Here is a 57671-nt window from a genome sequence, read left to right on the forward strand (position 1 = left end):
GCCGAGACCGCGAACTACACCTCTGCAGCGATCTCGACTTGGACGGGCCCTTCGGAAGTTGTCGAAACCCTCGTGAGCGCGGGCGGCACTGACGTGATCGTGACTGCCGGGGCGTTCAACGCGACGATGAACATCGGCTCCGCCACGGTGCCTCTGACCCGTCTGACCGGAGGCACAGTCAATTTTGTGGAGAACGTCACGGGTGCTGGCGCCTCGTCCATCACTCTTCTGGGCAGCGCCGGCCAGATTCAGGCGAATGACACCGCCTACGCCTGGGCGACCTACGGGAACTCGTATACTTACAACGCCGCTGCGGCGAGCTACACGCTCAACGCGCTCGATTTCGCCGCAACGACCGGAACCGGGCTCATCGGTTCGTTCGCCGGACCCACGCGCGAGGAGAATTCTCTGGTGTCCACTTGGGCCACGGCTGGCAATGACCTCAGCGAAAACGGCGCCGGTTTCGACGGCAGCATGATCGCTGCGGCGCTTCCGGTGAACACCCTCCACTTCGACTTTGACGGCGCGGGCTCGATTGACGCCACCAACGGCCTCGAAGTCTCCAGCGGCGGCATCATGGTCAGTTCGCTCGTCACCACCGGCGCCAAGTCGATCGTGAACGGCACGCTCAATGCGGGAGTCGACACCGACCTGATCATCCATCAGTATGGCGGAGGAGACATGACCATCAGTTCGGTCATCCAGGACAACTCCGGCAGTGGTGTGGGCGGCAACGCGTTGGTGAAAACCGGTTCGGGCAACCTGATCCTCACGGGAACCAACACCTACACCGGCGGCACCTATCTCAACGGCGGTCAGTTGACCATCCAGAGCAACACGAATCTGGGCGCCACTCCGGGTGCGGCCGAGGCGGACAACATCTACGCGAACGGCGGCACGCTGCGGGTGGTGTCGGATGTGGATCTCGACGCCAACCGCGGCATGAAGCTTGGCGGCAACGGCCTGGAGATCAGCGTCGGGCCTGGGGCCACCCTGACCTTCAACGGCGTGATCGCATCGGAGGCAAATTCAGTTCCTGGCTACGCGGCCAATCCGGCCGTGGGCCGCATCGACAAGACCGGATTCGGGACGCTGGTCATCACCAATGCCAACAACACCTTCAACGGCCTGACCGAGGTCAAGGAAGGCACCCTCAAGTGGGAACCCGCTTCGAGCGGCAGCGCCACCCGCACGCCGTTCGGTTCGACGAACGCCTTCCTGGACGGCACGATCGTCCGCAATGGCGCCACTCTGGCGCTGCATCCTCAGACCGCGAGCACCAGTTCAAATGCGACCTTCACCTTGCAGGAATGGTTCACCTTCGAAGGGGGCAGCACCTTGGACGTTGCTCCCACCAATAGCTCCACGGCACCCAACACGCCGCACGACTACAATCTGGTGTTGAACGGCGTCCTCCAGTTCAACAACGTCACGGGCGCTCCTGCCGTGACGGATTCGACCGGGATCACGCCGTTGGCGGCGGTCTCGGGCTTTACCGTTGTGAACGTGGCGCGGCGCACCACGAGCTTCAATAACGCGGGCGGCTACATGACCGGCAATGGCGGCATCATCAAGACCGGTGCGGGAGCGCTGGCCCTCAAGGAAAACAGTCCCGAGTGGACCGGTCAGATCATCAACAACCAGGGCATTCTCTACTTGTATGGAGCGGGCAACGTGGCCGGCACAGGAACCGCCCCGATCATCCTCGGCCGGAACAGTGACGCCGAGGCCAATGGCGAGGTTGCAAGCAGTTCCAACACCAGCGTGAGCCTCATCTTCATCGATGAAGGCGGCTATCGCGACGTTAGCAACATCAACCAGGACATCATCATTCGAAATGAAGGAACGCTGTCCAACCAAACCAAGCAGATCGGCGCTCAAAATCTGGCCGATGTCGATGTGGTGAACTTCAACGGGAATATCACCCTCAATGACGACCTGTTGATCTACAACAATGACAACGCCCGTGACTCCACGGCTCAGACAACGGGGAGCACCACCGCACAAGGCCAGAACACGCGCAACGACGGACGCTCCATCGGAGCACTGACCAATTCCGAGACATATTTCATCAACTTCAACGGCAACATCGTCGGCGCGGTTGGAAACGACATCACCACGAATGTCACGCAGAGCGGCAATGGAAACGTCGTCAACGGCAGCATCACCGGAGCGAATGATGACATGGTGCAGCGGCCCATCTTCGGACTGAACGGCGACAACTCGGCCTGGTTCGGAGACCTCATCATGGGCAACACCACCAGTGACGTGGACACGCAGCACATCGTGAGCGTGGGCAATGTGCTGGGCATCTCCGCGAACAACAATGTCACGCTGCGCAACAACGCGACGCTGCAGACCGCCGGCAACAACATCACCATCGGCAACCTGCTCGACTCGGGAACCGGGTTGCTGGACAACTACATTGAGAATGCCAGCACGAGCGCGGGCTCGATCACGATCACCCAGACCACGGATGCCACTGTTGAGGTGTCTCTCCGCGACGGCGTGAACTTCTTCCAGTTGCAGGCGGGTGAAGTCGATGCGGCGCTGTCCTTCGTGAAGGCTGGCTCGGCCGTGCTGACCCTGAAGAGCGCCAGCACCTACACCGGTTCCACGACAGTTGCCGGCGGCGTCCTCGCCGTCCAGCCGGGTGTGCTGGCGGCGACATCCGCCGTGTCCGTGATCACCAACAGCACGCTGGCGTTTGACACTGACGGCACCGGAAGTCTGATGACTCTCGCGACCAACACCAATTTGACCTTGGGCGACGGCGGGTCCTCCGGCGGACTGTTGTTCCAGCTCGGTGCGGACACGTCAACATCCGACCGGATTGCCCTTCAGGGGACAGGCATTCTCACTGCGAATGCAGGCGGCGGCTTGATCAGCGGCATCGATATCGGAACCTTCACAGCGGGCGACTACGATCTGATCACGGGATCGGTCGCCATTGGCAACTTCAGCAATCTGGCGCTCGGCGTCCTCCCGGGTGGCTTCACCTACAGCCTTTCGGAGCCGGTCACCGGCACCTTGAGACTGACCTCGGCGGTGGCTGCGACCGGAGACGTTTATTGGACCGGCAATTCGGTCAGTGGTGTGAACACAAGCTGGGCCACCCTCGCGGGCGGAGACAGCAACTGGTCCACCGCCGCCGACGGACTCACCGAGGCCGGTTTCACGCCGGGCTCCGCCAACACGGTGAACTTCAGCGCCACCACCTCCGGCAACTACTCCACCACGCTCGACAACGTTTACAGCATTATCGGGATCAACATTCTCTCCGGCGGTGGCGCCGTCACCATCGCCCAGGGGAACGTTCTCGGCAGCCTCACCCTCGATACCGGCGGCATCAATGTGCAAACCGGTGCTCCGGCCACCACGACCATCTCCGCTCCAGTCACGGTGGGGGCCGCACAGAGCTGGACGGTCACGGACTCCGGCAGCACGCTGCTGGTGAGTGGAAACATTTCCGGCACGGCAGATCTGACAAAGGACGGTGCGGGCGCCCTCACTCTCTCGGGTGACAACATCGCGCTGACCGGCACGCTGCAACTCACGACAGGCACGCTGAATTTCCAAAGTGCCACAGCGCTCGGAGCAGGCACCTTTTCCATCACCGGTGGAACGATCGACAACACCACGGGCGCAGCGCTTGTCTTGACGGCGAACAATCCGATCAGTTGGGGCGGAGCCTTCACCTTCACCGGCACCAATGATCTCAACATGGGCACGGGAATCGTGACCCTCGTTTCCGATTCCATCGTCACGGTCACCGCCGGACAGTTGACCGTGGAGCAGGTCACCGGCACCGGCAGCCTGACCAAGAATGGAACCGGCATTCTGGAGACTGGACCCAGCACGGATTACTCGGGGGCCACGCAGGTCAACGACGGCGTCCTGCAGGCGACCGGTGGCAACGACTTCAGCGCCAATTCGGCCTACACGGTCGATGGTTCAGGCATCCTGCGCCTCAACAACCAGTCCCAGGCCATCGGCTCACTGGCCGGGTCGGGCACGGTGGAAAACAACAGCGCTGTGGCCGGGTTGGACACCCTGACCACCGGCGGCAACGACACGAGCACGACCTTCAGCGGCATCCTCCAGGATGGCGCGGGTCTAGGCCAGCTCAGCCTCATCAAAGCCGGCACCGGAATGTTCACGCTCTCGGGCACCAACAATGACACGATGACTGGCAACATGACCGTCAATGGCGGCATTCTTGCCGTCACCGGCAGCTTCTCGAACGGTTCCGTGCTGCTCGACACGTTTGTGGGCAATTCTGCGGGCACTCAGGGTGTGCTCTACGTCCCGACGGGCGGCACGTACTCGACTGACAGCTTCAGGGTCGGCGGCAATGCCACCGGTGTGGGTGTCATTGTCGTGAACGGCGGAACGCTTTCCTCGTCCACTCCGACCGTCTCAGACGGGATTTCCCTGGGGGCCGCAGGCTACGGCGGCCTTTTCGTCCAGAGCGGTTCGGTCACGACGCATCGCATTGAGATGAACAGCACGAACGCGGCTTCCAAAGCCGTGATTCGCGTCGATGGCGGCACGCTTGAGGCGGACGAGTACATGATTTTCCGCAACCAGCACTTTGAATTCACGGTCACGGGCGGCCTGGTGGATCACACGCCGGCCACGGCCAATATCTCTCTCGGTTACAGCAACGGCGGTCGTGGCACCATGAGCGTGACGGGCGGCGTTGTGGACAACACGGGTCGGAGCATCTCCATTCGCGAGAATGGAGGTACACCCACGGTGACCATCAATCTCGATGGCGGCCAGTTGATCACGAATTCGATCTACAAGGGTAATGTGGCGGGCACGGGCGTGGTGAACTTCAACGGCGGCACGCTCACACCAGGTTCCGATGGTTCCACGCTCATGAGCAGTAACGGCAACGGTCTCCAAACGATTGTGAACGGCGCCTTCGGATCCTTCGCCGGAGGCGCGGTGATCGATACCGCAGGTCTGAACACCACCATCTCCGCAGCACTTGCCCCGCCGACGGGAAGTGGCGTGGACGCGACGACTCTCAGCTTCACCGCAGGCACCGGCTACATTGGCGCGCCGATCCTGGAGTTCGATGGAGGTGGTGGCACTGGAGCCACGGGCTACGCGGTGGTGGATCTCGATCCCGCCAGCGGCACCTACGGCCAGATCACCGGCGTTGTGCTGACCAATCCGGGTGTTGATTACACCAGCGCCCCCACGGTCACACTCGTCGGTGGTGGCGGCACGGGCGGCTCGGTCACCGTTGGCGGCGTCATCGCCAACACCTCTGGCGGACTCACGAAAAACGGAGCTGGTACACTCACGCTCACCGGAGCCAGCACCTACACTGGCGGCACCACGATCAACGCGGGCACCATCGCCCTCGGCGGCACTTCGGTGAACGTGCTGGAGGATTCCAGCGCTGTGACGATCAACGGCGGCACTTTTGACGTCAACAGTCGCACGGAAACCGTGGGCACCGTCTCCCTCAAGAGCGGCGGCAGCATCACAGGAACCACCGGCATCCTTACTTCGAACGTCGATTTCGACTTCGAGGACGGCACGGTGAATTTCACCTCCACCGGCGGACTCGCCGGAACTGGCAACGTGGTCAAGACCACCAGCGGCACCGTCACTCTCGCCGGCAGCGGTCTTGGTGCCGGCTTCTCCAACGCGGTCAGCGTCAATGGTGGCACCCTCGCGTTCTCGGACGCCGCTCAGTTTGGCGCGGCCAGCGGCATCGGCGTCGATGGCGGCACTCTGAGCCTCACCGATCCCTCCACCGCCACGCTGACCCAGGCGGTGACCATTGGTTCCTCGGGAGCCACCCTCAACATCGACTTCGCGTCCGGCCTCATGAACCTGACGGGCGGCATCACCGCCACCTCGGCGACTTCGGATCTCACCAAGACCGGTGCCGGCAGCGTCACCGTGACCGGCACTACCGATCTCTTGGGCAGCACTGTGACCGTGACTGGCGGAACGCTGAACGCCGGCTTCACCGCCAGTGGCATCAGCGGAGTGAATGTGGCCAACGGCGGCACGCTGAACTTCTTCGACGGCACCGCGGTGACCGCTGCCGTCACCTCGCTCACTTTGGCCAACGGCAGCGCCATCGGCTTTGATCTCGACGTGCCTGGCATCAACGACGTTCTCGATCTCACTGGCACGCCGACGCTGACCGGTACCATCTCGGTCAACCTGACTGATCTGGGAGGACTGGCGGCCGGAACCTATGATCTGATCACTTCCACCGGAGGCGGGTTGAACGGCGTCACCTGGGTCTTGGGACCCACGGCACCTTCAGGTTTTAATTTCGCGTTCGACGGGACTGTTTCCAGCAACACCATCCTGCAGCTCACCGCCAGCCCGTTGACTCTGGTTTACTGGCAGGGAGATCAGGACGGTTCTTGGACCACTGACAACGGACCTGGCAACACGAACTGGGCGAGCGACTCCGTCGGCACCATCGATCTCGGTGCTTTGCCCGTCGCCACCGACACACTCGTGTTCAGCACCACCAATGCGACCGGTCCTTCGTTCAGCACCACGTTGGACGGGAGCCGCACGGCGGACAGCCTGCAGTTCATCGGTTCACCCTCGGGAGTGACCGATTTCACGATTGCCCAAGGCACCGGTGCCGGCACCCTGACCCTGACTCCCTTCAGCGCCAACAACGGCATCTCCGTCGGTGACAACGCTGGTGCGGTCACCATCTCGGCACCCATTGCAACCGGTGCGGTCCAGACGTGGGAAGTGATCGGCACCGGGATCAACGGTTCCTCGCTCACCATCTCGGGCGACGTGACGTTCAACAACGCCGTCACCAAGACCGGCGACGGTGTGCTGACTCTCAGCGGAACCAACAGCGGCGCGGGCGGTCTGACGCTCTTTGGAGGCATTCTGAACATCAACAGCGCCACTGCGCTGGGTACAGGCGTCTTCTCCATCGGAGCAGGCACGACGATTGACAATTCTACCGCAGGCTCCATCACGATCTCGCCTGCTGTGGTGCAGAGCTGGAACGGCAGCTTCACCTTCACCGGATCGCAGGCGTTGAATCTCGGAACCGGCGCGGTCACGCTCGGCAACAACGTGACGGTCACGGTCAGCGCCAGCACGCTGACCGTGGGTGGCGGGATCGGTGACGGAGGCTCCGGTTACGGCGTGATCAAGGCCGGTGGGGGAACCCTCATCCTCAACGGTGACAACACCTATGACGGCCTGACTGACCTGCAGGCGGGTTTCTTGACTCTGACTGGCGACAATTCGGGTGCTGCGGGTGGTGTGAGCATCGCAAGCTCGACAACGCTGAACATCAACAGCGCCACCGCTCTCGGCAGCGGCATCTTTACCATCGGCGGCGGCACCATCAACAACACCTCGGGTTCCGCGCTGACGCTGACCACCAACAACACCCAGGTTTGGAATGGCAGCTTCACTTTCACCGGCACCAGCGACCTAAACCTCGGCACCGGAGCGGTGACCATGGGTTCCAACGTGATCGTGACAGCCAACGGCGGCCAGACCAAGACGCTGACCGTGGGCGGTGTGATCGACGATGGCGCGAGCGCCTTCGACCTCTATATGAACGGCAGCGGCAAGCTGGTGCTCGGCGGCAGCAACACCTACGACGGTGATACGATCATCGGCAACGGCACGCTGATCTACACGGCCAACCAGACCCAGCTCAGCGTCACCAACCGGCTGCTTTTGGGCAGTTCGGGAGGAGACACCTCCACGATCGCTCTCGACCTCACCGCGGCGAGCGCTCATTTCGGCGGTCAGATGTATGTGCAGACCAACAACACCACCTCGCCTGCCGCGCTGATTACCATCGGCAGCGGCCAGACCCTGCAGGTGGACGGGCAGTTTCTGGTGGGTTACAACTCCACGTCAGGAGACGCAAAGCCGACCAATCTGACCATCACGGGAGACACACCGGGCAACGGCACCTTCAGCATCGGCGATGCGAGCACGCCGACCAACGCCAGCGTTTACATCGGCTATGGCGGGACCAGCAACGTCAGCAATCCGACAACGGTGGACATGAGCGGCATCGGCACCTTCTACGCCAATCTCGGCACCGGTACCTTCCGTGTGGGCGACCCGACCAACAGCGCCGGCGGCGCAGGCACGGGCGCGTTCGCTGCAGGAGGATCCACACTCACCCTTGCTCCAGACAGCACCATCATCGCTGCAACCATCACCTTGGACAGTCCGACGGATGATGTCACCCAGGCGATCAAGCTCGGCAGCGGCACAAACAAATTTTACGCGACCAACATCTACATTGGCAGGGCCTCCAACCGCGGTGACGGCAGCCTGGACTTCGCCGCCGGCACCGGCACCCTGGAGTTCCGGAACAATGACGGCGTCAATCGCGTGACCAACTTTTACATCGCCTATGGCACGGCGAACAATGATGCGGACGGCAACGGCACGGTGGACCTCAATGGCCACTCGGTGGATCTTCTGCTCTCCACCATGGTCGTGGGCGGTGTCAATGCCACCAGTGGCAACCGAAATGGCAACAACGTCGGCATCTTCAAGTTCGACACCGGCACCTTGGACGCCACGACATTGTATGTGGGATTCCGGACGACGGACAACATCAACGCAGCCTCCGCGACCGGCACGGCCGAGCTTGGTGGAACGTTCACCATCGGAACCTTGTATGTCGGTCGTAATGAGGCGACCACAGCGACGACCTCGGGGGATGCGACCGGCACGGTCACCATCAGCGGCAGCGGCACCAACACCATCACCAGTGTGAACCTTGGTCTCAGCACCGTCAACGCAGCGACGGACGGCGCCGGATCCGACTCCACCGCCACCCTGAACGTCACCGGCGGTGACACCACGATCACCGCGATCAACATGGGCCAGAACAACACCAATGCAGCGACCGTCGGTGCGACCACCGTGACTTCCATATTGAACATCAGCGGTGGCACGGTGACCCACACCGGCAACCTGCAGATGGCCGACACGACGGCCAACGCTCTCAATGTGGCCACGGGTGAAATCAATATCACCGGCACCGGCGTGCTGATCGTGCAGGGCAACATCCGCTACACGCCCGGCATCGGAACGGAGACCAACACCGTCACCCTCAACGGCGGCACGCTCGACATGGATCTCGGCAACATCGGCGGCGATGGTGTGGGCACCAACGACGGCACCATCACCTTCAATGCGCAGTCCGGCACGCTGAAGAATCTCAATCAGCTCAATGGTGGCGGCACCAACACGGGGGCTGATCTCACCAAGACCACCGCGGGTCTGCTCATCCTCGAAGGAGACAACAGCTACACCGGCAACACCATCATCAGCGAGGGCACCCTGCAGCTCGGCAGCGGCGGCAGCACCGGCACCATGAACATCGTCAGCAGCATCAATGTCGCCAGCGGTGCCACCTTCGCCGTCAAGCAGGACGACACCGTCACGCAGGGCGTGGAGTTCAACGGCTCCGCGATCACCGGCTTCGGCGGATTTGAGCAGGCCGGCACGGGCACCACCATCTTCCTCGCTGACAACACCTACAACGACGCGACGACCATCTCCGCAGGCACCCTGCAGCTTGGAAATGGTGGCACGACCGGTTCGCTGAACACCTCCAGCGCCATCACCGTCGCTTCGGGAGCAACCTTTGCCATCAATCAAAGTGACACCGTCACCCAGGGCACTGAGTTCAGCGGAGCTGCTATTTCAGGAGCAGGCGGATTTGCCCAAGCTGGCAGTGGCACGACCATCTTGAATGCCGCCAACACCTACGATGGTCCCACCACCGTGTCCGGTGGCGTTCTCCAGGTCGGAGACGGCACCAGCGGTTCCCTCAACGGCGCGGGAAGCGTCACCGTCACCGGCGCAGGAACGCAACTCACCGGCTCTGGCAGTATTGGCGGCAGCACGATTCTGGGCAGCGGCACCGTTCTCGCGCCGGGTGTGGGTGACACGGCCACCAGCAACCAGACGCTGACCTTCACCGCAGCTTCCACAGCGCTGGAGGTGCAGAACGGAGGTCAGATCCAGCTTGGCATCACCAACGAGACTTATAACAGTTCAGCCTATGTCGCGGCCATCGGCTCGGGTGCGGCCACCGATGCTCTCAGTTTCCTCACGGGTGTTGGTTCCGGCGAACTCGCCTCGTGGAATGCAGCTCCGGCCGCCACCTCGGACATGGACTTCATCAATCTCACCAACGGAGCGATCTCACTCGGCACTCGCAGCGGCGGAGCCGGCACGGGAGTCATCGCCATCGCCGACCTCGGGTACGTTACCACGGCGGCACAGGGGGACGTGTTCAACCTGATCGACTGGCAGGGCGTCATGGGCGGCACCTTCAGTGCTGGCACCGGTTTTGTGAACGGAGGTGTCCTGGGCGACTTCGACCTTCCGACGCTGGGTGCCGGGCTTGGCTGGGACACCTCGGCATTCACCAGCTACGGCATCGTGGTAGTCGTTCCCGAACCGTCACGTGCGTTGCTGCTGCTCCTGGGTGTTGCAGGGTTGCTGCTGCGCCGTCGGCGTTGAGTCCCTATGCGCTTCAGCCAGGAACTCAACTTCAGCAAAGGTGCAAACTGATCGGACTCGATCGTGGGGGGCTTTCAAAGCAGGCCAACTCAGGCATTGACCTTTCGCGACCCATTCAAGACACTCAGGTTAATTCCAACCTGGGAGTTCATCATGAACCAACCGCAATCCCGCCGCGAGTTCCTTGCTGATGTCGGCAAAGGTACACTGCTCGCCACCATCGGCCCCGCGCTGGCCGCTGAGTTCGGCATCACCACCCACGCTGCCGCCGGTGAGGCGACGGTCCTCAACTTCGGCGACATGGAGTCGCTCGTCTGCTTCATGCAGGAGACGCCCGTGTCGAAACTACAGCCTGCGCTCGCCGCGAAGCTGAAGGAGGGCATGCCTTTGAAGAAACTCGTGGCCGCGGGCGTGTTGGCGAACGCGCGCAACTTCGGCGGCGAGGACTACGTCGGCTTCCACACGCTCATGGCGCTGCATCCCGCGCTGAAAATGGCCGCATCGATGCCGGACAAGCAGGCCGCGCTGCCGGTGTTCAAGGTTTTGTATCGCAACACCAACCGCATCCAGGAATTCGGCGGACGTGGCGACGAGGTGCTGCATCCTGTGGCTGCTGGCGACGACAAGCCGTCTGCCGCGGACCTGCACAACGCCGTGAAAGACAAAGACACCGATGGCGCGGAGAAAATCTTCGCCACGATGATGAAAAACAGCGCGGACGACGGCTTCAACGCGCTGCTGGAATGCGTGCAGGACAATCCCGAGGTGCATCGCACCGTGCTGCCGTATCGCGCGTGGGACCTGCTCGACCTCGTGGGCCGGGAGAATGCCACCACGATGCTGCGCATGGCACTGCGCTACTGCTTGAACAGCGAGAAGTATCGCCGTCCCGAGTGGGATGAGAACGCGAACGCGTTGTCGAAGCTGATCGACGAGCACAAGCTTATGGGCCGCGATCCCGGCACGCGTTCGATGGAGGACAGCGTGATGGAAAAGCTCAGCATGACCATTTTCAGCGGCACGCCTCAGGATGCCGCCGGAGCTGTGGCCGCCGCTTTGGCGGAAGGATTTGATCCGCATGAGATTGGCGAGGCGATCTCACTCGCCGCGAATCAGCTGGTGCTGCGTGATCACGGTCGTCCGCCGGAATGGGAATCACCCGGCAAGCCGCCCGGCAGCGTGCATGGTGACTCCGTGGGCGTGCATGCCAGCGACTCCGTGCATGCGTGGCGCAATCTCTCGCAGGTCAGCAAGGGACGGAATGTTTTCGCATGCCTCATTCTCGGCGCGTGGCAGGTCGCACGGGACCGCGGCGGAAACAGCGTCCAGCATTTCCTCGAGTGGGAGTCCATGCCGTCGAAACGCCAGATCAGCCAGACCACGGATCAAGCGAAGCTGCTCGCCGAACTCGATGACAACATCCGCCAGAACATGCAAGGCCATGCCGCAGGCGTCGTGCATCGCTGCGGCATACAGGGCATCGATCCGGAAGTCGTGTTCAAGGCCTTGCTCCGCTATGCGGTGAGCGAAGACGGTGCTCTGCACGCGGAGAAATACTTCCAGACCACCTGGGATGAGTTTCACCGCACACGTCCCGCCTTCCGTTGGCGTCAGCTTGTCTCGCTCGCCCGCGTCACCGCCAGCGAGTTCGGCCGTCCGGCTCCCGGACAGGCGGAAGCGCGTGAACTGCTCGGTGTGTGAATCGAAAAAAGCACGTGGCGGAGGAGATCATCCTCCGCCACGCGGCAGTTCATGGCTGGCGACATCAGAGTCTCAAGCCGAGGGTGGTGTTGGCATTGACCAAGGGGGCGGAGCGCCGAGGCGCGGGCCCCCGTTCATAGTAGTAGTGGTCGGTGTGGGTGTATCCGGGACGGTAACCGGAATGGTTCACGTGGCCATGGGCATGCCCGTCGACATAGCAACTGGATAGTGTTACCGCAGGCAGCACGATGCTGAGCAATCGAAGGATATGTTTCATAAGCATGATGGGTTGATGTTGACCCATTTTTTGAAGCATCACGGCGGCAACTTGTTCAATGAAGTTGTCATTATTAAGGTCAAAAAAACGCATCGGTCCGAGAAAAAAAGCATCCAACACTTCATCTCCGACGTTGCATGGTTCGCGCGGCGCGACTCTACCGCGTCCGCTTTGGTGCTGCCGTGGATGTCTGTGGCAAGCGACAGAAGCTGGTGGCAAGTGAAACGCGCCGATACGACGCGCTCGTTGTCTGCCCGCATCTAATATTGGCTGTGATCCACTCTACCGCGTCTCCTTCGCGTAGGCCTCATAGGCCTCGGCGATTTTACCTTCCTTCTCGTCGCCTTTGTGGAAGATGAACCGATGGCGGAGCTTGATGCGTTCATCCTGCTTGAGCTCCACGGCGCCGCTCTCAGTCTGAAGCTTCAGCTGGGACAGGCCGAAAGGGTTGGCGGTGAAAAGACCGTAGGTGCGCGAGTGCCACGGCGTGGGATGGCGGAAGCTGCTCGGGTGATTCAGCATGGCGATTCCAAGGTGTTCGCCTTCCACCGGGCCGTTGAAGTCGCACCACTTGGCGCGCTTGCCCCAGGAATCGGCATCCTTGTCACCTTCGCTGTTGATGATCTTGCCGCCTTCCTTGGCATCGACGGACATGCTGTGCGGCACGCGAATGCTCAGGCCGGCGTCTTTCTTGTCATCGACAGTTACTGGGCCCTGTGAAGCGATGATGTCGATGTCCACATCGATCATGCGGTTTTGACCATCGACCTGAAAGGTCATGCAGCGCTCTTCGCTGCAGATCACCTTGCCATCGTGGTCGAGGTAGTCGGACAATGCGTAAACCACGCCGGTCTTGCCGCCGGTCAGTTCCTTGAACTCACGGTGCTTGATGCTGCCGAGATGGGCCAGACGTTCGCTGGACTTCGGGTTAGTGCCGAAACTGGCCTGCTCCGCCCAGTTGTCGTAGCCGCCGATGCTCTCATGGCCGAAGCACAGGCCGCGATGATGCGGATGATCCTGCTTCTCACCTTCGACGTTCTTCATCGGGTAGGAGCGCGTCATCGACTTGCCGTCCGAGTTGTAGATCGGCCACAGGTAGGGCTTGTTCGCCTGGTCCACGACGTATTCGGCGAAGACCTTCCCATCGACCTTCACGATGGCACCACCAGCGGCGGTCTTTTCGACGGTGAATTCGGCGGCGGAGGCCAGAGATGCGAGCAGTAGGGATGCAGCGAGGAGCAGTTTCATGGTGGTTTCAGGGAACGTTGGTGAGGTTGGGTTGCTTTCGTCGGAGATCAATCCCAGCCACGGAAGAATTCGAGCGCCGTGCGGGTCGTGTCGGTGGCGACCTTTTCGACGGGTTCGCCACGCAGTGTGGCGATTGCGCGTGCGGTGTCCGCCACGTAGGCCGGTTCACAGCGTTTGCCGCGATGAGGCACCGGCGCCAGATAGGGCGCATCGGTTTCGATCATGTAACTCCCCGCAGGCACCGCCTTGGCCGTTTCGGCGATGATGCCGGCGTTTTTGAAACTCACGATGCCGGTGAAGGAAATCAAATGACCGCGTTCCAGCAGCGGCTGCGCCTGCTCGATCGTGCCGGTGAAGCAGTGAAACACACCGCGCAGGCGCTCACTGAACGGCAGTACAATGGCCGTCAGGTCGTCCCAGCTCTCGCGGTTGTGCAGGATGACGTTCAGCTTCAGTTCCGCCGCGAGTTCGAGCTGGGCGGTGAGAACCTGCGCCTGATGTCTCTTCCAGCCTTCCAGAGAAAAGCCTTCCGGCGGTGCATGAAAGTAGTCGAGGCCGATTTCGCCGATGGCGCAGACTTTCGGATGCTTGGCGAGCTCACGCAGTTCATCAACCCAGGCTGATCCCGAGACCGAATCCGCATCACATGGATGAATGCCAACCGCCACGCGCACATCCGGCTCGTTCTCGGCGATGGCGAGCAGCTTGCGGGCGTTTTCGATATCCGTGGCAGGAGCGACCATGCGCGTGACACCCGCCGCACGCGCACGCTCCAGCACGGCGGGGAGATCACCATCGAACTGCCTACTGCCGAGATGCGTGTGGGTGTCGAAAAACATGCCCTGCGACTTCGCATCCAAGACTCGGCTGTCAAGCATCGCGAATTAGTCCTTTCATCAGGCGTGGGATGCGTGATAAACGTCCCTCATGTCTCTGCGCCGACTGCTCTTGGTTTCGCTGTGCCTGTCACGGCTGTCCGGCGCCGCGCCGGAGGACTACTTTGGCATTCATGTCATCGACGAGACCACGGGACGCGGTGTGCCGCTGATCACGCTCAAAACGACGAACGCCATCACTCTGACGACGGACAGTGCCGGCTGGATCGCTTTTGCCGAACCGGGCCTGATGAACCGGACCGTGTATTTCCACGTCGAAGGTCCGGGTTATGCGGTGCCGAAGGACGGCTTTGGTTATGCGGGTGTCAAACTGACGCCTGTTGCCGGAAAAACGGCCGAGGTGAAGGTGCTGCGCACGAACATCGCCGAACGTGTGTGCCGGCTGACTGGGCAGGGCATTTATCGGGACAGCACGCTGCTGGGAAAGGAGCCGCCGCTGCCAAGTCCGAACTTGTTTGCGGATGTGATGGGCCAGGACTCCGTGCAGGTGGTGCCGTGGAAGGGACGCTACTTCTGGATTTTTGGTGACACGCAGAGGCCCGGCTATCCGCTGGGCAATTTTCATTCCACCGCCGCATGGAGCGATCCGCCGGACAAAGGCGGGCTTGATCCCGAGAACGGCATCCACTTTGAATACATCACCGACGAAAACAATGCCGTGGCCAAGATGCTTCCGGTCGATGAACCGGGTGTTGTGTGGCTGTTTGGCATGCTGACGGTGATGGATGCGGAGAACCACGAGCATCTCATCGCGCATTACTCGCGCTGGCGTGATCTGGGCAAGCGACTGGAGCACGGACTCGCGGAGCTGGACGAATCCACCGAACGCTTTCGTCGCATTGCGGTGCTGGGGGACGAGTACACGTGGCAGCATCCGCAGGGCAACGCGGTGCGCGTGAAGGGTGAGGACGGCGACTGGCTTTATTTCTCCACGCCCTTCTGTCAGACACGGGTGAAGGCAGACTATGTTTCCGTACAAAACACGCCGTCCTATGAGTCACTGCTGTGGTCGGACGAGCACAGTGATTTCGTGTGGCAGAATTCACATGCCCCCACCAGCCAGGAGGACGAAGAGAAGCTGATCGCCGAGAAGAAGATGCCCAAAGACAAGGCGCGCATGCAGGTCGTCGATGTGCAGACGGGCAAGTCGGTCCACCTTCATGCCGGAAGCGTGCACTGGAACAAGCATCGTGAACGCTGGGTCATGATTGCGGTGCAGGAGAGCGGAGGTGTCTCTTATCTCGGCGAAGTCTGGTATCTGGAGGCAAAGAAGATCGAAGGTCCGTGGCGCAAGGCGGTGAAGATCGCCACGCACCCGAAGTACAGCTTCTACAATCCGAGCCATCACGCGTTCTTTGATCAGAAGGATGGGCGCATCATCTACTTTCAGGGGACGTATGCGGAGACGTTCTCTGGCAATCCGGTTCCGACGCCGCGCTACGATTACAACCAGCTGATGTATCGGCTCGATCTCGATGTTGAGCGGCTGAAGGCGGCGCGGGAGGAGTAGCGCGGGCATTCTTGCCCGCGAAGGAAGCGTTCGACACGGGCAAGAATGCCCATGCTACAAAAGAATGCAGTCTTGCCCTTTGGAGGCCGGCCCGATAGTCTGCGCGGAAATTCAACCAACCAGCCGCCATGTCCGCCAACCTTGCCGAACTCTTCGGCACCATGATTTTGATTCTTCTCGGTGACGGCGTCGTTGCCAACGTCGTGCTCAAACAGACCAAGGGAAACGACGCAGGATGGATCGTCATCACCGCGGGCTGGGGATTTGCGGTGGCGGTGGCGGTGTATTGCACGGCATCGGTCAGTGGTGCGCATCTCAACCCGGCGGTGACGCTGGGTCTGGCATCGATTGGCAAATTTGACTGGGCGCTGGTGCCAGGATACATCGCCGCCCAGATGGCGGGTGCGTTCTTGGGTGGTGTGCTCGTCTGGCTGGCCTACCTGCCGCATTGGAGCGCCACAGATGATCAGGGCGCCAAACTCGCGGTTTTCAGCACCGGACCGGCGATCCGTCATACGATGGGAAATCTGATCTGTGAGATCATCGGTACCGCCGTGCTCGTGCTTGGTGTGCTGGCAATCCTGTCGCCCGCGAATCTGGTGCCAAACTCAGGCTTCGACAAAGGCTTTGCTCCTGCGCTCGTCGGCATGCTCGTGTGGTCGATCGGTCTCTCCCTCGGTGGTCCCACGGGTTATGCGATCAATCCCGCCCGCGATCTGGGACCGCGCCTCGCGCATTTCGTGCTGCCCATTCCGGGCAAAGGCGGTCCCGACTGGGGCTATGCCTGGATTCCCGTGGTGGGGCCGATCATTGGCGGCATCATCGGGGCACTGATTTACAAGGCGTTCTGGCCGGTGGTGTAATTTACTTCGGCGTGTGCGGCACGAGCACATCCGGTGACTCATTCGCCTGCCGTGCGCGTTTGATCATGTCGCGGGCGAAGCGTTCCTGGGAGCGGACGGTTTTGGCGGCGGTGATGCGTGGGAGATGCCAGGTGCCGTCGGATTTGAGGACGCGGCCGCGGGCGGTGTCGGCAAAGTGAACTTCGAGGATGTGCAGCAGGCGTTTGCGCGCCTCCCTGTCTTCGACGGGCGTCAGGAGTTCGACGCGCTTCGAGAGATTGCGGTTCATGAAGTCCGCGCTGGCGATGAACACGGCCGGCTTGCCGCCCTGGCGGAACCAGAAGATGCGGGCATGCTCCAGATAACGGTCGATGATGCTGACGACACTGATGTTTTCACTGATGCCTTTGATGCCGGGGCGCAGGCAGCAGATGCCACGCACATTGAGGCGGATCTTCACGCCCGCTTGCGAGGCTTCGTAGAGGGCCTCAATCATCTGCCGGTCTTCGAGCGCGTTCATCTTGAGCATGATCTCGGCGGCCTCGCCCTGTCGGGCGCGCTCGGTTTCGCTACGGATCAGTGAGTGCAGGCGCTCGCGCAGACCGTAGGGGGCCATGCTGAGCTTGTTGAAATGCACAAAGCGTGAGCGGCCGGTGACGGTGTTGAAGAAGGCGGAAGCGTCGGCACCGTAATCGGCACGGCAGGTGAGCAGACTGATGTCGGTGTAGAGCTTCGCGGTGGCCTCGTTGTAGTTGCCGGTGCCGAAGTGCATGTAACGCGTCATGTGGCCGGACTCGCGGCGCATGACGAGGCACACCTTCGCGTGCGTCTTCAAACCGGCGACACCGTAGATGATCTGGGCGCCGGCGTTGATGAGGTCGTTGGCACGTTCGAGGTTGCGGGCTTCGTCGAAGCGCGCCTTCAGTTCCACGAGCACGGTGACGTGCTTGCCGGCCTGAGCGGCGCGGATCAGGGCGGAGATGATGCGGCTGTTCTTCGCCGTGCGATAGAGGATCTGCTTGATGGCGATGACGTTCGGATCCGCGGCGGCTTCTTCGACGAGGGCGAGGATGGGGTCGAAGCTCTCATACGGGTGATGCAGCAGGATGTCGCCGCGCTTGATCGCATCAAAGATGCTTTCACCGGGTGTGATGGCGGTGCTGGGGTGACTGTCCCATGGTTCGACCTTCAGTTCATCGAAACCGGAGATACCGGCGAGTTGGAAGCACGCGCGGAGATCGAGTTCTCCAGGAATGTCATAAACCTGCGCCGTCTTCGCACCGCAGAGTTCGCGAATGATGCGCGTGTGTTCACGCGAGGCGCCGCTTTCGATTTCGATGCGGATGGCCGGGCTCTTGAGACGGGCTTCAAGAATTTCTTCCATCTCGCTGGCGAGATCGAAAGCGCTCTCGTCATCGACCGTGATGTCCGTGTTGCGGCTGACGCGGAAACGCGCGGGGGCAGACACTTTTTCGGCGGGGAAAAACTCGCCGATGAACAAGGTGACCACGTCCTCGAGGTTTACGTAAAGATGCTGGCCGCCCTCGGGGTCGGGAACGAGCACGTGACGCGGGAGGTTGGCGGGAAGAGGCAGGAGCACGTGGCGTTTCTCCATGTGTCCGTTGTCGCCGCCGGTGACGGTGCAGATGAGGATGATGTTCAGCGCCGGAATGGCGGCGCGAGCGCCCGCGTCATCAATGACAACCGGTGAGAGCACCGGGAAGATGTGCTCGTCAAAGTACTCACGCAGCAGTGTGCGCTGCGCGGGGGAAAGCTCGGTGTTCAGGAGGCGGCGAATGCCGTTTTCCTTGAGCAACGGCACGAGCTGCTGCTGGAGGATGTCATACTGCCGCTCCACAAAGGCGGAGGCATGCTGGTGAACCTGATCCCACTGCTGGGTGGGGGTGAGCCCGGCGCTGTCTCGCGCGCGCAAGCCCTGCTCGCGCAGCAACTGCAGCCCGCCGATGCGCACCATGAAGAACTCGTCGAGATTCGAGGCGGTGATGGCAAGAAACTTGACGCGCTCAAGCACCGGCAGATCACTGCGCGCGGCCTCGTCAAGCACGCGCGAATTGAAGGCGAGCCAGCTGAGCTCGCGGTTGATGAAATGCTCCTCGGTCAGGCGCAGCTTCGGCGGTGCCGGTGGTGGTTCAGGATTTGGCGAGGATGATATCATAACCGTAAATTTCGCGGAAGAGACCGCACTTCACGTCGATGGCGATCTGCTCGACGGTGGTGTCGTCCACTCCCTGGGTCAGCACGTTGAGACGCGAGCCTTCGGGACGGAGCTGAATGGACTTGATGCGCTGGGCGTGGCTGCGGTCCAGAGCGTCCGCGAGACGAAGCAGGGCGGCCAGCTTGAGCACGATCATGCGCTCCTCGCGTGAGAGATCGGAGAAGTGTGGATGATTCGGCTCAGGATTGTAACGGCGATGGTATCGCGCCAGCAGGGCCACCATCACGCGATCACTGGTGCTGAGACCAAAAATCTCGCTGTGCATCAGGATGTAGAGGCTGTGCTTGTGATGTTCACGCGGGCTGATGAACATGCCGACTTCATGCAAGGTGGCGGCGACGCGGAGCACGAGCTCGTATTTGGCGTCCAGTCCGTGCAGGTGCTGCAGTTCGCGGAAGAGCTGACGCGAAAAGTTTGCGACGTGGTCGGCATGCTTGCGGTCCGTCTTGTAGCGCAGGCCGATCTCACACGCGGCCTGCATGACCTCCTCCTGGAAGATCGCGGTGCGTGAACCGGAGGTCATCAGGTCGAGCATGAGCTCGAGCTGGAAGTCGCCCTCCGGCACCCACAGCGCATCGTCACCGAAACGTCGCGCGAGGGCGAGGTTCGTCTGCAACGCGGGCACGATGCCCTCACCGCCGGTGTAGTGAACATGGAGCTCGCGCACGAGTTCGTCGGGGTTGAGGCGTGCGAGTTTGTCGGTGAGGCGGGCAAGGTCGTCCTCAAGTACCCGATGGGCTCCGTGGCGTGCTTTGCCGAGACGCGGGGCCACACTTTGAATCTCCGCGCCGATGGCGACGTGGTGGTCGATTTTCACGTCCGAATAGTCCTGCGCGAGATGATCAACGACGCCGCGGATGTGTTCCTCCAGATGCACCATCTGCTGTCGCGCCTCATCGTCCGGCGAAGCGATGGCCTCATGGGCACGGAAAATGCCGAGGCGGTAGTTGCTGTAGGCTGCGAGGCGGCCCTGCTGGAAGTAGATCGCACGGGTGTTTCCCGGACCGATGTGTGACACGAAGGTGTTCCCCTTGGCCAGAGTCGGATTTCGCAGCAGCATGCGCTGGGCGATCTGATAAACGAGCCGCGTCATGTTGCCGTCATCTATCAGGCTGGGAGCGACGCCGCTGTGCACCTGAAGGCGGTTGAGGAAGATCTCGTGATTGACGGCTTCCGCGAGGATGTTTGAAGTGAACAGGCGGAGCTGCGAGGACGGGATGCCGTACTCGCGCATGGTCTGGAGGTAATTTCTCAGGATCGCGGCCGCCTGATCGACCGTGTTGCGCGAAATGCTGCGTGCACGGAAGATGTCGCGCGCGATGGGGAGCGGGCGGTCAAGGCTCTCGATACGGGTGAACTGGCCGCTTTCATCCTTCCTGCCAATGACGAGCGAAACGGAAGCCGCGCCGACGTAAATGACGGCGTGCTCGGGCGGCGGGGCGGTTGGTGAAATGGCTTCGCTCATCCTCGGGGCTTATTTCGTCTCGTTGCGCATCCACGCCACCGCGCCTGCGGCGACAGCCTGCCCGCCGAGCTTGGCGAGCGAGTATTTGATGCCACGGGCAAGTTCTGGGATGGCGTAGCGGTCCACTTCTTCCTTGAGCAGGTTCAGATACAAACCGGGAAGCTCCTCAACGAGACCACCGCCGAGGGTGATGCGGTCCGGCGCGAGAAGATTGACGACAACGGCGACTCCCATGCCGAGGTAGCGGATGGAATTGCGGAACATGATCATCGCCGCATCATCTCCGCTGCGGAAGGCGGCGGCAAGCGCCTTGCTGCGGATGCTGCGCAGGGCGCCGGCGGTTTTTTTGTCGAGTTCAGGAAGCTGACCGCGATAGCAGGCCAGACCGGCCTGCGAGGCGAGGGCGAGGCGGCTGGTGAGATCTTCGAGCGTCACGACACCGAACACCGGGCTGCCGATGTGCGTGCCGGGCAGTTGCAGATTACCGAGTTCCATCGCCGAGATGGCGCGACCCATGACGAGCTGTCCGTTGTAAACGAACCCTGAGCCCACACCCGTGCCGGGAAACACGCCGAGGAGCGAGCGCGCTCCTTTGCCGGCACCGAGCGCGTATTCGCCATAGGTTCCAGCATCGACATCGTTCAGCACCGCGATGGGGCATTTGAACTGGGTTTGCAGCAGCTTGCGCAGTGCCATGTTCGTCCAGCCGAGATTGGGCGCGAAGATGAGAATGCCTTTGGCGGGATTTACGAGGCCCGGGCAGCCGATGCCGATGCCCTGAATGCCCTTGGGATCCACGCCGGCTGCTTCGATGGCCTCATGGATGGCCTTGACGATCTTGTTCCGTCCTTTGGCGGCGCCGTCGGATCCGTTGGTCGATTTGCGTGCGGAGCCGAGCACGTTGTAGTTCGCATCGAGCACGGAGGCCATCATCTTCGTGCCACCGAGATCGAAACCGATCCAGAAAGGCACGTTTTTGAGCTTCTTCTTCGCGGGCTTTTTGGACGACTTCTTCGAGCCGGATTTGGATTTCGCTTTTTTGGCGGGCATGACGTGGAGAGGACGCCGCCAAGACACACGGGCTTGGCAAAGTCGGCAAGCGACAATGTGCGCCGAATCCGCTCTTACTTCTTCCAGTGCCGCGTCGCGAAATTCAGATACTGCGTCCAGTCATAGTCGGTGACGTCGTGTTTGCCGGTGCGCATGTGATAGCCGATGAAATCGCCAACAGGTGTGTCGATGGCAGGTTGTTCGTCCACGACGACGCCCTTTTCACCGAACAGGGCATAGACGGGGCTGGCGAATTTGCCGGAGAGGAACTCGCCTTTTTGATCGGCCCAGTGGTCTTCCGCGGCGCTGGCGATGTAGACGGGGCGCGGAGCGGCGAGGGCGATGAGCATGTGCATGTCCACCGGACAGGCGGCGGCGTTGCCGGCGTAGCTCGCGTATTTGGGTGTGAACCAATGGGGGAACGCTTTGGTGATGATGGCGGTCGTTTCACCGAAGTCGCGGCGCATGAGCGCGGCACCTCCTTCGCCGGAGTCGTTGGAAATGACGACGCCGAAGCGCGTGTCCTGCATGCCCGCCCAGAGGGAAGTTTTGCCAAGGCGCGAGTGACCGATGACGGCTACGTGCTTTGAATCGATGAGCTTGTCCGTTTCGAGGTAATCGACGATGCGGCTGAGGCCCCAGGCCCAGGCACCGATGGCACCCCATTCGCCGTCTTTCCAAACGGTGTTTGCGCCATCCTTGCTGACGGCGGCGCGCAGGCCGTCCTTCCAGCCGTCGGCATGGTCGGGCTCGATGTCTCCGTAGTAGCAGGTGGCGACGGCGAAGCCGCGACGGAGAATCATTTCGAGCGGCCAGCGGCTGCTGGAGGTTCCGCGTGAGGCTTCGGTCGCGCGATGATCGACGATGCCCTTGTCCTTGCTGTCGCGCATCCAGCGCGTGGAGATGGGCACGTCGTTTTCGGGACTGACCGCCTGATTGCCACCGAAGCTGAGGCCGACAAAGCACGGTGCGACACGGCTGCCGTTGGGAATGTAGAGCATCACGTCCATGCCCTGCCATACGGGGCGTTCTGGCAGCGAGATGTGAATGAATTTGCGCGTTGCGAGACCGCCGAGCGCATCGGTCTTGGTCACGGTGACTTCAAACTTGGGCGTGCCGATGTTGGCGGGCGTTTTGCCGTACACATTGTCCTCAAAGAGTTTCAAAATCTCGGGGCGGCGTTTGTTCGTCCAATCTTCGGCGGTGGTGAGTTTCAAATCGGGCAGCGGATCGTTGCCGACTTTGGCTTCGTCGTAGTTCACGCCGGGACGCGGTGTTTGAGCAAAGACGGAAACGGTGAGCAGGAGAAAGAGAGCGGTACGCATGGTGGATCGGAAGTGAACGTGGTGGAGGGTGTGATTTTAGCCGCTGTGGTGCAAAGAGACGCGGCACCGGGCGAATAGTGCGTGTCAATTTCGGCGAGGTGTTGTTTGATCGGCGAAAATCATGGAATCACCCTCCGCACTCCCGCCTCCTCTGCCGCCGCCTGCGTTTTCCTCCTGTCGTCTTTCCAAGACGGGCTTTGGACTGGCGGTTCTGGTGATTGCTGCCTGCGCCGTGTTTGTCGTTGGCCGGCAGACGGAGCATCGGGTGGAACGCGAAGAGCGCGTGGGGCCAAATCGCATGCTGGAACTGATGGCGCGCTACGCGGTGGGGGTGAAGGGAATGCTGCTGAGCGCAGGCCAGTCGAATGCAGACGTCACGAAGGCGATGCAGGAGGACATCGGCCAGTTTGCACGCACGGATGAAGATGGCCTGCGGCTGTTGATCTTGAAAGGCTGGCTGGCAGACACCTGGCCGACCGCGGCGGATCTGAATGGCTTCGCGGCGAAAGACGAGTCGTTGCGCGCGGATGTTGCGGAGTTGGAAGCCTTGAAGGCGACGCAGGGGAAGGGAGATGATGAAGCGTGGAAGGCATTGAAGCAGCGTCATGGCTGGATCGCGGATCTGGCGCGTGCCCAGGTGCTGGCGGACGATGCTGATGAGCGAAAGGTCGTGATGCAGCAGGCAATGGGAACTGCGATGGTTCTGATGGGGGCCAGTTTTCTGGGCATGATTGCGGTCGTGGCAGGCCTCGTGGTGATGATCATGGCCATCACACGCTGGCGCGCCGGGAAACTGCATCTGACGCTGGCGTTGCGCAGCCGCGTGGAGGGCGGCGTGCTGACAGAAGGATTCGCGATCTACCTGGCACTGTTTTTATTTCTTCCTTGGCTGCTTCGCACGTGGCTGGATCATCTGCCGCACTGGGCTCCCTATGTTCCTGCGATAGGGGCATTGATTCTCGGAGCAGTGTGGCCGCTGCTGCGTGGCATGAAGCGCCCGCAATGGAAGGCGGCACTCGGATTTCACCGTGGGCAGGGAGTGCTTCAGGAGATGAAGGCGGGTTTGCTGGGCTGGGTGGCGGCGCTGCCGCTGCTCGTTGCGGGCATGATCGCGGCGTCGTGGATCATGAAGTTCACGGGTGATGTTCCATCGCATCCGATTGTGGATGTTTTTGCGGGAGACGGCTGGGCCAAGTTTGGCGCGATCATCCTCGCGGTGGTGTGGGCGCCGGTCTCGGAAGAGGTGATGTTTCGTGGCTTGCTGTTTCCAGGGCTGTCAGCGTGGATGCGCTGGCTGGCGGGGCTGTTGTTGAGCGCGTTCGTGTTTGCGGTGATCCACCCGCAGGGATGGGCCGGCGTGCCGGCGATCATGGCGCTGGCGGGCACGTTCTCCCTGCTGCGGATGTGGCGGCACAGTTTGATCGCGCCGATGACGGCTCACGCACTGAACAATGGCATCATGTGCCTGATGATGCTGTTGCTGTGGTGAGCGTTAAACCGATCGGAGTTCGGCCAGCAGCGCAGGACGTGCCTCGAGGATGCCTTTGTAATGGCAAAAGTCGTCGGACATGGTTTCCAGCGCTCGTGTGATGCGCGGTGCGAGTTCCGGCATGGCAGCTAGGTGGTCGAGACGGTGGTTCGTGACACGAATGCCGAAGAGGATCGCGTTTGTGTCGGGAAGGCGGGTGAGAAACTGCTGTTCGAGACGCAGCCACGTTTGATCGAGCGTTGCGCGGGCATCGAGTCGTTTGATGGGATTGGCAGGATGATGATTGAGCGCCGGGTCGGCGCTGAGACCCCAGTTTTCCCGCTCCCACGCGACATGCGGGACGAGGCGCGTGAGAAATGTGCTGATCTGAGATCCCATGCTGCTTTGAAGACCTGGGACCGGAGCGTGAATGGCGTGCAGCGGCCTGCCGATCTTGTCTTCCAGCGCCCAGCTGGACGGAAAAATGACGGCGCCTCCAATCACGGGGTGCGAACGTTCGGCATCGCCAGAAAGCACGATCCAGTCGGGTTCGATTTCACCTGCGGCCTGAACGGGCGGACACGTCGGAGCATTGTCCAGTGACCGGACATAGGCTATGGCTTCGCTCACGGCCTCTTCGCCTTCGGGAAGGATTTGCAGGTAGCGCTGCGGCGTTTGTGCGAGCCAATTGCGACGCTCGGCGAGAACGGTTTCAGCTTCAGGTGAGCGCTGCCAGAACTGTGCAGCATCACCGCGGCGCAGGTTCATCTGCAGACGGTGGTCCGCCTCGGGGAAGAGCCGCAGCCAGTCGGGATCCATCATCTCAGGATGCTTCGGCGGCGGGCATTGCCGGAAGTTCGGAACTCTTGGTGGGGGCAAAGAACCAGCCTTTGACGTCCTCGACGGCGATGTAGCACAGCGGCACGAGGAACAGGGTGATGATGGTGGCAAAGAGGCTGCCGTAACCCATCGCGACAGAGACGGGCGTGAGGAACTGCGCGTGGGTGCTCTGCGCACCGTTGCTGAAAAAGAACGGCGCGACTTTGGCAAGCCAGGTGCCGTCGAAGATGAGCGGGACGAGGCCGAAGAACGTGGTGATCTGCGTGAGGAAGATGGCGCGAAAGCGCAGGAGGCCGCCCTGCTGCACGGCTTCACCAATCGGAACGCCTTCTTCCTTGAGGTGATTGATCTCATCGACCAGCACGAGCGTGTCGTTCACCACGACACCGCAGACCGCCAGCATGCCGAACGAACTCATGATGCTGAGCGGCAGACCATGAAACAAATGGCCGATGACCGCACCCACGACGCCGAAGGGGATGACGAGCAGCACGATGAAAGGCTGGGTGTAGCTGCGGAACGGAATGGCCATGAGGGCATACATGGCAGCAAGCACCAGACCAATGGAGACGAGCATGTTCCAGACGCTCTCCTTTTGTTCGCGGGCCTCTCCTTCAAAACTCCAGCGGATGTGGCTGTGGCCGGCGAGGAGTTCGTTCATGAAGTTGGTGAGTCCGGAGCGGAGGATTTCCATGTCCGTGTTTTTCTTGTCCACGTCGGCGGTGACGTTGATGGCGCGGCGACGGTCCACACGTTTGACGCTGGTGAAGGATTTCACGACGCTTGCTTCCGCGACGCGATTGAACGGCATCTCGAGTCCGTCCGGCAGACGCACGCGCATGGAGTCGAGCGTGGCGAGGCTTTTGCGGTCTTCGCGCGGAAGGCGCAGCATGACTTTGACCTCGTTGCGTCCGCGCTGGATGCGCTGCACTTCATCGCCGTAGAAAGACTGGCGCACCTGGCGTGCGAGGTCGTTCACGGTGACACCGTACTGGCGAGCTTCGGGCTTGAGGCGGAGCTGGATCTCACTGCGGCCCGAATCGAGCGTGTCGTTGACGTCGAAGACGTTGGGCAGTTGAAGCAGGTGTTGTTTGATCTTGTCGGAGAAGGTGAGCATCTCCACCGGATCAGTGCCGGTGAGCTGAATGTTGATCGGATCGCTGCTGCGCATGATCTCGGCGCGGAAGGTGAGCTCTTCGGCGCCGACGATCTGGCCGATGCGGTCACGCCAGACCTTGGACATCTCCACGGTGTCTGCCGCCATGGGGCGCTCTTCCGGACCGAAGGTGTCGATGATGACGGTGCCGAGGTGGGACTGTCCGCTCTTTGAGCTGCTGCCGCGGGATGAAAGCGTGCCGCCCGTCATGGAGAGGATCTGATTGACCACGGAGCGGCCGTCAGGTGTGCTGTATTCTTTTTGAAGCTGCGTGGCGATGTCATAGATCCGCTCGATTTGCGCATCGGTGACCTCGACCGGCGTGCCTTCGAGCATCGTCAGACGGCACTCGATGCGTTCGCTCGGAATGCGCGGAAAGAACGCGGTGGGGATGCGGCCGCTCCAGTAAAAGCCAAACATGAGAAACAGGCCGCCGAAGAGCAGCGCGAGCATGGTGTAGCAGTTCGCCACCGCGAAGCGGATGCTCGGACGATAAACCGAATCGATGAACCACTGCAGCGCGCGGCCGGACATGTGGTGCACCGGCTCCAGCAGATCACCGGCGCGGCCGAGAAACGGATGCGCGAGATGACTGGGGAGAATGAGCTTCGTCTCCACCAGCGCGATGAGCATGACGCAGATGAAGACGATGCCGATGGGCTTGAACATCGAGCCCCAGTCGCTGCCATCGATGGCCATGGGCAGGAAGGCGATGACGGTGGTCAGCACGCCGAAGGTGATGGGCACGGCCATGCGTCGTGTGCCGGTGATGGCGGCGTCGAGCGGTGTCATTCCGCTGCGCCTCAACTGATCACAGTATTCGCTGATGACGATGGCGTCATCGACCACGATGCCGAGCACGAGGATGAATCCCATCAGCGAGGACAGGTTGATGGTGATGTCGAGATACGGCATCAGCGCGAAGGCGCCGAGGAAGCTCATGATCATGCCAACGGCGACCCAGATGACGGCTTCGAGCCGCAAAAACAGGCCGACGCAGATGAACACGAGGATGAGACAGCTCTGCGCGTTCTGCAGCAGCAGATCGATGCGGCCTTTGACGATCTTGGAGCGGTCGTTCCAGTAATCGAGCCGCACGCCGCCGGGCAGGCTCTTGTTGGTCTCCTTGATGTAGTCTTTGACGCGTTCGCCGATGGTGATGGCGTTCTGGTTGCCCTCGCGCATGACCGTGATGAAGACGCAGCGGCGGCCGTTGAGTTTGGCGGCGAGCGGGTTTTCGTTAAAGCCGTCCACGATCTTCGCGATCTCGCCCAGCGTGATTTTGGTGCCATCGGGTCGTGAGACGACGGGGATGCGGGCGTAGTCCTCGCCGGAGTAGGCGCGGCCGCGCGTGCGGATGGAGACATCGCCCGCCTCGGTCTGCACGACGCCTGCCGGAAGATCGACGGCGCTGCTGCGGATAGCGGAACTCAGTGCTTCGAGCGTGAGGCCATACTTGCGCAGGTTTTCCTCTTCGACTTCGATCGCGATTTCATCAGGACGCACACCAGCGAGTTCGGCGTGTGAAGCGCCGGGCAGGGCGGAGAGATCGTCGCGAACCTGTTCCCCGAGGCGTTTGAGATCACGCTCCGCCATGTCGGCGCTGAGAATGACGGAGATGACGGAGTGGAAGGAGTCATCGACCTGGATGACGGGCTTTTCGGCGAGAGCGGGGAAATTGGAGATGGCATCGACGCGGATCTTCACGTCTTCGAGCACCGAACGGGGATCGAGTCCTTCCTGAACTTCGATGAAAACACTGCCGCCGCCGGATCCTGCGGTGGAATTGATGTGCTTGATGCCGCCGACCTGCTGGATGGCCTCCTCGATCTTCAGCACGATCGTTTCCTCGACCTCCTCCGGCGACGAGGCGGGGTAGGGCACGTTGATGGAGATGAAACGTGACGGCACATCCTGAAACACCTCCAGCGGGATCTTGTCCTGCCACAGCGTCCAGGCGCCGGTGATCATGACGGCGAGCATGAGGATGTTGGCGGCGACGCCGTTGCGGGCGAACCAGGCGATCATGAGGGCTGGATGTTAAGGACGGACACGTTGGAGAAACGACGAAGGTCGGTGCGAGGTGGCATTAACTGCCACGAATCCCGTGAGATGCGCACGAAAAAGCCAGAGTTCGGTTCGTCGGCAAGGCTGGACGCGGCGACTTTGGTGGAAGTCTAGAAAAGATGCCAGGCTTTGGCGTCCCACTCCTTTTTCAGAGCGGGATCATCGACGTGGCGGAGGAGATCGTAGTAGCTGTAGGGGTATTTGAAGACGTGGCCGATGTCGACGGCGTGGTCGCCGCGCTTCTGCCAGTATTCGGCGCTGTTGGGGCGCAGCGGGTTGGGCTTGTGCTCGTTGTACTTCTTGTCCTCCGGTTTGGGCCCCTGGCGGACGATGGTGACGTATTTGCGGAAGGAAACGCGGCAGGCCTCGGCCCATTCGACATCGCCCATGGCGGCGAGCTCCACGAGGGCCTGTCCGAAGGTGAGCATGTGACCGGTGAATCCCTGGCCGTAGCCGATGAAGCGGTCCACGGCGGCACTGGCCTCGCGCAGGACAAAGGCTGAGGCGGCGGGCGTGTCGGTGAACGCAGGGGGATCGATTTCCGGGGCAGGCTCGATTTCGTCGCGCCAGGGCTTGATGGCGCGGATGAGCTTGCAGACGCCGTCGATGCGCTTCGGCGTGGCGGCAGCGGGAAGCATGCGGAAGCCTTTGATGGCGAGCATGGCGAAGATGGCGTTGTGGCCGACTTCGCGCAGCACACCGCGACCGTCGGCGAGGGCGAGACCGATTTTGGCGATCTGCGAGGGATCGGGCTCCTCCTCGGGGAAGGGCTGGCACAGCGGGGTGGGCGCCCAGTTCAAATCGAAGAGCTGTCCGATGCGTGCGGTGGCTTTCTCATCGAGGTGATTGTCCGCGCACATCAGATGCGCGGAGATGAGGGCGGCGCCACGATGGCCGTCGGTGAAGTAATTCATCTCATGCGCCCGGGCGAGCGCATTGAGACCGAGCATGACGAGGCGTTTTTCCGCAGGGTCAGGTTCCGGACCGGCAGCGGGAGCGTTTCTGAGCACGGCACTGGTCAGCAGCGTGCAGAGGCCGGACGAGGAAAGTGCGGTGAATTCGCGGCGGGTGAGGTCAGCTTGCATGGCGTGAAGGCGGGTTCCTGACATCCAACGATGAAGTGGAGCTGTTCCATGCAGTCGCATATGAAGCAAAAAAGCCGGGCAGGGGATGAACCCGGCCCGGCTTCGAGAATTGGCAGGGGATGCCTGCGCTGCGGTTAGTGTTCGTAGCCTGCTTCGCCGTGTTCGGCGAGGTCCAGGCCCTGACTTTCCACTTCAGGATCGACACGCAGTCCGACGACCACTTTGACCACCAAGGAGATGATCACGGTGGCGACGACGCTCCAGACGATGGTGAGGCCGACGGCTTTGAGCTGCTCGCCGACGAGGCCGTTGAGAAGGCCTTCAATGCCGGGATTGGCTTCCTTGCTGGCAAACACACCGGTGAGGATGGCGCCGAGTGTGCCACCAACGCCATGCACGCCGAAGGTGTCGAGAGCGTCATCGTAGCCTAGAAGTTTCTTCAGGTAGGCGACAGCGAGGAAGGGGATCACACCCGCGAACACGCCGATGATGACGGAGGAGGTGGCGGTGACGAAGCCCGCACCCGGGGTGATGACGACGAGACCGGCGACGATGCCGGAGCAGAAGCCGAGCACGGAGGGCTTGCCACGCACGATCCACTCGGCGACGGCCCAGACGAAGCCTGCGGTGGCGGCAGCGAGCGTGGTGGTGGTGAAGGCGTTGGCGGCGATGCCGTCAGCACCAAGGGCGGAGCCGGCGTTGAAGCCATACCAGCCGACCCAGAGCATGCCGGTGCCAACGGCGCAGAGCACCATGCTGTGGGGAGCCATCGAGTCTTTGCCGTAGCCTTTGCGTTTGCCGAGGATGATGCAGAGCACGAGCGCGCTCCAGCCGGAGGTCATGTGAACGACGGTGCCACCGGCGAAGTCGATGGCTTTGATGCCTGCATCTGCGTTCAAAGGACCGCACATGAAACCGGTGCCGCTCCAAACCATGTGAGCGAAGGGGAAATAGACGGCGAACATCCAGATGGCGACGAAGACCATGACGGCGAGGAACTTCATGCGCTCGGCGATGGCGCCGATGATGAGCGCCGGTGTGATAATGGCGAAGCTGAGCTGGAACATGGCCCACATGGAGTCCGAGATCCACCAGTAGCCCGCACCGGAGGCGTAAGGGGAGACGCCTTCGAACATCTTGTACTGCAGGTCGCCGATGAAGGCGTTGCCCGCACCGAAGGAGAGGCTGTAACCGCAGGCCCACCAGAGGATGGTGACCAGGCCTGCGATGCCCATGCACTGCGCGATGACGGAGAGGACATTCTTTTTGCGCACCAGACCACCGTAGAACAGGGCGAGGCCGGGGAGTGTCATGAAAATCACGAGCGCGGTGCTGACCATCTGCCAGGCGTTGTGGCCCGGGCCGGGGCCCGCGATGTTCGAGGTCCATTCTTTGTCACCGTCTTTGCCGGCCTGGCCGTTGGTGACGTATTTTTCGAGGTCGAAGACGCGTTGTTCGATGGTGGGGCCTGTGGGGGCGGCGGCTGATGCTGGTGTCGGGGCAGCGTCCTGGGCGAGGAGAACTCCGCTGCAAAGAACGGATGTGGCAAGGAGACCGCACATAAAAGTGCGCCAGAGGGACTGGTGTCGAGTCATTGGGTTGGAATGGGTTGGTGGTGTGCCCGTCTGAAGCGCCGTCTGGCGACACTTTTGGCGGATAGGGCTCGCAAAAGCAGGCGGTGTGCCAATATCAAAAAAAACTCCCCGGCCGCAGAGCGTGCCGGGGAGTTAGAGGAGTTGATCAAACTGCCTTTGGGCAGCCGAAACTTAGTGGTTTGCCTGGAAGTTCGGGTAGGCCACGTTGCCATGCTCGCCGATGTCGAGGCCCTCGGATTCTTCCTCGGGGGTGACACGGAGTCCCATGATGATCTTGAGGATCAGGAGAAGGACGAAGGCGAAGATGAAGGTGAACACGCCGTAGGCGATGACGCCTTTGAGCTGGCTCATGAACTGGGGCATGCCGGCTTTCTCACCGAAGAGACCGACGGCCAGAGTTCCCCAGATACCGCAGACAAGGTGGACGGAGACGGCACCGACCGGGTCGTCGATCTTGATCTTGTCGAAGAAGAGGACGGAGAAGACCACGAGCACACCGGCGATGGCGCCGATGAGCATCGAGCTTCCAGCTGCCATCTGGTCAGCACCAGCGGTGATGCCAACTAGACCGGCGAGGATGCCGTTGAGGGCCATGGAGAGGTCAGGCTTCTTGAGGAAGATGACCGAGGCGAGGGCTGCGGCAACACCACCGGCGGCGGCCGCAAGGCAGGTGGTCACGAGCGTGAGGGAAACCAGACCAGGATCAGCGGAAAGCACCGAACCGCCGTTGAATCCGAACCAGCCGAGCCAGAGAAGGAAGACGCCGATGGTTGCCAGCGGCATGCTGTGACCGAGGATGGGCTTGGTCTTGCCATCGGAGGTGTATTTGCCACGACGAGCCCCAAGGAGCAGGATGCCGGCGAGGGCTCCCCAGCCGCCCACCGAGTGGACGAGCGTGGAACCTGCGAAGTCATAGAAGGGAGTCTCAAGGCGGTTCAACCAGCCGTTGCCCCACTTCCAGCTGCCGGCGATCGGATAGCAGATGGCGACGAAAATGATAGAGAACACCATGAAGGTGCTGAGCTTCACGCGTTCGGCAACGGCACCGGAGACGATGGTGGCGGCAGTGGCGGCGAACATGGCCTGGAAGAGGAAATCGGTCCAGTAGGTGTAACCGACGTTGTAGGCGGAGGTGAGACCGGCGGCGTCCGTCGTGATGCCAAAGCCGGCGAACTTGAACCAGAACTGGGAGTCACCGTCTGCAAATCCAGGATACATCAGATTGAAACCGCAGAGGGCGTAGGTGAGCAGTCCGATGCAAGGAATGAGGGTGTTCTTGAACAGGATGTTCACCGTGTTCTTGGACTGGGTGAGGCCCGATTCAACGCAGGCGAACCCGAGATGCATGATGAACACCAAAGAGGCGGCAATCATCATCCAAAGATTGTTGGTGGTGAAGAGTTCGACCGAGGGGCCGGCTGGCGCTGCTTCGGCAGCTGCAGCGGGGGCCGGAGCGGCGGCTGGCTCCGGAGCGGGAGCAGGTGCCGCGGCAGCAGGGGCTGGTGCAGGTGCTGCATCCTGAGCACGGACTTCGCCGAGGCTGAATGCGAGTGTGGTGATGGCAGCCATTGCCGTGATGGCAAGACCGCTCCAGATTCGTGTTGGTGTGTGTTTGAGCATAAGTCGGTGATTGGATTGAACTCCGATACCAGTGCTAAGCATTGCGCGTGCCAACTCTGGTTTTGATTTGGTCGCCAATGACTGACTCCGCACGAATGAGACTCTCGAAGGAGAAAAGATGCACATGACCATGCGTGCACAAAAAAGGCGAACGGTGTTCCCGTTCGCCTTTTGTGAATGACTCAAATTTGAACAGCGACTACTTCGCAAAGGGGCTGGTCGCGAGCTTTCTGAAGATGTCGTTCAGTTTGGCAACAGCGTCTTTGGGACCTGTGAGCTTGATGAAGACATTGTTTTCTCCAGCCGGAATGATGGCTCCAAGCAGCGTGTAGTCTGCCTTGGGGGTCTTGGCACCCATCGGGGGGCCGTCGTTGTAAGTCCCGGTGGCTGCGACCAATGTGACCTTTGTACCTCCTGCATCGATTTCTTCCACTTTGCTCTCAGCCTTGGGTTCAGGCGCGAACTGGCCGAGCCAGCGGTCTACATTGGCTTTCACCCCACCCGCCGCTCCGAAGCTGAAGAATGCGACTTCGAGCGGTTTTTCCGCCCCTTCCACTTTTGCTTCAAGCGTGGCGACCCGCATCATGCTGGTGGTGGCAGATTTGGTCCAGGCGGAAGGGTATTGGAAGGTGAGGCCTGCGGCCTCGAGAGGAGTGGTATCTTCGGCGAGCGAAGCAGCTGCAGTGCTGATGACAGCAAGCGAGGTGATGAGGAAACGTTTCATGAAGGTGCGCGTTGGGTGTGGAGGACTACTTCGTGACGTGCATCACACCGCGCATCAGCATCCAGTGGCCGGGGAAGGTGCAGATGTAAGGATAGTCGCCGGCATCTGCAGGCGCGGTGAACTCGATGGTTTCGCTCTGGTTTGGCTGCACCAGCTTCGTGTTGGCGATGATGTCTGGCTTTGCCGCTTCAGGAATGTAGCTCTTCGCCATGCCTTGAGGATCGGCCAGCATGGCGTTGGCGAGTGCGCCGACAGCGTCGAGCTTTCCGGGTTTGAGGAGAAGGAAATTGTGCGGCTGCGGTAGAACGCCGCCGGTGTTGTTCAGGGTGAGCTTCACCTTCTGTCCGGCTTTGACTGAGAGCTCGGTGGTTTCATAGGCGAGGGGGGCCGAAGGATTGGTGCTGGGCTTGAGCTCGATGACGGCGACATCAGCATCCTGGGCTTGGGCCGAAAGGGTGAATGCGGCAATGGCGGTGAGTAGGTGGCGGGTGATCTTCATATTTTTATGGGTGGGTTTTGCAGGGAGCCATTAATCGGGCCGTGACGGCGCTGAATTTCAACTACTTTCGCGACGGTGCTGCGGTGTGTTGCATTGTCTGGCACGAAAGTTTCTTCCCATCCCACCGTAGACCACCAAACATGAACGAGTTTCGTGAAACCTCCCTCGCAGCCCATTCTCTCAGCCGCCGCCACGTTTTGCGTGGGATTGGCTCGATGGTTTCGCTGCCTTTTTTGGAATCTTTTGGCACGCGGGCGTTTGCCGCTGCCAAACCGGCGGTGAAACCGATTCGCGCCGCGTGGTTATACATTCCAAACGGGGTGAATGTAGAGCAATGGATGCCGACAGGTGAAGGCGCGAGTTATGAGATGTCGCCTTCGTTGAAGCAAATCGAAAAGCATCGCGATGACTTCATGGTGGTTTCGGGGCTGATGCAGGATTTTGCACGCAGCCACGGCAATGGTGGTGGGGACCATGCGCGTGCGACGGCGACATTTCTCACTGGATGCATGCCAAAGAAGACGGCGGGTGCTGACATCCATCTTGGGATTTCGGTAGACCAGATTGCAGCGCAAAGAATTGGTCACCTCACAAGGTTGCCGTCATTGGAACTGAGCACGGACGGTCAGCGCAGCTCGGGCAAGTGTGACTCCGGTTATTCCTGTGCCTACCAGTTTAATCTGGCGTGGAAGAACGAGACGATGCCGATGGCTCCCGAGATGGATCCTCGCCTGGTGTTTGAGCGCATGTTTGGCATTGGAGCCACGGCTGGCAGAGGGCCGGAGGCGGAGCGTGTGAAACGCATGCAAAAGAGCATCCTCGATACGGTGCTGGACGAGGCCAAAAGCCTGCAAGGCAAGGTGAATGCGGGCGACCGCCGCAAACTGGACGAGTACTTCTCATCTGTACGCGACATCGAGCAACGGATCGAACGTGCAGAGAGGTTTTCAGCGGAAATGCCGGATGTGAAGATTCCGGACGGCATCCCTGACTCCTACGAAGAACACATTCGCACCATGTTTGACCTGATGGTGCTGGCGTTCCAGACGGACACGACACGTCTTTCGACCTTCATGCTTGCACATGATGGGAGCAATCGCAGCTTCCCCGAACTGGGAGTGCCGGATGCGCATCATTACCTTTCCCATCATCAGAGCGATCCGCAGAAGTTGGAAAAGATCGCCAAGATCGACCAGTTTTACCTGCGCCAGTTCGGGTACTTCCTCGATAAGATGAAATCAGTGAAGGAAGGGGACGGCAACTTGCTGGACAACTCGATGATCGTCTTTGGCGGAGGTATTGGTGATGGCAACCGGCACAACCATGACAATCTGCCGATCCTGCTTGCTGGGCGTGCCGGCGGCACGTTGACGCCGGGCAAGCGTGTCGTCCTTCCTGGGGAGACGCCGATGACCAACCTTTACCTTTCCATGCTGGATCGCATGGGCGTCCCCGCGGAGAAAGTAGGGGACAGTACGGGCAAACTCGAGGTGAGTTGAATTGCAAGCCGACCGCATCTCTCCTCACCTTGTTTCAACGTCCTGCGGGAAGCGGACGTTTGATGGTGGGGGGAAGATTGGGATCCGATTTCCGAATGCCCGGAGGAGGCTCGTTGCCTGCAGGCCGGTTGGCGGGTTTGCCGCTGACGCCGTTTTTTGATATTCCCGGTGGCAGTTCTTCATTCTCGAACGCTTTCTGCGGCGTGGAGATCGCTCTAGGGACCATGGGCAGCGAGTACCAGTGCATCTGAGGGACCGCACTCAGTTCGACCCATTGCTGTGAACCAAGTTTCTTCCACTCAAGTTCGACAACCGCCCACACGTGTGTTTCCCAAGGCATGCGCGAGCGAAGCTCCTCGGCTAGTGGTGATTCTTTGTCGAGAAACACGGATGCTTGGAATGAATTGGGTGGAGCAGGGCTCACACGAAATGCGTCCTTGCGGTCAAGGTTTGGCACGCCGTCTTCAAAGTAGTGGTGGCGGATGATGCCGACGTGAAATCGAGCCGGCCCTTCCTGATACGATTGAAAGAATTTTTCAAGCAGGCGGTCTTTGAATTCAACAAACGCCAGCCAGTCCACCTTGAAGCCATCCGGTTGTTCTTCCAGCATCACCGGCACCGGGAACTCCCAGGTTTTGTTTTCGAGGCTGAAGATGCAGTGTTTGCCGGAACCGAGTTCTGGATTCGGATCCATTCGAACAAAGTGGATGCTGTCCACGATCACCGGGCCGTCTGCCGTGCGTGTGTAATAGCGCTCCATCAAGGGTTTCATATGCTCGGCGCCCAAGGTGTATTTTAGGCGTTCCGTGAACGAATTGGCGGCTAGAAAATTTTTGAGCGCATTCACCGCAGGCTTGGCCGCAGGCGGGGCATCGTCCTCTTCGATCACATGCGGTTGTGACAGATTGTCAGGCAAGTCGTTTCCAAGCGTGGATGAAACTGAATTCATCGCAGGTTTGGATGGCACTTCGAGAAGCGTGTCAGCCGGCTGCGCCGGAACAGATGTGGAAGTCACTGGTGTGTCGATGACGGAAGAAGAAGCTCCTTGGGAACTGATGGGATTGGTGGCGGCGATCTTTTCTTGCGTGGCAGGCTTCGCCTTGAGTGCCACTGGTTCTGTGGGATCAAAGCCGACCGCGATTGGAGACGGAGCGATTTTTGTTTCCGTGAGGGGTGGCGCGTTCGTTCCTTCTGAGCTGTTACCTTCGGTTGGTTTGGAAGGTGGAGATGATTGCAGAGGGGCAGATTCCGCCGATAGCAGTGGCGATACTTTTGTAAGCTCCTCGTCACTCGCCTCTTGGCTGACAAGGCTGGGGAAAAAACCCGGGAGATAGTCTTTCAGGAGAAACCCGACCAAGCCGAGGAAGCCAATCAGGAAGATGGCGGCAAAGGCGAGCCGGATGACATTGGTTCCACGGGGAGCACGCAGGCTGTTGAGGCTGCGCCCGGCCGGAACAGGGGGAGACGGCGAATCATGCCCGAGCGCTCCGCCCAGACTCAATGAGGGCAAGCCGACGGTCTGGAGTGGTTGCGTGACTGGGGAAATCGGGGCCGGGGAGACTTCCCTTCCGAGAAGTGAAGACGCTGGCAGCGGATGGTTTAAACCTGCCATGCCACCAGGATTACCTCCTGGCATCATGTTAGGCAATGCGGGCGAACCAGGGATGAGGCGCGAATGATTGGGTAAACCACCTCCTCCTGAAGATGCGTCAGGAGAACCCAATGGGGCGTGGCCCGCTGGTGAAGACGGGGTGGAAGACCAAGGCGCTTGGTTCACAGCACTACCGAGAGTAGTTGAAAGGGGCTGTTGGCCAGGCGCGCGCTTTGGCGGCAAGCCGGAATTTGGTGGTTGAGACGGCATGCTCGCACCAGCCGATTCCCCCATTGAAAGAGATTGGGGGGGGGAGTTCCACGTTGGTGGCGACGTGGAGACTTGAGGCATTGCGGGTGCCTGAGCCCACCGAGTTTCCTGAGGTGCCGCAGGGGTGGGAGAAGTGATTGTTTGCCCACAACTGGGGCATGGGCCAGACACACCCGCCATTTGTGCAGGTACAGTCAAAGTCGTGCGACAAAAGCCGCATTGAAACTGGAGCGTGTCCGGGTTCATTCCATCAAGTAGTTATGGCCCATTTAGACAATTATCATTCAAGTATTAGTTTTGACAAATTGAACTTATGAAAGTCGAGGGTTTCATCAGACAGAACTTCGGCTCGGCTGGAACTCAGGCATATCGTATCATGCCCCCGCCTCCTCCAGTGAATGCCCCTTCCAGCCTCGGGATGGTGTCATCAGGTTCAGGCAGCAGCCATACGAGATTTCGCGTCCTGAGCCGCAGACGATAGCGGATATGGCGAGCTGCGATTCCAAGGATGCCGATTGATGACAAAATCGCAAATGCCCAGATGACGACGATGTGACTGCTCTTTTGAGCATCTGGCGCCATTAGGTCGGGGGCCACTTCGGCCAAGGGAAGGCCTGTGTCTGTTTTGATGGCCGGATCCGCTCCCAGAGCTCTTTGTAACCAGAACAAGCGAGTCGAAAGGTGGATGGCGTAGCGGTGGAGTTGATCGTATGAATCACTAGTCTGCAGGGCTTCATGCAGACATGATTGGAGGGTTTCACTGAGGAATGCAGTGGAGGTTTGATTGTGCACTGACTTGCTTACAAACAAGCGCGCACGCCATGGCTCAGCGAGCGGATAAACGAGCAAACAAGCATCTGTTTGCAGCAGTCGCCCAGAAGCAATCGAGTCCAATCTGGCGCCTTCTGGCAGTTTGCGGTCGTGCGGGATCGTCAGGACATAAAGCTTAATTCGTGCGTCCTTGGCATGGAATTCAAGGAAACTTGTCATGTCGTGATTCTGCATTTCCGGCACCAAAAGGTCGGGGTCGATAAGATACTCCTTTGGTAAAAACCGCGAGCAAGCGGCCATGAACTCAGAAGAGACGTCCCTGAGCGAAGACTCCGGCGTTGGCAGCCGCATGGTGCTTACAGCAGATTGAGTGGGCAGACCAAGGATCGACTCAGGAAGAAACAGTCGCATGTCTTCGGATTTCAATCGCGGGGAAAGCTCGCCATCAGGGGAGGGGAAATAACGGTCCAAACGTGGCGCGTCGGCAACCGGGGTATTAAGCAACTCGTTTATGTCAGTGGATGGCTCGCCATTTGCAGGCAGTAGGGTACCTAGGCTGTCCGGCGATGGGAGACTGTTCCGAAAAGTTTTGAGTTCCTGTTCACTCCAGCGTGGCAGCGGAAGCGTTGGTTTTTCGACTTTCTCCTCAATCTGAGGAACCTCGGCGGTGGCGATCAAGCATGAGAGCGCCAGCATTAGTGCCGGAACGAATTTACGACAGCGTCGATCAAGCTCAATGTGATGAGAAGAGCATGCGATCATGGCTTTGTAGCTGATGAAAAGCCAGCCAACGGTCGTGAACCGGCTCTGTGTCCTCCTCTCAAGGACTGCAGCCCCAGATCGGAGCCCGTGGTCAATATGTCAGGCTGCCGTTTCATGCCATGAGCACACTTCCGTAACACATCTGCACATTGATTGCAGACGACTTCGATTGCCCGGCTTGTAGCACCTCTATTCAGTTGAATACCGGCAGTCTGCAACATGCGAGTGACGGTTTGGGGCGAGAAATACTTTTCGATGGCATATCCCAATGTGATGCTGGCAGCCTGCTCAGCGGGATCAACCACCAGCACAATCCCAAAATCGTTTCGTCGGCTGACGGAATGTGTGACAAACGCTCCTTGGTTCAGCAGCCAGAACCCCAGTTCGGCAACGCTCAAACCTTTGGGTAGAACACCTAGGTAAGCGGCAAAAAACACTTGTGGCAAACTTCGTTCAAAATCGTCCAAAATGATTTCAGTTCTTCTAACATCTTCGAGTCGCAGACAATGTGCCGCGTCAGTAATACGCTCCAGCTTAACCCATTGATTTCCAAGATAACCATTAAGCAATGTGGCTGAAAACCCGCAAGCAGAACAGGCATTTTGTGCTGGTGAGATGCTAGCGAGGCAGCGTGGGCATTTCATGTTTATAGAATATATGGAACATACAATTAATCAAGTTCTATTTCGCCACCTTCGAAACAGAAAAAGTGTTTACATCGCGGGGCATTTGTGGTGTAACTAACAGAGATTCAAAAAAACAAACAGGCGCTGGGTTCTTTTTGTCCAATCAACGATCAATTCATCGCCTGAACGTTCATCAACCGATCATGAAGCTAACCACCTCAATTTTCCTCGCCTGCAGTCTGCTGACCGCCGGTTCCCTTCACGCGAAATGGTCGCGCATACCGATCATCAAGGAAAAGCCGGTGGATATCGCCGTCAGTGGTGCGCACAGTGCAGCCTCGCTTGACAGTTCTTCTGGTTTTGGCCGGGCTGACGCCTTGTTAATAGACGATATTACAGCTCCTGCCACGGTTTCTGCTGGTAAGAGCTTTGTAATTATCAATCTCGGTAGACCGGTTCTGATTTCACAGTCATCCTTCACAAATGATGGCATTGAAGGCCGTGCGATCCTTTCCGCGAGCGCTGACAAGCATGGTTGGGCAGTTCTTGAGGAAAAAGTCTTCTCAGCGGCAGATCGTTCTGTGGACTTTAAGTTTGCCGGAATGCAGGCCAAATTTGTGAAGCTTGAACTGGCTCTGTCGAAAGGCGGAACGATCCGTGCGCTTCACTTCTTTGGAGGTCAAACTGATAAAGGCTATGCTGTAAAGCAATCTCCTGACGGAAAGCAGGGCAAGCCAATGGATTTGATCAACGGTCTTGGTGGTGCGCGAATCATTTATGCAGCTCCGCGTCCTGCCAACGGACTCGATACCGCCGTGACCTACAACAAGTTTGCTTTCCCTGAGTCTGATGAAAAGTATCGGACGATCATCTATGATTTTGGACAATTGCGCATTCTCAATGAATTCGCCTCGGTGCATTCTCCGCGACCTGTGCGTTTTGAGGTTTTTGCTTTCGATAACCTTCCGGAGAAGGAAGACTGGCGCGGACGAATGGCGTTTGACCCAAATGACTTCGACTCGAAGTCTCCTGTTGCGGTGGCTGAAGACACACGTGGTTTGGGAGCATTGAAAGCGACACCTGACAAACCCGTCAAAACCCGTTACTTGGCGCTACGTTGGGAACCTGAGTTCAATCCGCCAGACTTTCAGTGCACGGGGGCAGCGGAGGGCAATGTGCTCAATATCGTTACGACCAATACAATCACGATTCAGAACGCAGATGGAACGACTACCACGGTAACTATTCAAGTGGGAGATGCCCACGGAGCAGGTGCTGCTGAGAGTCCGTTGACTCCTGATAACGCCCAGCAGCAGATTGCGCAAGGCACTGCTGTCCAGAGTGATACCACGGTTATCACCACAACTGTGACCGATGCCAATGGCAATGTGGTGTCGCAGACGACTCAACAGGGTAGCACGACGACTACAGTCAATGTGGATAGTTCGGGGACCACCACCACCACCACGGAAACTTCGAACTCGGATGGTTCTACCACCACGATCACGGAAACCAAGACCGCTGATGGTAGCACCACCACGACAGTGACCAATACAGACAGTTCTGGGCAGCAAACGGGTTCAGCTACGACGCAGGGTTCCGGTGGAAATAATTCACAAACTACGACCAGTAGTGATGGTAATCTTGGTGGTGGTAGTTCACCTGCTCCCAATAGCGGTGGCTCTCAGGGCTCGAGTGGTAATCAGATTACCACGGGTCCAACTTCGCCTTGATCTCTTCCGTCTGTTTTAGAGCCCCCGCGCTGTTTCCGGTGCGGGGGCTTTTTTGCTGTTGAGCTCTCAGGTGCTTGGTCGGGTCTCGTAAACCATCATGGAGAGCAACTCGGACATAGTCCGTAAAACTCCAGTTCATGGTAGAGCTTACGAAAGCCTGACTCCTTTTCGATTTGCTTCTCTAATGCCTCTACGGGGCACTGGATGTCCAACGTTTGAATGCGCCCGCATTGAGTGCAGATGAGATAATCATCGTGGCGTCCAGGCTGGAGAATGGTGTAGTAGGCGCTGCGGTCATGCAGGCCGAGGCGCCGGATCAGGCTCAGTTCGTCCAGTTTGACCAGTATTCGATAGACCGTCGCTTTATCCGCTCCGCTTGTCAGGTCAGGTGACTCAGCAATGTCCGCCAAGGAGAGCGGTTGGTGGGCGTGAACGAGAATCGAGAGGATGTTCTCCAGCGCGTTGGTTCGTCGGAGGCCTGCATCCCGTGCACGTTTCATCATGGTTGTGACCAGTTCGCGTGCCGAATCCGCATCGTGATGCTGACAGGTGGCCGAATGATGGTGATGAAGCATTTTTGTCGGTATTCCTCAGTTCGTAGCTGCGGATTCCTTCCTCTGTCCAAACAGCCACTCGTGAAGATCTGTGCGCGGGTAGACAATGCCTGTGATGCCGTGGCCCGCTCCTTCGAGTTCGGTGTACTTCATCAGTTCGCCGCCTGCCTGTTTTACCGCCTCAACAATGGCGCGTGAGCGCTCCACTGGCACCATGTCATCCTTATCGCCATGAAAGACCCAAAACGGGATCTTTTTCAAAATATCAGAGTTCTTGGTGTCGCCGCCACCACACAAGGGGACGCATGCGGCAAACACCTGGGGAAACTTTGCCGCGATGCTGAAGGTACCGAAACCTCCCATCGATGATCCGGTCAGGTAAATTCGCGTTTCGTCGATCGGCAGATGATCCGCGAGGTCAGCGATGAGCGCGAGAAGATTGTCCGCCACTTGGTTCTTCCAGCCGATGTCGGCGGACGGGCACTGCGGTGCCAGCAGAAAGCACGGCCTTTGTGCCTGATTGTCCTCGGAGGTCCAGATTTTCGGCGCGCCACCGAGTTGAGATTCATTGTCGCTGCCACTCTGGCCTGATCCATGCAGCCAGATGACGATGGGATAGCGCTTTGTGCCGTCCAGTTTGGGGTTGCCCCACAGTTGGAAATTCAATCCCTGTTTCGAGACCCCTTTGACAAATTTTCCAGTGACCTTCTGCGCATAAGCGCCCTCTTTCAGCCCCGCATCACGCCGCTTCTCGCGAAGCAGACTGTGGATGTATTGTTGATCCTCTGGCGAAAGACGGTCCAGAGGCAGTCGAAACTGGTTGAAGTCACTCCGGCGGCGAATCTTGACCTCCTTGTCGGAGAATTCGATGAGGTCACCTTGAAACTTCGACTTCCCGTCGCTGGAGGTCCATTCTCGCGGTGGATTGGCCGCATCCGCGGATGTGGGGCACCACACGCTGAGGGCGAGCAGGGCAAGGCGCAATTTCATGCACTCATGCTATGCTATACGTGCGGTCACCGGCAAGCAATTTGCTCAGCCGGCTTCACAATCATGGGGTGATGCGCGCGCCGGCCTTCTTCATTTCATCGACGAGGCTCTTGGACGACTCGTCTATGGGGTTTCCCTCGATAAAAATCTGGCAGTAAGGCGCCCATTCGCGGGCGCCAACATTGTCCTTCTTCCACATGCGGTGCAGCGGCGCGAGGTCAGTGATCTTGTTGTTCTCCAAAAACAAAAACTGCAGCTCGGTAAGCGGCTCCAGTGGCGTAATGTCTGCCACACCGTTGCCTTTGAGCGACAGCATGGACAGCCATTTCATGCCGCCGATGCCGGCGATATTCGTGACTTGGTTGCCTTCGAGATAAAGCGTCCACACCTTGGGCAGTTTGAACAATGCCGACGCGTCCTTGATCTGGTTGTTGGCGAGGTAAAGCGATGTGAGAGACTGAATCACGCCAAGCGCTGAAACATCCGTCACCTTGTTGCCCGTGAGCTCGACGTATTGCAGCGCCTTACAGGCCGCCAGCGGAGTGATGTCGCTGATCTGATTGTTCGAGACATCGAGGAACTGCAGGCGCTCAAGTCCTTTGATCGGGGCGAGGTTCGTGATCTTGTTTTCCGGCAATGTCAGTGATGCGAGTGCCACACATTTTTCTAGGCCTGTCAGATCCTTGATGCCCGCCTTCTTGCCCTCAATGATGGAGACTGTCGCCACATCTTCAGCGGTGATCACCTCCTGATTGTCACGCTTGGCAAAAACCTGCTTCCGCACGGCGGCCTCGAGCGCTTTGTCAGGAAAAATAGCGACAGGCTTTGGTGGTGCTGGCTTCGTAACTGGTGGAGAAGCAGGTGCGGCGGGTTTTGTCGGCGGCGTAGGGGGCACAGGCTTCTTGGCTGTTGTTGGGGGCGGGGGCGTTGTGGCCGGTTTGGCAGCAGGGGGGGGCGTTGCGGGTTTTGTACTGGTGTTCGCGGGCTTGGCGGCGGGTGCAGAAACCGCAGCAGGTTTTGCTTCGACTTTTGCAGGTGGAGTCGCGGCAGGTGGTGTGACAGTTGGTTTAGGTGTCGCGTTGACCTGAAGTGCCGGAGCCGGTTTCGCAGGTCCGGCCGCCGGCTTGGCCTCTTGGGCGTGGAGACTGAGCGCAAACAGTGTGGGGAGTACAAGTTGGAATCTCATGGCGGTCGGGGAGGTTCCAGAATGATACGCGGAACACGGGTTGCATGTTAAGCAAAAATAGCCTCTCTCTTGTGCTCATGGTCAATGTCATTGTCATTCTTGAGGTCGATCCACCGAAGATCGACGAATTCCTCGCAGTCATTCTCGAAAACGCCGCAGCTTCCCGTCTTGAGCCCGGTTGTCTGCGTTTCGAGGTGAGCCGCGACAACACGCAATCCAATCTCTTCGCACTGAGCGAAAGCTACGTTGATCAGGCGGCATTTGATCTGCACTACACCACGCCTCACGTTGCGAAGTGGCGTGAAAAAGGTCCCGGCTTCGTGCTCAAGCGCTGGGCGGTAAAGGGGCCGGTGTATTGATCATTGCTTGATCCCGACCACCATCGAGTCCGGACCCACAAGGTGCTCCACCCGGCAGTCTTTGAACCCGGTTTCCTGCATCCATGTGATGCAGTCCGTTCCGGTGTAGTCAAAGCCGCCTGGGGTTTCGATGAGCATGTTCAGGCTCATCAGCAGGCCGAATGCGTTCTCCTTTCGCGCGTCGTCGATGATTGAGTCATAGACCACCACTGCTCCTCCTGGAGGCAATGCTGCATGGGCTTTGCGCAGCAGCATTCGCTTTGTGTCCAGATCCCAGTCGTGCAGGATGTGACCAAACAGCAGCACGTCTGCCTGCGGCAGGTCGTCGGTGAAGAAACTGCCGCCTGAAAAGCTCACTCGCTCGCTCAGGCCGTTTGCTGTGATGTAATCCTCGAAAATGGGGCCCACCTCAGGCAGATCAAAACCGATGCCCCGCAGATGAGGCTGAGTCAGTGCAATCTGCGTGACCAGATCCCCTTGGGCCGTGCCGATGTCCGCGCAGCTCTGATAATTCGACCATGGAAACTTCTGAGCGATCGCCATGTTCGCCCCGCGGCTGACACCTGACATCGCGTGCAGGAACTCGCGAAGCTTTGCCGGATCTGCGTAAAGCGCGGTAAAAGGATCGTGTCCGCCTTTCGACTCATTCTGCGCTTCACCCGTGCGCACCGCCGTCGTCAGGCTGCCCCAGAACGGGTATAGGCGATGGTTCGCCATCTCCAAGATGCCACCCATGTAAGACGGCTTTGCCTTGTCGAGAAACAGATCCGTCTCAGGTGTGTTGCGGTAGATGCCGTCGTCTCCGCGCTGCAGAAACTTCATGGCCACCAGTGCATCGAGAAAATCGCGCGCTCCGCGTGGATGCAGCCCCATTCGGCCCTGCAGCGTCGCCAGATCACCTGGGTGCTTTGCCAGTTCGGTGAACAACTCCATTTCCACAGCGCTAAGCAGCGTCTTGGAACTCCAGAAGGCGAGGCCGGTTTGCAGGATGTGGTCAGGCGTCAGATTCATGCGGGCGATTGTGCAGGTGGCGCATCGCCATCGCAACCGGAACGAGCGTCACAGACAGTTTACTTTCCCACGGCACGCTTCAACGCGTGCTGCGCCTTGTTGAAATCCGTCACGGCCTGCACGCGGCTCTGCCTGGCCCGCGTGAGTTCTTCACGTGCGAGGAGGTATTCAAGCACCACGCCGACCTGGCTGGCCTGGCGTTCTTTGGCGAGCTTGGTCATTTCTTCGGCAGCATCGACGGCTTCGTCGTTGATCTTGATCTGATCGTTCGCCGACTGCGCACGCGTGGCGGCATCGACGACTTCGCGACCGATCGCAGCTTTGACCTGATCGGTTTGAAGGGACGCACTTTCTTCACGAGCATCGGCGAGGTTCTGGCGCTGACGGTCAAACAGGCCACCGGGTCCGATCTTCCAGCCGAGGCCGACGTAGAAGTCCTGCTGGCGTCCGAAGTTGCCCCATTGCTGGCCGCCCACGCCGGGACCACCGCCGAATCCGCCCACAGTGTAACCGGCCTGCACGCTGGGGATCATCGGTGCCACACGGGCGCGATCCTTTTCAGCACTCATGGACTGGTGAATCGCCGAGGCCGCCTGCATCTCCGGCCGGTGCTGATGCGCCAGCGAGATCATGGTGGCCACGCCTTTGCCGCTCATGATGCGCACGGGCACGAGATCCGACTTGGCCGGGCGCAATTCGGCCTCGGGTGTGAGGCGAAGAATCTCGGCCAGCCCAGCGGCGGAGAGGTCGCGCGCCTCCTGCCCCTGGCGAATGGCCAGTTTCGCACGGCTGATCTGTGTTTTGACGCGCAGCAAATCGGCGCGAAATGCGGTGCCTGCGGTGACCGCGCCCTCGAGCTGTTTGGCGTAGTCCTCGGTGATGCGAAGATCGTCCTCGATGATCGCAAGCGTGGCTTCGGCAGAGAGCAGGTCGTAGTAACGCTCGACGGCTTGCGTCACGATGTCGATGCGCGCCTTCTCAGCCATCTTCTCGGCCGCCAGCGCACGTTGTTTGGCGGCGAGCGCCGCATAATAGAGATCGCCAGGAGACCAGTCGATCATCAGCCCGGTGCCCACATTGTACTGCTGCTTGTTCGCGTTGAACACATTGCCGACGATGTCCTGCAAGCGTCCGTCGTGTCCGCGATAACCGGCGCCCAGACTCATCGTGGGCCAGAACCGCTGCCACGCCTGCTTGGACTCGGCCACCGCCTCGTCATGTTTCGCTCGTGCGATCTGAATCTCGTCGTTGTTCGCCCCCGCGAGCTTCATCACGGTGCGCAGATCGACGAAGGATGGGGCGGCGTGGAGACACGAAGCGCCGAGAATCACTGACGTCGCGAGGTGACGAAAGAATGACGAAGGTCGAATGACAAAGGACATGGCGTGAAGGGTTGGAGTTCGGTATTCGGATTGTCTCATTCGTCATTTCACCGTGACGTCCTGCTTGTCGGCCAGCGTCACGCCTCCCGGCACCAGAATCACGTCCCCGGCTTTCAACTCCGGCACTTCGACGTTCACACCGTCATTGAAGCCGGGTTTCACGGCGGTCTTCATGGCTTTGCCATCGACGTGCTTGAAGACGAAGGCGTTGGTCTTCTCCATGACGAGCGCGCCGACGGGAATGATGGTGGTGTTGTCATGCTGCTCGACAGCGACGCGGGCGGTGGCGAACATGCCGGGACGAAGCTGGCCTTCTTCATTCTTGAAGTCGGCCTCGATGAGCATGGTGCGTGTGGATGGATCGAGGGCGCCCGTGATGCGCGAGATGCTGCCTTTGACGACGGTGCCGCCGAGTGCATCGACCTTCGCTTCGACCTGCTGGCCAACTTTGAGTCGCGAAGTTTCGATTTCGATGACCGGCACCTGCAGGCGCAGTGTGCTGGTGTCGGTGAGCTGAAGCAGTGTGTCGCCTCCGGCGGCGGCATACGCGCCGGGATCGACGCGACGGTCGGTGATGGTTCCAGAAAAGGGGGCTTTGACATGGGCGAGGTCGATGAGCGCGTTCGTGCGTTCCATGCCGGCCCGTGCGATGGCGAGTTTGGCCTCGGCATCATCGACGGATTGCGGCAGCACGAGGTCGGGCGACTTGGAGCGGGCTTCGTGCAGGCGCTTCACCTCGATCTCCGCCGCGGCGATTTGTGCACGATGGCCGATGAGATCCGCTTCGAGTTCCGGCACGGAGATTTCGATGAGTTTTTGCTGCGCGGTGACGACATCGCCTTTGTCGACAGCGATCTTTTCGATGTAACCGGCGACGCGTGCTTTCAAATCGACCTGCTGCCATGGCGCGAAGCTGGCGGGCAGGCTGATCCAGCGATGGATCGTGCCCTTCGCCGGCTTGGTGGCCGGAAGTTCGAGCGCGTGGGCGGCGGTGCCGAGAAGGAGGAGAGGGAGCAGGAGCTTCGTCATGGGAAATCAACGGGCGGGTTCAAACATCGCGCTTTGCTCGTCGTCAGGATCGAGCGAGGCGGAAGTGGCTTTCTTGCTGGCAAGCAGGGCAAAGACGGCGGGCAGGAAGAACAGCGTGGCCACGGTGGCGAGCGCCAGTCCGCCCACGACGGCCCGGCCAAGCGGCGCGGTCTGACCCGCGCCGAGCGCGAGCGGCATCATGCCGGCGATCATGGCAAAGCTGGTCATCAAGATCGGGCGCAGACGGCTGGTCGCGCCCTCGATCGCAGCAGCGCGACGATCTCCCTGTTTTTCGAGACGGGCACGATCCGCGAAAGTGACAAGCAGGATCGCGTTCGCCACGGCCACGCCGACGGCCATGATCGCTCCCATCGCAGACTGGATGTTGATCGTCGTGCCGGTGAAGAACAAAGCGAGCACCACACCGGCGATGACGGCGGGCATCGTGGAAATGACGACGAGGGCGAGGCGCAGCGACTGGAAGTTCGCGCACAGCAGCAGGAAGATCACGACGATGGCGATGGCGAGGCCGCTGCTGAAGCCTTCGTAGAGCTGGTTGAACGGCACGACCTGTCCGCGCACATCGACCTTCGTTTTGCCGTCAGGGGCGGGACCCAGCTCTTCGATGGCCTTGCGCACCTTGGCGATGGCGCCGCCGAAGTCGATGTCGTGAATGTTCGCGGTGATGCTGACGACGCGCACGAGGTTGTAGCGCTCGTAGGTGCCGATGGTCGTGCCCTGTTCGATCTTCGCGAGATTGCGCATGAGCACCGTGCCGCCGTCCTTGCTGGTGACAGGGATGTTGCCCAGATCTTCGAGCGTCTGTGTGCGTTCTTCCGGAATCTGCACTGCGATGTTGAAGCTGATGCCCGTCTTCGGATCGGCCCAATAGACCGGTGTGGTGAATTTGCTCGAAGTCGTCGCGGCCACGAGGCTGCGCGTCACATCCTCGACATCCACGCCGAGCAAGCCGGCGCGTTCGCGGTCCACCTGCACGTTCACCGCGGGCGCATCGAGCGTCTGGGCGATCTGCGCATCGCGCAGGAACTCCAGCTCACCGAGCTTTGCGAGCAGCTTCTCCGCATGCGCTTTGCTGTCGGGCAGGCTCGGTCCGCTGACGACGATTTCCAACGGCGTTGGCGAACCAAAGCTCATCACGCGGCTCACGATGTCGTTGGGCTCAAAGGACAGGCGCACCTCGGGCATGTCATGCGAGAGCACCTCGCGCAGCTTTTCCTGGAACGCGGGAATCTCGACGCCGGCCTCCGGTTTGAGCTGCACCGCCAGCCAGCCTTCTTCCGGACCGCCGTTCCAGAGATGGACGAGATTCACGGGGAAGCTGGAGTTGTGCACGCCCACCATGCCGATGCTGATGGCGATGTTGTCCTTGCCGCCTGCCTCGTCGGCGATGGTTTTCAGAATGCGCTGCGCGATCGCCTCCGTGCGTGCCACCTGCGTGCCGCTCGGTGCCCGGAAGCGCAGCGCGAACTGACCCGAGTCGGTGGCGGGGAAGATTTCCGCGCCGAGGAACGGGCCGAAGGTGACAATGATCAAGGCCGCGCCGCCGAGATAGGCCGGCACGAGGAGGAAGCGCATCGTCACCGCCGCCTGGACGAGGCCGCCATACATGCGGGCAAAGATGCCGGGCTTCTCTTCATGCCCTTGTTGCTTCTTCGGCAGCAGCCAGACCGACAGCACCGGCACCAGCGTGCTGGAAAGCAGGAAGGAGGCGAACATCGCAAAGCCCACCGCCAGCGCGAGCGGCACGAAGAGCGCCTTCGCCGCGCCGACCATGAAGAAGGCGGGAATGAAGACGGCCAGAATGCACAGCATCGCCAGCAGGCGCGGCAGCGTGGTTTCGAGCGTGCCGTCGAGCGCGGCGCGGGCCAGCGGTTTGCCGCGCGTGAGATGCGTGTGGATGTTTTCCACGGTGACCGTCGCTTCATCGACGAGGATGCCGACGGCGAGCGCCATGCCGCCGAGCGTCATGAGATGGATGTTCTCGCCGGTGATCCACAGACCGAACGCCGAGGCCAGCAGCGCGAGGGGAATGTTGATCACGACGATGAAGGCCGTGCGCAGGTCGCGCAGGAACAGCAGCACCATCAAGCCGGTCAGCATCGCCCCCAGTCCGCCTTCCTTGAGCAGGTCGCGGATCGTGCGGTTCACGACCGGCGTCTGGTCGAACTCAAAGCTCACCTTGATGCCGTCGGGCAGCAGCTTCTGAAATTCCGGGATCGCCGCGCGCACCTTCTTCACGACTTCCAGGGTCGAGGCCTCGGCGCGTTTCGTGACGGGCAGATAGACGGTGCGGTTGCCGTTGGCCAGCGCGAAGGAAGTGGTCACGTCGGCGGAGTCGGAGACGGCGGCCACATCGCGGATGAAGACGGCGCCCTTGTCGGTGCGGCGCAGCGGGATGGCCTCGAGGTCCTTGATGTTCGTCACGATCGCGTTGGTCGGCACGATGGGGTACTTGCCGTCGAGGTTCATGTTGCCGGAAGGGCTGATCGGATTGCCCCGCGCGATGGCGCCGACGATCTCGTCCGGCGAGAGGCCGTAGCTGCGCATGCGGTCCGGGTTCACATTCACCACGATCGCACGCGAGCTGCCGCCGAAGGGCGGAGGGGCGGACACGCCCGGCAGCGTGGCAAAGGCCGGACGCACCTTGTTCAGCGCCTGGTCCTGCATCTGATTCAGCGTGATGTTCGGATCATCGGTCGAGAAGACGAGATGCCCAACCGCCACGCTGCCCGCGTCAAAGCGCATGATGAAGGGCGCCACCGTGCCCGGCGGCATGAAGGCGCGGGAGCGGTTCACCTGCGCCACCGTCTCCGACATCGCCTGGCTCATGTCCGTGCCGGGATGAAACTGCAGCTTCATGATCGACGCACCCTGGATCGACTTCGACTCCACGTGCTCGATGTTCGAGATGTAGAGGAAGTGGTACTCGTAGCGGTAGGTCAGGTAGCCCTCCATCTGCAGCGGGTCCATGCCGCCAAACGGCTGCGCCACGTAGATCGTCGGGATGCCCAGCGGCGGGAAGATGTCCCGCGTCATCCGCTGCAATCCCAGCCACGCACCCAGACACACCGCCACGACAGCAACCAGAACAGACCAGGGGTGGCGAAGGGCGAATCGGGCGAGGGACATGCGGGAGAGTGACAGAGGAGGGAACGGCCGGAAATCGGGAGGCGATTACGGGCACCGTAAACGGTCTCCGGACAAGTTCTTTCCTCGAAAAATGCTGCCTTTTACCCTGCCAATTCGGATACGATCAGGCCTTCCCTACTTCGACGCCGAGCTCCTTGAGCTGTTTCTGAACGATCTTCAACACAGCGCGACCTTCCTTGGTGATCTTGTAAGAACGCGGAGCCTTGGGCCCACGCGATTCGTCGGCGGTGGAGGTGAGCCAGCCGTTGGTCTCCATGCGCTTGAGCAAGGGATAAAGCGTGCCGGGGCTGACATCGTAGCCGTGGTGTTTCAGTTCCTTCAGCATCCACTGGCCGATGACCTCACCTTCGGCGGCGTGATGCAGAACATGCACCTTCCAGAAGGAGAGCAGGATTTCGCGGTTGATGAGCTTGAGGTCCAAGGCGGCAGATGGCTGGGATTTCGTCCGACAGGATGCGGCGTGTTTGCATAAATTCAAACAACGCTTTGCGTGGCATCGAGCTGTCCATGACCTGGGCTCATAATCAGTGATGACTGGCGACACCTATGGCTGCCAGATGCCGTCATCGTACCATTCTTTGCAGACGAGCTTCACTATGGTGGCGGTTTGTTCATAGGAGCGCCACAGCGGCATGCGAAGGGTGTGGGCCAGCGTGTGGTCGTAGGCGGCGAAGAGATGGCGCATGGTGGCGTGGTGTCGCCGCGCATAGATGGGGAAGCAGACAAGATGGCCGCTCTCGGCGATGGCGACGAGCTGTCGCGCCCAGACACGACCTTGTGCGTCGCGGGCGTAGAGCACGCGCTTGTTTGCATCAAGCGCGTTGGCCACGGTGGAGAAGCTGTTGAAGCTGCCTGCACTGAGACAGGTGCCGAAGTCCGTGCCCATGCGAAGGATGGCCTGCAGATCGTCCTCCGGGCCGAGGTGCACGGGACCGATGTCCGGCACATCGCGCTCGATGAAGAAGCCTTGGGTCCACGCCTCCGCGCTCGGTTGTGGCAGACGCAGGAGCCACTGCTGGTTCGCCGGATGCGAGAGTGACCACTCGCGTGTGGCCCGCCGCTCAGCGCATGCACGCAGAAGCCGGCGGAACGGGCGGCGGTTCTCCTCACCCGCCGCGGCGGCGACGCGCAATGTATGGGTGACGACGCCTTCTTCATCGAGCATGGGGAAGCGGCGGCGCAGCGCCCATTCGGCGAGATCATCAAGCACGGCAAGGCGCAGCCGGTGGATGTTGCGCGCCAGTTCTTCCATGTAATGTGCTTTCACATGCTCTGGAAGTTTTGCGGCAGAGCGCAGCTTGTCAGGCACGCCTGGAAAGCGAGGATGCGAGGACTGGATGGTGTCCACCAGCACGATGAGGTGTGATAAGGGCGTGGTGGCGATGTCACAAGTCGTCAGCGGATGCTCGCGGAAGGCGACACAGAGGACCTCGCGCTCACGCCAGTCGAGCTCGCCGACGCGACGCATGGTGCGCGCCCACTCGAGTGGTGAAGCCAGCAGCATGCCGGTGATGCAGCCGACGGGGAGGTTCTTCATCTGGTAGATTCCGTTGACGGCGTTGTTTCGCGAGGACCAGCCGACCAGAGCGGGCTGCATCTGACGCCATGCCTTCTCCGGCACGCGCAGCAGCGCTTCATCCTCCTCTTCTTCAATGCGAGCCCAGATGGCTTCGATCATTGGTGGAATGTCATCGCCAGGATGTTTTTCGAACTCGCGTGCGCGCGCCAGCCAGCGCAGCAACTGGCTGACCGAGTGCCCAGTCATGGCAATGTGCTCGGGGTACACGCGCCAGGCGTCGATGAAGTCCATGGTGAGTTTGCGCTTTGCGCGCGGTGTGGACTCGATCTCTCGCAACGTGTCATCCCAGCGGTCGAGCCAGTTCGTCCACTTGCGCGCCACCTTGCCGCGCTTGCGCTCAAGATGGCGCAATGCGTCGAGGATGCCTTCGACGACGATCTTTTCACGAGGATGGGCAAACAGGCGCTGGATGGCCGAGGACCATTCCTTCAGTCCTGTGGCCTGCTTCCAGATCTGTTCCGGGCGGCGCAGCCCCTTGCGGGCAGCGCATTGCAAAACGAAACGAAGCTGACGCCGCCGCGGTTCATGAACCGGGCGTGCTTGCGTTTGAAACTCCAGCTTCCACTGCTTGTGGTAACGAAGCGCATGCGCGAGGAAGCGCGGCGTGCAGCCGTTGGCGAGGCTGAGGAGACAGGTCCTTGCTGTTCGAGTATAATCCGCAGGGCGTGTGATGTGGCGCAGTGTCTCGAGCAAACGATGCATGTCCGCATGCGCTGATCGCAGATGCTGCCGCGTCTCCACCAGCGTCCGCAGAAGTGGAAGCTGGAATGCGTGAGGCTGTCGTGAGAGCAACAGCAGCCACTCGTGATCGCCGTCGTGTAACAATGTGGCGATGAGAGCCTCGCGGTCCGGTTCGAAGCCGCGGTTCAGGTTTGCCGTGGCTGCTTCCAGCGTCGCATGCCATGGCAGGCTTCGCGTTCTCAACCAGGGAAGCCACAGAAATGTAGTGCTGGCGGACGCAAATGGCACGTCCGCGGATTCACAAGCGTGAGGGAATTCCTGTGAGAGCAGTCGCATGGCGGCACGTCGATGAGGCGCCAGAAGGAGTGTGAGTTTTTTGCGCGTTTCGGGATCGCCAAGCCACGGACGCACGTCGCGGCCGCACCATCGCTCTGGCAACGGGTGCGTTGGGCGCGTCGCATCTGCAGGGAGCGCGTTGAGAGCGATGATCACGTCTGCCAGCATGCGCGGCGAGTGCGAGGCGCAAGCGAGGCGCTGCCATGCTGCATTGAGATGGACGAAGGTGTGCAATTGCTCGCACGGTTCGGATTTGACGCGCCAGCCGCTGTCGGTGGAACCGCAAGGGCATGCGGCGCGCATGTGCTGTGCGGCAGGAAGCTGCTCCAGCCGCAAAAACACGATTCGTCCCGCATGCAGACGCAGCGGGAGGTGCATGAGATTCATGAAAAGATGAGGGCGCGATTTGCCACAATCAATGCGCCGTCCGTGCTTGGTGAATCGCGTGGAAAGGAACGCGGGCGGCGGTGCGGGATCGGAGATGCGCGTGCGCCTTGCCGGGATGAGATCAACTCAAGGCCGCAGTCAGTTGCGGCGGTATGCGCCGCGCATGTCCATAAAAGTTCAGGCAACCTTCGTTATGAGGCCGCCCACGCTGCAAGAAAACTGGTTTGCACGGTGAACATGGCGCGATGTGTAGCTCCAACGCGTCGATTGGCAAGCTCTGATTGCACCTACCGTATGAATCAGCGCAGGTAGATGAACTCGTTGCTCATCATGAGCGCCTGGCAGAGGAGGGACCAGACTTCCTGCTCGCGTTTGGTGGAGTCCTGCTGGCTGGAGTTCAGCGCGGCGTCGGTGGTGATGAGGTAGTTCTGCGCGCGGCGGAGGTCGTCGTCGTTGGCTTCGCGGGCGAAGGCGAGGCGGTAGGCGGCGCGGAGGCGGGTGGCGGTGTCGTCGGAGAGCTTGAACAGGCGCGCGGCGAAGTCCTTCGCGGCGTTGGTGGCGAGGTCGCTGTTCATGAGCAGCAGCGCCTGCGGGGAGACGACGGAGCTGTGGCGCAGGCCGGTGGAGGTGGCGGGATCGGGATAGTCGAACTGCTGGAAGAGGTCGTAGAGATTGTTGCGGATGATGGGCAGATAGAGCGCGCGGCGCGTGCTGCCGTAGGTGGTGAAGTCCTTGGAGGTGTGATTGAAGACGAACTCGCGATTGCGGCGCGGGATGGTCTTGCCGCCGAAGGTGGTGTCGAGACTGCCGGCGACGGCGAGCAGCGTGTCGCGGATTTCCTCGGCTTCGAGCCGACGCACGGGGAAGTGATGCAGCAGCAGGTTTTCAGGATCAACTTCCGCGGCGCTGGCATCGACGGCGGAGCTTTGCTGATAGACCTGCGAGGTCATGATGAGACGGTGCATGTCCTTGAAGCTCCAGCCGTTGCTGGTGAACCAGCGGGCGAGCCAGTCGAGCAGTTCCGGGTGCGTGGGCTTCTGGCCGAGGAGGCCGAAGTTGTCCGTGGTGGGGACGATGCCTTGATGGAAATGCCAGGACCAGATGCGGTTGGCGATGACGCGCGAGGTGAGGGGATGCTCCGGACTGGCGAGCCAGCGGGCGAGCTCCATGCGGCCGCTCTGCCCGGCGGGGAACTGCGGTTTCGATTTGAGCGAGGCCTCGACGACCTGGATGAAGCCGCGCTTCACCGGCTTGCCGAGGGCGAGGTGGTTGCCGCGGATGTGGATGGGAAGTTCGTTGAGAATCTTCGGCGCTTCGGATACGGCGAGTGCGGTGGGCAGGTCGGGCAGGTTGCTCTCGGTGGACATCATCGTGTCCTTCAGCGAGCGGACCTTGTCGGCGACGTCCTTCGAGTAGAGCACGATGGGCTCGGGCGGCAGGGCGAGGAAGCCGGCGGTCTTGTCGAGTTCGGCGCGGGCCTGATGCAAAAGCGAGTCCTCGACCTTTTCCTTCGGGTTGATTTTGATCTTCTCGGCGGCGGCAAAGATGGCGGTGAAGTAGTCGCGCAGGTTCGTCGCGGTGCCGCTGGCGCGCATCGCATCCTGCCAGGGATTGAAGAGCGGCAGGTTCTCGTTGGCGGCGAGATAGACGCGGCAGTTCAGCAGGATGTGCGCACGCAGGCCGTGCTTCGCAGCGACCGGTTTGACACTGCTCAAGGTCGGCGTGGCGGGCAGCTCGCAGGCGGCCATGAGGTAGTCCACCGCATGATCGCGCGCTTCTTTGCGCAGGGCGGCATTGGCCTCGCCTTCGGCTTTCGAAACGGCGCTCTTCTGCTCTTTGAGGATGCGTTCGGAAGATTTCACCGCGGCGAAGTCTTCGAAGGAACCCATGGGCGCCTCATACGCGGTGCTGAGCGCGCCGATGCGGTCCACGCTGAAGCTCTGCGTGCTTTTGAAGATGGCGGCGAGCGCGTAGTAGTCGTCCTGCGGGATGGGATCGAACTTGTGATCGTGGCAGCGCACGCAACCGAGCGTCATGCCCATGAAGGCGCGGCCCATGACGTCGATCTGCTCGTCGATGACATCCATGGCGAGCTTGTCCTTGTCCGGTTCGGCGAGAACCTTGGCACCGAGATTGAGGAAGGCGGTGGCGGTCACGTGTTCCTGACGTGCGGGGATGTCCTTCGCCTGCATCAGATCGCCGGCGAGCTGCTCGATGAGCAGTTGATCGAAAGGCTTGTCCGCATTGAAGGACTTCACGACGTAGTCGCGGTAACGCCAGGCGGTGCCGAGCGCGATGTTTTCATCGAGCCCGTTCGAATCCGAGTAGCGCGCGACATCGAGCCAGTGGCGTCCCCATTTCTCACCGTAGTGCGGCGAAAGCAGCAGGCGGTCGATGACTTTCGCGAACGCATTGGGCGAACTGTCAGCGAGGAAGGCATCGACTTCGTCAGGCGTCGGCGGCAGGCCGGTGAGGTCGAAGGTGGCGCGGCGGATGAGCGTGCGCTTGTCCGCCTGCGGGGCGAGCGAGAGACCCTTCTCGGCAAGCTTCGCACTGATGAAGGCGTCGATGGGATTCTTCGCTTTCACCGCGGGGACGGCGGGCTTGGAGATCGGACGGAAGGCCCAGTGCTTGCTGCCTTCCTTGATGTCGATCACGCGAGGTGCGGCGTGTTTGGCATCGGCCACGGCCTCCCGCGGATCCGGCGCGCCCATTTGCACCCATTCTTCGAGCGCCTTCACTTCGGCGGCAGGAAGCGCACCCTTCGGCGGCATCTGCAGGTCCTCGTTTTTGTAGCGGACGGATTCAATGATGTGGCTCTTGTCCGGATTGCCGGCGACGAGCGCGGGGCCGGTGTCGCCGCCTTTGAGGATGGCCTCGCGCGAATCGATGAGCAGGCCGCCCTTGCTCTTGCCCGACTCGACGGAATGGCATTCGTAGCAGCGCTTGATGAGGATGGGGCGGATCGTCTTCTCGAAGAACGCGATCTTCGCGTCGTCCGCAGGCGCGGCGGCGCCCGCGATGCCGGCATGCAGCGCAAGGGTCACGGAAATGAACGCGGGGGCCTTCATGTGTTGGGAAAAATACGCCGGGCGACGGGCCTTCTTGCCGTCACGAGGACGCCGGCTAGGCTGGGGCATGTCTCCTGTGATCCAGACCCTGGCCGACCTCGTGCGCATCAACAGCATCAACAGTGCCTATGAAGGCGGGCCGGGCGAAAAAGAAGCGGCGGCCTATGTGCGGCAGTTTTTCGAACAGCGCGGCATCGAGGTGTGGGAGCAGGAGGTGTTTCCCGGACGAAACAATGTGATCGCCCGCGTGCCCGGGCGCGACGCCGCACGGCGCATCGTGTTTGAGGCGCACATGGACACGGTGTCCATCAAAGGCATGACGATCGATCCCTTCGATCCCGTCATTCAGGACGGCAAGCTGCACGGTCGCGGCTCGGTCGATGACAAGGCCGGTCTGGCGGCCATGATGCATGCCGTGGCGGACATTCATGCGAGTGGCGAGCCGCCGCCGTGCGAACTCTGGCTCGCCGCCGTGGTGGACGAGGAGTTTTCGTTTCGCGGCGTGGTCAAAGTCTGCGAAGACCTCAAGGCAGACGCCGCCGTGGTGGC

General features: G+C 60.5%; 37 protein-coding genes (2 of these 37 cut by a window edge). 10 read left to right on the plus strand and 27 right to left on the minus strand.

All coding sequences use genetic code 11. The features are described from left to right. A protein-coding gene (locus KDL09_RS04890; RefSeq protein ID WP_294382107.1) for an autotransporter-associated beta strand repeat-containing protein crosses the window boundary here: on the plus strand, positions 1-10530 show its 3' portion. 1125 nt of this gene lie to the left of the window's left edge; only the last 10530 of its 11655 coding nucleotides appear in the window; its start codon lies off the left edge, out of view; its stop codon occupies positions 10528-10530. A gap of 153 nt (positions 10531-10683) precedes the next feature. Then, a complete protein-coding gene (locus tag KDL09_RS04895; protein WP_294382110.1) occupies positions 10684-12231 on the plus strand; it encodes a hypothetical protein in 1548 nt (515 codons plus the stop codon). Positions 12232-12295: 64 nt separating this feature from the next. On the opposite strand, the gene KDL09_RS04900 is transcribed toward KDL09_RS04895, so the two are convergent. Continuing rightward, entirely contained in the window at positions 12296-12508 is a 213-nt protein-coding gene (locus KDL09_RS04900) for a hypothetical protein (RefSeq protein ID WP_294382112.1), read from the minus strand. 15 nt (positions 12509-12523) lie between these two features. Here KDL09_RS04900 and KDL09_RS04905 point away from each other — a divergent pair, with 15 nt between their 5' ends. Beyond that, complete coding sequence (locus KDL09_RS04905; RefSeq protein ID WP_294382115.1) at positions 12524-12772, plus strand: hypothetical protein; 249 nt, start codon at positions 12524-12526, stop codon at positions 12770-12772. A gap of 18 nt (positions 12773-12790) precedes the next feature. Here the strand turns inward: KDL09_RS04905 and KDL09_RS04910 are convergent, their stop codons facing one another. Together KDL09_RS04910 and KDL09_RS04915 are read right to left on the minus strand one after the other, a co-directional pair. Beyond that, positions 12791-13756, minus strand: a complete 966-nt coding sequence (locus tag KDL09_RS04910; protein WP_294382120.1) for a PmoA family protein — start codon at positions 13754-13756, stop codon at positions 12791-12793. A 47-nt stretch (positions 13757-13803) separates the two neighbouring features. Further along, the gene (locus tag KDL09_RS04915) at positions 13804-14634 is read right to left on the minus strand and encodes a TatD family hydrolase (RefSeq protein ID WP_294382122.1); all 831 of its coding nucleotides are present in this window, start codon (positions 14632-14634) and stop codon (positions 13804-13806) included. A 49-nt stretch (positions 14635-14683) separates the two neighbouring features. On the opposite strand from KDL09_RS04915, the gene KDL09_RS04920 reads away from it, so the two are divergent. Both KDL09_RS04920 and KDL09_RS04925 read left to right on the plus strand, forming a co-directional pair. Continuing rightward, positions 14684-16162, plus strand: coding sequence for a hypothetical protein (locus KDL09_RS04920; protein WP_294382125.1), 1479 nt, complete (start codon positions 14684-14686; stop codon positions 16160-16162). A 128-nt stretch (positions 16163-16290) separates the two neighbouring features. Then, positions 16291-17025: an MIP/aquaporin family protein gene (locus KDL09_RS04925; protein WP_294382128.1), complete on the plus strand. Its 735-nt coding sequence runs from the start codon at positions 16291-16293 to the stop codon at positions 17023-17025. A gap of 1 nt (position 17026) precedes the next feature. On the opposite strand, the gene ppk1 is transcribed toward KDL09_RS04925, so the two are convergent. The 4 genes from ppk1 to KDL09_RS04945 form a co-directional block, all read right to left on the minus strand. Then, entirely contained in the window at positions 17027-19180 is a 2154-nt protein-coding gene (ppk1, locus tag KDL09_RS04930) for a polyphosphate kinase 1 (protein WP_294382131.1), read from the minus strand. Next, positions 19155-20705: a hypothetical protein gene (locus KDL09_RS04935; RefSeq protein WP_294382134.1), complete on the minus strand. Its 1551-nt coding sequence runs from the start codon at positions 20703-20705 to the stop codon at positions 19155-19157. The genes ppk1 and KDL09_RS04935 overlap by 26 nt, the downstream gene beginning before the upstream one ends. A gap of 9 nt (positions 20706-20714) precedes the next feature. Continuing rightward, a complete protein-coding gene (locus KDL09_RS04940) occupies positions 20715-21755 on the minus strand; it encodes an ROK family protein (RefSeq protein WP_294382135.1) in 1041 nt (346 codons plus the stop codon). 74 nt (positions 21756-21829) lie between these two features. After that, positions 21830-23080: an acetylxylan esterase gene (locus KDL09_RS04945; protein WP_294382137.1), complete on the minus strand. Its 1251-nt coding sequence runs from the start codon at positions 23078-23080 to the stop codon at positions 21830-21832. 121 nt (positions 23081-23201) lie between these two features. Here KDL09_RS04945 and KDL09_RS04950 point away from each other — a divergent pair, with 121 nt between their 5' ends. Continuing rightward, on the plus strand, positions 23202-24569 hold the full coding sequence (locus tag KDL09_RS04950) for a type II CAAX endopeptidase family protein (RefSeq protein WP_294382140.1): 1368 nt from the start codon (positions 23202-23204) through the stop codon (positions 24567-24569). Between the two features lie 3 nt (positions 24570-24572). On the opposite strand, the gene KDL09_RS04955 is transcribed toward KDL09_RS04950, so the two are convergent. The 7 genes from KDL09_RS04955 to KDL09_RS04985 all read right to left on the minus strand — a co-directional run bounded on the left by KDL09_RS04955 (position 24573) and on the right by KDL09_RS04985 (position 34134). Next, positions 24573-25370 (minus strand): heme-dependent oxidative N-demethylase subunit alpha family protein, encoded by a 798-nt coding sequence (locus tag KDL09_RS04955; protein WP_294382142.1) that lies wholly within the window; start codon positions 25368-25370, stop codon positions 24573-24575. A gap of 1 nt (position 25371) precedes the next feature. Then, positions 25372-28572: an efflux RND transporter permease subunit gene (locus tag KDL09_RS04960; RefSeq protein WP_294382145.1), complete on the minus strand. Its 3201-nt coding sequence runs from the start codon at positions 28570-28572 to the stop codon at positions 25372-25374. 149 nt (positions 28573-28721) lie between these two features. Continuing rightward, positions 28722-29696 carry a hypothetical protein gene (locus KDL09_RS04965; protein ID WP_294382148.1) on the minus strand — a complete coding sequence of 325 codons (975 nt, stop codon included), beginning with the start codon at positions 29694-29696 and terminating at the stop codon, positions 28722-28724. Positions 29697-29830: 134 nt separating this feature from the next. Next, a complete protein-coding gene (locus KDL09_RS04970; protein ID WP_294382151.1) occupies positions 29831-31291 on the minus strand; it encodes an ammonium transporter in 1461 nt (486 codons plus the stop codon). A 171-nt stretch (positions 31292-31462) separates the two neighbouring features. After that, positions 31463-32668 carry an ammonium transporter gene (locus KDL09_RS04975; protein ID WP_345781073.1) on the minus strand — a complete coding sequence of 402 codons (1206 nt, stop codon included), beginning with the start codon at positions 32666-32668 and terminating at the stop codon, positions 31463-31465. A gap of 442 nt (positions 32669-33110) precedes the next feature. After that, entirely contained in the window at positions 33111-33635 is a 525-nt protein-coding gene (locus tag KDL09_RS04980; protein ID WP_294382157.1) for a hypothetical protein, read from the minus strand. Positions 33636-33660: 25 nt separating this feature from the next. Then, entirely contained in the window at positions 33661-34134 is a 474-nt protein-coding gene (locus KDL09_RS04985) for a plastocyanin/azurin family copper-binding protein (RefSeq protein ID WP_294382160.1), read from the minus strand. A gap of 140 nt (positions 34135-34274) precedes the next feature. On the opposite strand from KDL09_RS04985, the gene KDL09_RS04990 reads away from it, so the two are divergent. Continuing rightward, positions 34275-35633: a DUF1552 domain-containing protein gene (locus KDL09_RS04990; protein ID WP_294382163.1), complete on the plus strand. Its 1359-nt coding sequence runs from the start codon at positions 34275-34277 to the stop codon at positions 35631-35633. Positions 35634-35667: 34 nt separating this feature from the next. Here the strand turns inward: KDL09_RS04990 and KDL09_RS04995 are convergent, their stop codons facing one another. The 3 genes from KDL09_RS04995 to KDL09_RS05005 form a co-directional block, all read right to left on the minus strand. Beyond that, positions 35668-37575 carry a hypothetical protein gene (locus KDL09_RS04995; RefSeq protein WP_294382166.1) on the minus strand — a complete coding sequence of 636 codons (1908 nt, stop codon included), beginning with the start codon at positions 37573-37575 and terminating at the stop codon, positions 35668-35670. A gap of 279 nt (positions 37576-37854) precedes the next feature. Then, positions 37855-38943 carry a hypothetical protein gene (locus KDL09_RS05000; RefSeq protein ID WP_294382170.1) on the minus strand — a complete coding sequence of 363 codons (1089 nt, stop codon included), beginning with the start codon at positions 38941-38943 and terminating at the stop codon, positions 37855-37857. A gap of 80 nt (positions 38944-39023) precedes the next feature. Next, positions 39024-39671, minus strand: a complete 648-nt coding sequence (locus KDL09_RS05005; protein WP_294382171.1) for a hypothetical protein — start codon at positions 39669-39671, stop codon at positions 39024-39026. 185 nt (positions 39672-39856) lie between these two features. Between KDL09_RS05005 and KDL09_RS05010 the strand changes: the two genes are divergently transcribed. Continuing rightward, positions 39857-41386 (plus strand): hypothetical protein, encoded by a 1530-nt coding sequence (locus KDL09_RS05010; protein WP_294382174.1) that lies wholly within the window; start codon positions 39857-39859, stop codon positions 41384-41386. Positions 41387-41481: 95 nt separating this feature from the next. On the opposite strand, the gene KDL09_RS05015 is transcribed toward KDL09_RS05010, so the two are convergent. From KDL09_RS05015 to KDL09_RS05025, 3 genes are all read right to left on the minus strand, one after another. Continuing rightward, positions 41482-41889 (minus strand): Fur family transcriptional regulator, encoded by a 408-nt coding sequence (locus KDL09_RS05015; protein ID WP_294382177.1) that lies wholly within the window; start codon positions 41887-41889, stop codon positions 41482-41484. 87 nt (positions 41890-41976) lie between these two features. After that, positions 41977-42930, minus strand: a complete 954-nt coding sequence (locus KDL09_RS05020; protein ID WP_294382180.1) for a prolyl oligopeptidase family serine peptidase — start codon at positions 42928-42930, stop codon at positions 41977-41979. A 61-nt stretch (positions 42931-42991) separates the two neighbouring features. Beyond that, positions 42992-44116: a leucine-rich repeat domain-containing protein gene (locus KDL09_RS05025; RefSeq protein ID WP_294382183.1), complete on the minus strand. Its 1125-nt coding sequence runs from the start codon at positions 44114-44116 to the stop codon at positions 42992-42994. A 77-nt stretch (positions 44117-44193) separates the two neighbouring features. Between KDL09_RS05025 and KDL09_RS05030 the strand changes: the two genes are divergently transcribed. Then, complete coding sequence (locus tag KDL09_RS05030; protein WP_294382186.1) at positions 44194-44475, plus strand: putative quinol monooxygenase; 282 nt, start codon at positions 44194-44196, stop codon at positions 44473-44475. On the opposite strand, the gene KDL09_RS05035 is transcribed toward KDL09_RS05030, so the two are convergent. The 7 genes from KDL09_RS05035 to KDL09_RS05065 all read right to left on the minus strand — a co-directional run bounded on the left by KDL09_RS05035 (position 44476) and on the right by KDL09_RS05065 (position 57122). Beyond that, positions 44476-45486 (minus strand): methyltransferase, encoded by a 1011-nt coding sequence (locus tag KDL09_RS05035; RefSeq protein ID WP_294382189.1) that lies wholly within the window; start codon positions 45484-45486, stop codon positions 44476-44478. A 59-nt stretch (positions 45487-45545) separates the two neighbouring features. After that, the gene (locus KDL09_RS05040; protein ID WP_294382192.1) at positions 45546-46868 is read right to left on the minus strand and encodes a TolC family protein; all 1323 of its coding nucleotides are present in this window, start codon (positions 46866-46868) and stop codon (positions 45546-45548) included. A gap of 42 nt (positions 46869-46910) precedes the next feature. Then, the gene (locus tag KDL09_RS05045) at positions 46911-47897 is read right to left on the minus strand and encodes an efflux RND transporter periplasmic adaptor subunit (RefSeq protein ID WP_294382195.1); all 987 of its coding nucleotides are present in this window, start codon (positions 47895-47897) and stop codon (positions 46911-46913) included. A gap of 6 nt (positions 47898-47903) precedes the next feature. Continuing rightward, positions 47904-51047, minus strand: a complete 3144-nt coding sequence (locus tag KDL09_RS05050) for an efflux RND transporter permease subunit (protein ID WP_294382197.1) — start codon at positions 51045-51047, stop codon at positions 47904-47906. A gap of 124 nt (positions 51048-51171) precedes the next feature. After that, complete coding sequence (locus KDL09_RS05055) at positions 51172-51489, minus strand: PadR family transcriptional regulator (RefSeq protein WP_294382200.1); 318 nt, start codon at positions 51487-51489, stop codon at positions 51172-51174. A gap of 123 nt (positions 51490-51612) precedes the next feature. Next, positions 51613-54051 carry a hypothetical protein gene (locus tag KDL09_RS05060; RefSeq protein WP_294382202.1) on the minus strand — a complete coding sequence of 813 codons (2439 nt, stop codon included), beginning with the start codon at positions 54049-54051 and terminating at the stop codon, positions 51613-51615. 299 nt (positions 54052-54350) lie between these two features. Next, positions 54351-57122: a PSD1 and planctomycete cytochrome C domain-containing protein gene (locus KDL09_RS05065; RefSeq protein ID WP_294382204.1), complete on the minus strand. Its 2772-nt coding sequence runs from the start codon at positions 57120-57122 to the stop codon at positions 54351-54353. Positions 57123-57189: 67 nt separating this feature from the next. On the opposite strand from KDL09_RS05065, the gene KDL09_RS05070 reads away from it, so the two are divergent. Next, a protein-coding gene (locus tag KDL09_RS05070; RefSeq protein ID WP_294382205.1) for a M20 family metallopeptidase crosses the window boundary here: on the plus strand, positions 57190-57671 show its start. The gene runs 667 nt beyond the window's last position; the window shows 482 of its 1149 coding nt (coding positions 1-482); the start codon lies at positions 57190-57192; the stop codon falls past the right edge of the window.

This window comes from Prosthecobacter sp. (genome assembly GCF_020439865.1).
Lineage (GTDB): Bacteria > Verrucomicrobiota > Verrucomicrobiia > Verrucomicrobiales > Verrucomicrobiaceae > Prosthecobacter.

Coding starts and splice junctions, on each gene's coding strand:
- KDL09_RS05030 (WP_294382186.1), top strand. CDS start 44,194: ATGGTCAATGTCATTGTCATTCTTGAGGTCGATCCACCGAAGATCGAC.
- KDL09_RS04915 (WP_294382122.1), bottom strand. CDS start 14,634: ATGCTTGACAGCCGAGTCTTGGATGCGAAGTCGCAGGGCATGTTTTTC.
- KDL09_RS04975 (WP_345781073.1), bottom strand. CDS start 32,668: ATGATGATTGCCGCCTCTTTGGTGTTCATCATGCATCTCGGGTTCGCC.
- KDL09_RS04920 (WP_294382125.1), top strand. CDS start 14,684: ATGTCTCTGCGCCGACTGCTCTTGGTTTCGCTGTGCCTGTCACGGCTG.
- KDL09_RS04950 (WP_294382140.1), top strand. CDS start 23,202: ATGGAATCACCCTCCGCACTCCCGCCTCCTCTGCCGCCGCCTGCGTTT.
- KDL09_RS05040 (WP_294382192.1), bottom strand. CDS start 46,868: ATGTCCTTTGTCATTCGACCTTCGTCATTCTTTCGTCACCTCGCGACG.
- KDL09_RS04940 (WP_294382135.1), bottom strand. CDS start 21,755: ATGCCCGCCAAAAAAGCGAAATCCAAATCCGGCTCGAAGAAGTCGTCC.
- KDL09_RS04935 (WP_294382134.1), bottom strand. CDS start 20,705: ATGAGCGAAGCCATTTCACCAACCGCCCCGCCGCCCGAGCACGCCGTC.
- KDL09_RS05025 (WP_294382183.1), bottom strand. CDS start 44,116: ATGAGATTCCAACTTGTACTCCCCACACTGTTTGCGCTCAGTCTCCAC.
- KDL09_RS04970 (WP_294382151.1), bottom strand. CDS start 31,291: ATGACTCGACACCAGTCCCTCTGGCGCACTTTTATGTGCGGTCTCCTT.
- KDL09_RS04985 (WP_294382160.1), bottom strand. CDS start 34,134: ATGAAGATCACCCGCCACCTACTCACCGCCATTGCCGCATTCACCCTT.
- KDL09_RS05005 (WP_294382171.1), bottom strand. CDS start 39,671: ATGAAATGCCCACGCTGCCTCGCTAGCATCTCACCAGCACAAAATGCC.
- KDL09_RS05015 (WP_294382177.1), bottom strand. CDS start 41,889: ATGATGAAACGTGCACGGGATGCAGGCCTCCGACGAACCAACGCGCTG.
- KDL09_RS05050 (WP_294382197.1), bottom strand. CDS start 51,047: ATGTCCCTCGCCCGATTCGCCCTTCGCCACCCCTGGTCTGTTCTGGTT.
- KDL09_RS05045 (WP_294382195.1), bottom strand. CDS start 47,897: ATGACGAAGCTCCTGCTCCCTCTCCTCCTTCTCGGCACCGCCGCCCAC.
- KDL09_RS04995 (WP_294382166.1), bottom strand. CDS start 37,575: ATGCCTCAAGTCTCCACGTCGCCACCAACGTGGAACTCCCCCCCCCAA.
- KDL09_RS05060 (WP_294382202.1), bottom strand. CDS start 54,051: ATGAATCTCATGCACCTCCCGCTGCGTCTGCATGCGGGACGAATCGTG.
- KDL09_RS04980 (WP_294382157.1), bottom strand. CDS start 33,635: ATGAAACGTTTCCTCATCACCTCGCTTGCTGTCATCAGCACTGCAGCT.
- KDL09_RS04900 (WP_294382112.1), bottom strand. CDS start 12,508: ATGAAACATATCCTTCGATTGCTCAGCATCGTGCTGCCTGCGGTAACA.
- KDL09_RS04945 (WP_294382137.1), bottom strand. CDS start 23,080: ATGCGTACCGCTCTCTTTCTCCTGCTCACCGTTTCCGTCTTTGCTCAA.
- ppk1 (WP_294382131.1), bottom strand. CDS start 19,180: ATGATATCATCCTCGCCAAATCCTGAACCACCACCGGCACCGCCGAAG.
- KDL09_RS04905 (WP_294382115.1), top strand. CDS start 12,524: ATGTTGACCCATTTTTTGAAGCATCACGGCGGCAACTTGTTCAATGAA.
- KDL09_RS05035 (WP_294382189.1), bottom strand. CDS start 45,486: ATGAATCTGACGCCTGACCACATCCTGCAAACCGGCCTCGCCTTCTGG.
- KDL09_RS04910 (WP_294382120.1), bottom strand. CDS start 13,756: ATGAAACTGCTCCTCGCTGCATCCCTACTGCTCGCATCTCTGGCCTCC.
- KDL09_RS05065 (WP_294382204.1), bottom strand. CDS start 57,122: ATGAAGGCCCCCGCGTTCATTTCCGTGACCCTTGCGCTGCATGCCGGC.
- KDL09_RS04955 (WP_294382142.1), bottom strand. CDS start 25,370: ATGATGGATCCCGACTGGCTGCGGCTCTTCCCCGAGGCGGACCACCGT.
- KDL09_RS04990 (WP_294382163.1), top strand. CDS start 34,275: ATGAACGAGTTTCGTGAAACCTCCCTCGCAGCCCATTCTCTCAGCCGC.
- KDL09_RS05010 (WP_294382174.1), top strand. CDS start 39,857: ATGAAGCTAACCACCTCAATTTTCCTCGCCTGCAGTCTGCTGACCGCC.
- KDL09_RS04925 (WP_294382128.1), top strand. CDS start 16,291: ATGTCCGCCAACCTTGCCGAACTCTTCGGCACCATGATTTTGATTCTT.
- KDL09_RS04965 (WP_294382148.1), bottom strand. CDS start 29,696: ATGCAAGCTGACCTCACCCGCCGCGAATTCACCGCACTTTCCTCGTCC.
- KDL09_RS05020 (WP_294382180.1), bottom strand. CDS start 42,930: ATGAAATTGCGCCTTGCCCTGCTCGCCCTCAGCGTGTGGTGCCCCACA.
- KDL09_RS04960 (WP_294382145.1), bottom strand. CDS start 28,572: ATGATCGCCTGGTTCGCCCGCAACGGCGTCGCCGCCAACATCCTCATG.
- KDL09_RS04895 (WP_294382110.1), top strand. CDS start 10,684: ATGAACCAACCGCAATCCCGCCGCGAGTTCCTTGCTGATGTCGGCAAA.